This window comes from Streptomyces sp. NPDC033845 (assembly GCF_055576225.1).
Map to the genome: position 1 here is coordinate 1 of NZ_JBVIRI010000016.1, position 57,237 is coordinate 57,237.

The window sequence follows — 57,237 nt, forward strand, 5'->3', positions numbered from 1 at the left end:
AGGCCAACCACTGGTACTAGACCAGCGGCCCCCACGCTCCAAGACGTGTACGACGATGCCCGGCCCCCACTGACGGGGGCCGGGCATCGTCGTACGCGCGCGTCCCGCCGCGTCGCGATGAGTTTCGCCCCTCCCCGCGGTCTACCCTTCGGGCGCATCCTCCCGGAGCCCCACACCCGCGCATCCGCGCAGACCGAAGGAGTGGCCGATGTTCGATCTCCGTCCCCAGACCCAGGCCGTCGCCCGGCTGGTCGCCGGCGTTCCGGAAGGGGGGCTCGACGCGCCGACGCCCTGTCCCGACTACACGGTACGTGAGCTGCTCGGACACCTCTCCGGGCTCGCGGTCGCCTTCCGCGACGCCGCCCGCAAGGATCTCGGCCCGACGACCGACACCTCACCCGACACCTCCGTGCCCGTCCTGCCGGCCGGCTGGCGGGAGGAGCTGCCGCGGGTCCTCGGGGAGCTGGCCGAGGCCTGGGAGGATCCGACCGCCTGGACCGGGATGACCAGGGCAGGCGGGGTCGACCTGCCCGGGGAGGTCGCGGGGGCGGTGGCCGTCGACGAGCTGGTGGTACACGGCTGGGACCTGGCCCGGGCCACCGGCCAGGAGTACGAGCCGGACGGGACGGCGCTGGGCGCCGCGCACGCGTTCCTGTACGAAGCCGCCGCCGCGGGCGACCGCGGCGACGGCATCTTCGGGCCCCTGGTGCCCGTACCGGACGGGGCCCCGCTGCTGGACCGGGCCGTCGGGCTCAGCGGGCGCGATCCCGGCTGGACGGCGCCGGGCGCCCACTGACGCCCTCGGCCGGAATGCCGGAATGCCGGGTTGCCGGAATCAGTTGGCGAACACCTGCACGATCCGGTCACGTGCCACGGCCACGCCCGTCTTGGTGTAGGAGCAGTTCCTGATGGTGCCCGCGTGCGAGGGGCTCCTCAGCCAGCCGTCCACGTGCACCTGTTCGTCACCGGAGCCCCAGGCGATGTTCTCGGCGCCGGAGTTGGCCGTCCCTCCGGCCTTCCTGATGCGGTCCGCGATGCTCGATCCGTCCGAGCCCGTGTGGTTGGTGGTGGTGTCGTTGGCGTACTCCTGAGCCGCCGCCGTGAGGGCCGGGTCGGACACCAGCGGCTGACAGCCGGCCTTCACACGTTCCTGGTTGACCAGTTCGAAGATCTTGTTCGGGTCGATCTGCGTCGGGAGCACGGCCCGCACCCCGGCGCTCGTACCTGATTCCACGGGGGTGGCGGCGGTGGCCGAGGTGGTGGCGCCGACGGTTCCCGCCAGTACCAGCAGGGAGGACGCGCAGGCGAGGGTGCACCGGCGCCGTATTCGTCCAGGTCCGGAAGCCATGGGGGTACCTTCCTTCGTTCGGTCGAAGCGGCGGGCGCGACCGCGCCTCCGCTCGGTTCCCCAGCCCCAAATTCTCCGCCGCACCCGCCCCACCCGCATCTCCCACCACCGAACCCGCAGGTCAGCCCCGGTTCGAGGGCGGGGGCGGGTCAGAGGTCGCCTTGCACCAAGGCGTGGAGGTGCTCGTCGTGCCAGCCGTCCGCGTGCAGGAGCGAGCTCCGCAGGGTGCCCTCGAAGGAGTACCCGGCCTTGTCGGCGACCCGGCAGGAGGCCGGGTTCGCCACCGAGTGGCACAGGCGCAGCCGGTGCAGGCCGAGCTCGTCAAGGGCCCAGGCGCTGAGCCGCCGGGTGGCCTCCACCGCCACACCGCCGCCGCGGGCCGCCGGGAGCATCCAGTAGAGGATCTCGGCGCTGCCGCCCGCCAGGTCGATGTCGCCCCACCCGATCAGTCCGACGGCCGGGCCGTCCGGCCGGGCGACGGCCCAGATCGCGCTGAGCTCCGCCCGTCGGCGTTCGTGCATGCGCTCGATCCGCCGGCGTGCCTGTGCCAGGTCCTCCGCCGGAAGCCGGTTCCAGTGCCGGATCGCCGGGTCCCGGCCGGCGGCCACCAGGGTCCCGGCGTCGGACGCGAGCCAGGGCCGCAGCTCCAGGCCGCCGGGAAGGGCGAGTACCGGCTGTTCCATGGCGGCCAGTCGGCCTGCGGGGACGACGGCCGGTATCAGTGGTTCGGAGATCATCGCGAAATCCTGGCACACCCTCCGCGGAACCCGGGGCTCCCTACGGCGGCGGTTCCTCGGCCAGGGGGAGGGACAGGTGGGTGGCCAGGGCGGTGAGGGTGGGGCCCAGGGGGAGGGCGAGGCGGGTGAGGGCGTGCGGGTCTCCCCGGGTCGGGTCCCGGTTGACGATCAGTACCGGGGTGCCGGCCTGGGCGGCCTGCCGGACGAACCGGAGCCCGGACATCACCGTCAGGGAGGAGCCCAGGACCAGCAGCGAGGCGGCCCCGCCGACCAGGTCGCGGCAGTGCCGCACCCGCTCCGGCGGCACGGGTTCGCCGAAGAACACCACATCGGGTTTGAGGATCCCGCCGCAGGCCGTGCAGGGCACCACCGTGAAGTCCCCGACCTGGGCGTCGGTGAGGTCGGCGTCGCCGTCCGGGTTGAGGCCGGCCGCCACAGGCCGGAACCCGGGGTTGGCCTCCTCCAGACGCTCCGCCAACTCACCGCGCGGGCTGCGGGTGCCACAGGACAGGCAGACCACCCGGTCCAGCCGGCCGTGCAGGTCCACGACCTCCTCGCTGCCGGCGGCCTGGTGCAGACCGTCGACGTTCTGCGTGATCACCCCGGCCAGCAGGCCGTGCCGCCCGAACGCCGCCACCGCCCGGTGCCCGGCGTTGGGCCGGGCCCGGCCGAAGGTGCGCCAGCCGAGATGGCTGCGCGCCCAGTAGCGGCGCCGGGCCCGGGCACCGGCGGTGAACTCCTGGTAGGTCATCGGCGTGTGCCGCCGCAGGCTGCCGCCCTCGCCCCGGTAGTCGGGGATACCGGATTCGGTGGAGATGCCCGCCCCGCTGAGCACCAGCACGCCCCCGGCCGCCAGCGCGCGGGCGACCGGCTCCGGATCCGTGGTGCCCGGGGGCAGGTCCTCGGTGGGAGTCCAGCTCAGGGTGGGCCGCATGCGCATGCCGCCAGCCTACGGAACGGGCACCGCGGGGGCACGGCCCCGGCGGTGCCGGATCCCCGGGGAGGAGGCCTCAGCAGGGCAGGGTGACCTCGTGGGCCACCGGGTTGGCCGGCCGCGGGAACGAGGTCACCCCGAAGGTGCCGCGCACGGTCGAACCGCAGGGCACGGTGCTGACCAGCCCGTGGACCTCCAGGGTGGTGGCGGTGAAGTGGACCGTCTTCACCTGGGTGTCCGGTGCCGCTCCGCCGACGATCCCGGCGGACAGGGTGGTGAGCAGTTCCTTGGTGGCGGGCGGGGGACTGCCCGGGGAGGGCGGGCCGGCCAGCGCGACCGTGCCGTAGAACTCGACGGTGGTGCCGCTGACCGCGGCGCACACCCGGGTGGACAGGCCGGCCTGGAGTCCCGAGTTGCCGCAGGAGACGGTCGCGGCAGTCGCCGTGGACGCGGTGCGGGCCGGGGTGGCGGCGGCGGGGCTGATCGCGGCGGTGGCCAGCACGGTGGCGGCACCGGCCGTGAGCAGGGCCAATCGGTTCATCGGAGGTTCTCCTCGGTACTGGGTCGGTACGGGGGGCGATCAGTTCCGCCCCTGCCATGTGATATTTCACATGGCAGACGAAGTTCCCGTGATCCACGCATGATCGAGGAATGATCGACACGTGAACGGCGCCCGCACGCCCGAAGGCCGCTCAGCCCACCAGCAGCACGATCGCCGACCCCCACAAGGTCAGCAGCACATTGCCCAGCGCGTACGGGACCGTGCACCCCAGCCCCGGGATCTGGCTGCGGGCCTTCTCGTTGAGCGCACCGATCGCCGCCGTCGTGGTCTGCGCCCCGGCCAGCGCCCCCAGCAGGGTGGGCAGGGGGATCCGCTGCACGAAGTGCCCCACCCCGAACCCCACCAGCAGCGGCAGCACCGAGGCCACCGCCCCGCCCACCAGCAGCGGCCAGCCCGCTTCCGCCAGCCCGCTCGCGAAGCTGGGGCCGGCGTTCAGACCCACCACGGTCACGAACATGCACAGCCCGAGCGTGCCCAGCAGCCACTGCGCGGCCGACGGCAGGTTCCCGTACGTGGGCCGGCGGGCCCGCAGGTAGCCGAAGACCAGCCCCATCAGCAGCGCCCCGGTGGAGGTCGACAGCGACAGCGGGGCACCGGCCGCGTGCAGGGCCGGGATGCCCACGCAGCCACCCACGAACAGCCCGGTGGCGATCCACGCCATATCCGTCGCGGAGGTGGTCGGCACGGCCTGCCCCAGACGCACCGCCGCCAGCTCCACCAGGGACTCCGGCCCGGTGATCACCAGGGTGTCCCCGCGCATCAGCACATTGCCGCGGCCCATCGGCAGTTCCACCCCGGCACGGTGCTGGCCGACGATGAACACGCCCGTCATGAACGGCTGGTGCCGCAGCGTCCGGATGGTGCTGCCGTCCAGATGGTGGCTGGTGAGCACGATGCTCAGGGTCTCCGTGCGGTAGCCCAGCAGCTCGAAGTCGTCGGACTCGAAGCCGATGTGGGTCCGGGCGTCGAAGGCCACCAGGTCCCCGCGCACCGCGCTGACGGCGAGGGTGTCGCCCAGCCGCAGCCGGGTGTCCGCGTCATGCGCGATGATCCGCCCGTCCCGCCGCACCCGGGTGATGTAGATCCGCCGGTCCAGCTCCCGCTGCTCGGCCTCGAACTCCCCGATGCTCCGGCCGGCGAACCCGTCCACGTCCACCTCGTACGCCCGCAGCACGTGCTGGTAGTAGCCCTGCCCGTAGTCCGGCTCCGCCTCCGGGAGGGCCTCCGTCAGATCGGCGGACAGCACCGCGCACTCTGCCGCCAGGTCCCGGCGCACCAGCCGGGGCAGCACGGTCGGCAGCAGGATCGCCGGCAGCACCGTGCCCAGCGGATAGGTGACGGCATAGGCGATGGCCACCAGATGCGTCTCGTCGGACACCGCGTCCCTGCCCAGGCCCGGCAGATGGGCGATCGTGTCCGCGGCCACCCCGATCACCGAGGACTGGGTGAGCGCCCCGCCCAGCAGACCGGCCGCCAGCCCGGGCCCGTAACCCAGCAGCACGGCGATCCCCCAGCACACCGCCAGCCCCGTGGAGCAGACCACCAGGGTCAGCGCCAGCTGCGGCAGGGCGTCCTTGCGCAGCGAGCGGAAGAACTTGGGCCCCACCTCGTAGCCCAGGGCGAACAGGAACATCAGGAAGAACACCGACTTGATCGGCCCGGTGATCTCCACGCCCACCTGGGAGCCGATCAGCAGCCCGGCCAGCAGACAGCCCGTCACGGCGCCCACGGCGAACGACCGGTACCGGATCCGGCCCAGCAGGAACCCGACGGCGAGGGTCAGGAACACGAGCAGCTCGGGATACGGCTCGAAGAGGTGGTCCCTCAGCCAGTCCATACCTCCCTCACTGCCCGCCCCGCCGCGCCGCCCTACGCCCCGCGCCCGTCCTTCACCCGGTCGGCGGCGGGCGGTGCTCCCCGCCGGGATGTTCCCGCGGCGGGCCGATGAGTTCCGGGGCGGCCGGCGGTCTACCCTTCGTCAGCCCGAGTCGCCATCGGACACCCCGGAAGGGTGAGCACCATGAAGTACATGATCCAGATGAACGTGCCCGCGGAGGAGTGGGACGCCGTGATGTCCTCGTTCTCCCAGGAGGACATGGAGGCCATGTTCGCCCACATGGGAGCCCTCAACGAGGAGCTCACCGCGGCCGGGGAGTGGGTGGACGGACAGGGACTGGGCGGACCGTCGAGGGTCAAGACGGTACGGGCGGGCGGCGACGGCCGGCCGCAGGTCACCGACGGTCCCGCCCGGCCCGGACACATCCTGGCCGGCTACTGGCTGGTCGACGTGGGGAGCGAGGAGCGGGCCCTGGAGATCGCCGCGCGTGCCTCGGCCTGTCCCGGTCCGGGCGGGAAGCCCGGCAGCGACCCGGTCGAGGTGCACGCGATCCCCGAGGGCCCGCCCGCGTCCTGATCCGTCCGTCCCGTCGACCGTGTGCCCGGCCGACGGTGTGCTCAGTCGGTGAGGTAGGCCCGCAGCACGGTCACCTCCGACGTGTTGCCCGCCGTGTCGGTGACCGTGCCGCGCAGCGACACATGGCCGCCGGCCGGCGGGTTCTGGGTGGTGACCGCGCCGTCCCGCACCGGCAGCACCTTCCAGGTGTAGCCGTCGTCGTAGGACACCGACACGGTCAGCGACTTCAGGCCCGGGCCGGCCGCCGGCCCCTGGACGGTGACGGGCACCCGGAGCGGGTGGCCCGCGTTGGAGGTGCCCTCCATACGGATCTGCGGACGGAAACGGACCATCGACACCGGCAGCGCCTTCGGGGCGCCCGCCGGAGTGCTGCCGGAGCGGAACCACCAGGTCGCCGTCACCTTCGACGAGGTGCGGCTGACGGCCGCGGGCTGGGTGGAGGAGCTCACCAGCTTGTACGAGGCCTCACCGGCGGGCACCGCGAACGGCGCGGCGTCGCGGAGCTCGGCGGTCCGGGTGCCGGCCAGGACCCCGTTGCGGTACAGCTCCGTCCTGCCCTTGGCGAGGAGTCCGAAGCCCTCGTGCCCGGCGCTGTCGGCGAGCAGCGGCAGCGTCCCCGACACCTGGTCGCCCTGCCGGTACACCCCGTATCCCGCCTTCGTGTCCAGCCGTGGGCCGACGACGGCTCCGCCGAGCCGCTCGGTGTGGGTCCGGCCGCCCGGATAGGAGCGGAATGAGCTGTAGACGGCCTCCTCGGCGGTCGGATAGCCGTCCGCGTCCGTGCCGTACTGGGTGGAGGTCAGGATCCAGCGGACCCCGTCCACGGCCGACAGGTACATCCGCACCGCCGTGGGCACCGGCCGCATGGCGGCGACCGAACTGCTCCAGGTGCTTCCCGGGAGCCGGCCGATGGCCTCCAGCATGGCCTGCTTGTCCTGCCCCGAGGTGGCCTGCTCGACGAGCACGGTGGCCAGGTCGGCGCCCTTCAGCTGCCGGGTGTAGCCGGTGGCCAGGGCGGTCACCGGGCCGCCCAGGGCGGCGTGGTACTCGTCGGCGCCGTCCGCCCAGTGGGTGTCCCACTGCTGGTAGAGGCTGCTGCCCGCGGCCGGTGCGGGCCCCTGGCCCCGGGTGCGCAGCCGGTCGTAGGAGTTCAGCCACCAGCCGAAGCCGTACCGCTCGTCGCCGACCCGCAGCTCGTAGGTGGGGGTGACGAACTCCTGGACCGCCGTCTTCGCGGGCACCGTCACCTTGACCGGCTTGGTGGTCCGGGCGTCCACGGTCACCGTGGTGTTGCGGTTGACGTCCAGGCGCGGCTGGGCGATCCAGTCCAGGCCGGCCTCGGGGTCCTCCGGGTCGACGAGGACGCGGGAGTTCAGCAGATAGGTGCCCTTGGGGACGCGCAGGGTCTCGGATCCGGAGTTCTCGTGGTTCTCGAACCGTCGGCCGAGGGCCCCGCCGGCCACGCCCTGGATGTTGCTGAGATAGCTCCGGGGGTGCTTGCCGTCCCGGCCGATGTGGCGGACGGTCAGCGCGTACGACTCGACCTCGCGCTCCGCGACGATCGCGGTGCGGACGGTCTGTCCGCCGCCGGTCCCGGGCCCGGTCGCCACCGCGTGCCCGTGGTACCGGCCGTTGACGGAGCCGCCCAGCCGGGTGTTCAGGGTGAGCGACACCGAGGCGGTGCCGCCGGCCGGGACGGTCAGGGAGGACTGGGCGAAGGTCAGGAAGCCGGCCGGGGCGGGCTTGCCGTCGGGGCCGGTGACGGTGGTGGACAGCTTCAGGGTGACCGGGGCGCCGCCCAGGTTGCGGTAGGTCACCTTGCGGGTCTCGGGGGCGTCGTCCCCGTGCGGCCACTGGCCGCCGGCGTAGGTCAGCGCCACGGGTTCGGCGATCACGGTCTGCCTGAGGGCCTGGTCCACGGCGATCCGGCCGCTGCCCTGCTGGAAGGGGGTGTAGCGGCCGGGCCTGGCCGAGCCGACCAGGGCGCCCTTGAGCTGGGCGCCGGTCCACTTGGGGTGCTGCTGCTTGAGGAGGGCGGCGGCGCCGGCGGCGTGCGGGGCGGCCATGGAGGTGCCGGAGATGCTCAGATAGCCGGGCGGGTTCTGGCCGACCTCGCGTTCGATGACGCTGCCGGGGGCGGCGGCCGCGGTGATGTCCACGCCGGGGGCGGTGACATCGGGCTTGACGGCCCCGTCGCCCAGCCGGGGGCCGGTGCCGGAGAAGTCGGCGAGGACGTCCTTGTCGTTCACGGCGCCCACGGTCAGGGCGGCGTCGGCGCTCCCCGGGGAGTCGATGGAGCCGGGACCGGACCGGCCGCCGTTGCCGGCGGCGACGGCGAACAGCACCCCCTTGTCGGCCGACAGCTTGTTCACGGCCGTCTCGACGGGGTCGAGCCCGGGCCAGTCGGCCGCACCCAGGCTGAGGTTGACCACCTGGGCGCCCTGGGCGACGGCCCACTCCATCCCGGCGAGGATGCCGGAGTCGTCACCGAAGCCGTTGTCGTCGAGGACCTTGCCGTTGAGGAGCTTGGCGCCCGGGGCGACCCCCTTGAACCTGCCGCCCGACTTGGCGCCGGTCCCGGCGGCGATGGAGGCCACATGGGTGCCGTGGCCGTAGCGGTCGCCGGTGCCGGTGGAGGCGCTGAAGTTCTTCGCCGCGAGGACCTGTCCGGCGAGGTCCGGGTGACCGGTGTCGATACCGGTGTCGAGGACGGCGATCTTCACCCCCTTGCCGTCGAACCCGGCCGCCCAGGCCTGGTCGGCGCCGATCTGCCGGACGCTCCTGTCCAGGCTCGCGGTGCGGATGCCGTCCAGCCAGACGGCGGCCACCCCGGTCCCGGTGTCCCGGCTGCTGCCGCCGGCCCGCCGGTCGGTGAGCGCCTCCCACAGCGCGGCGGCCTTCGCCGGGGTCGCGGTGACGGCCTCGGCGTCGATCAGGCCGTACGTACGCTCCACGCGCAGCCCCCCGGTGGAACGCAGCGCGGCCTTGGCGGTGCCGGACGCCCCGGCGCCGCCCCCGTAGCGGACGATCAGCTGGAGACGGTCCCCGCGGGCCCGGCGGTACTCGGGCCGGGCCAGCTCGGTGAGGTCGAACAGCCGGAGGTCCAGCCGCCCGGAGTCGATCAGCGGCTGGGCGTCCAGCGGGACGAGAGTGGTCCGGCCCCGGTCCTGACGGACCGCCACCGGGATCCGCTCGCGGCCCTTCGCCGGAACGAAGCCGACCGGCCGGCCCCCGGAGTCCACGGTGACCTGGTCCCCGGTGACCAGGGTCAGCCGGACGGTCCCCGTCCCCGGCCGCTCGGGCAGTGGCCCCCGCCCCGGCGCGGTGGCCGGGGATCCGGGCGAGGCGGCGACCGGAGTCGTCAGCCCCGCCGCGAGCGCGATGGCGGCAGCGGCCGCCACGGCGGCCGCCCCCGTCCGCCGATTGCGAAATGTACGCACGTCGTTTCCCCCTGAAAGACAAGCGATCCATCGCCCGCGGGAAGAAACGGACACCGCGGGAATCGCAGTATCGCGCGCCGTCTGACGGCCGTTCAATGACCGTTTCGCAACAGCTCGTTGACGCTCAGACCATCAGCAGCAGCCGGGTGTTCGGGACGAGCTTGCGGTTCACGCTGGTGCTCTGCACGAAGATGGTGAACTCGTCGTTGTGGTCCGGCTTGACCCGGACCTCCACCGCCGGGAGACCGAGCAGCGCCCGGGCCTCCGGGCCGGTGTACACCCGGTCGGTCTTCTTCTCCAGCACCGCGATCTGCTTCCGTGCCTGGACCTTCTCCGGCTTGCTGAGCTGGTAGAACGCGCCACCGGTGCGATAGGTGTGGCCGGACTCCACGACCCAGCTCCGGATCGCCGCTTCCCGGGCCACCGGGATCAGCTCATAGGCCGAGGGATCGGCCGGGGTGAGGCCGGCGGCCTTGATGGTCTCGCTGTTGACCGCCTCCGCGCCCGTGGAGAACACCGCGCGGGAGCCCCGGATGCCCTTGGTCCGGCCGATCATGAACTTCTCGGTGGCCTGCTGGATGACCTGGCCGGCCTCCTCCAGACCCTGGGTGCTGGTGGCGTCCCAGACGGCGACGTTCTCCTTGGGGAACCCGCACTGCATGGCCTCGCGCTTGCCCATCTGGTCGGGGACCAGCACGGCCAGCGTCCAGTTGTCCGCCTGCGTCTCGATCATCTCGGCGACGGCGGCGACCAGTTCGCCGGGCTTCCGGGAGGGCGCGTCGGCACAGCGGTGGCTCGCGTTCTCCTGACCGTCGGTCAGCACGAAGGTGAGGAAGCTGTGGTCGCCGTACAGCTGGGCGGTCTGGGCCAGCTCCCGCTGCGACTTCAGCGAGGCGGCCAGCAGGGCCGTCATCCCGCCCACCCGGTACAGCTGCTTCAGCGAGGGCATCCGCAGCACGTCCTTGTCGTAGATGACGCACTCCACCTTGTCCGCGAAGACGTACACCGTGACCCGGGTCTCCTGGTCCAGCTCCTCCGACCGGCGGGCCAGATAGGCGATCTGCTGGTCCGCCACCTCGACGACCTTGCCGCTCAGATGCGACATCGACGAACTGGCGTCCAGCACAAGGGCGACATGGTTGATGTAGTTCTGGTTTCCGGACACGGAGGCTCCCCGATCTTCCCGCTCATCCCGACTCGATGGATCAACCGTCCCACCCACCACTGACAATCGGTCCTGCGGCGATGGGTGGTGACGGGAGGTCGGGGAGCGGGCCGGCTCAGGGGCGGTCCAGGCCCCAGGTCTGCAGGGTGAACGGGCGGCCCTTCTCCTCGCCGGTGATCGGCGGTACGTCGAGGAGGCGGAAGCCCGTCCGGCCGGCCACGGCCACGCTGGCGGCGTTCTCCGCCTCCAGCTCCAGGATCACCTGGCGCGCGCCCAGTTCCCCGAAGGCGTACTCGGCCATCAGCCGCACCGCCCGTGCGGCCAGGCCCAGACCCCGATGGGCCGGGCCGACCGCGTAGCCGATCTCGGTGCCCTCGGGGGAGCGCCGCAGCATCACCTCGCCGAGCGGGGCACCGCCGTCGAGGGTGATGGCGAGCAGGATCGCCGTACCCTCCGACCGCAGCTTCCGGCTCGTCTCCAGGCGGGTGCGGGCGGCCTCCTCGTCGAAGGGGGAGACGATCGGGGTCCAGTAGGCGATGTCGGGGTGGTCGAACAGGGCCGGCATCGCTTCGAGGTCCGCCTCCGTCCAGTCGCGGAGGACGAGACCCTCTCCGGAGAGTTCCATCCGCGCGGGAAACGACGGCGTCGTACTGATCATGGTGGGGGACCTCCGTGGGTTGTTCGCGACGAGGAAGGCTAACCGCGCCCGGCCGCCCGGGGCACCTCGATTAGCCCGCGTCCCCCGGGACGGGACGGCCGGGGTGTGCGGAGTGCGCGGGGTTCAGCTCGGGGAGCCGGCGGCCGAGCCGGTGGCGAGGTCGGCGCCCCAGCGGGCGATGGCGGCCGGCAGGTCGAGGGGGCCGGGGCGCTGGTCGGAGTCCTTGGCGGGCCAGTCCTCGCGCGGGACCCGCCACATCAGCTCGAACTCGTTGCCGTCCGGGTCCTTGGCGTAGAAGGACTTCGAGACCAGGTGGTCGCTGGATCCGACCAGGGCGCCGCGCTCCTCCAGCACCCGCCCCAGTTCCGCGAGCTCGCCGAGGGTGCCGACCTCCCAGGCCAGGTGGTACAGCCCCACCCGGCCCTGCTCCGGACCGGGCGCGTCCGCGCCGATCGCGAACAGTCCGAGGTCGTGGTCGTTGAGGGTGTCCGCGGCGCTGAGGAAGGCCGCCCGGCCCGGTATGAGCTGGTCGACCCGGAAGCCGAAGACCTCGGTGTAGAAGGCGACGGAACGCTCGACCTCGCGGATCCAGAGCACGGCGTGGTTCAGACGGCGGACGGACATGGGGGCTCCCGGGGGCTCGGTCGGGCGGTTCGCCCGACCTCCGCAGCATACCGTTCAAATTCGAACTACTGCGGCGGGGGCCGATCCCGGCCTTGGCCCTGTGAGGGCGGAGCCGGAAGTGCCCTCGTAGCGGGCGGGGCGGCCGGGGACCCGGTCGATGCCCGGGCCCCCGGCGGTCAATGGGGGCCGGGGTCCGGGCGTTCGGCGGCGGTGCTTCGGCGGCGGCGCCGGCGCAGCAGCAGTGCGGCGGTGGCACCGCCCGCGGCGAGGAGCGCGGCCGCCCCGGTCCCGTACGCGGTCGCCGAGGTCCCGCCCGGGAGCGCCCGGCCGCCCGCCGGGGAGGCCTTCGCGGGGGCCGATGCCGGGTCCGCGGCGCTGCCGTTGACGAACACGCCGAACGTCATCGAGTTGTCGGCGGGCCGGGTGTCGCCGGCCGCGACGGGCACCCAGGCCCTTCCCCGGGCCCCGGGCACCTCGCGGTCTATCCGCACCATCAGAAGGCTTCCCGAACCGATCTGCGGGCAGGCGAACGTCCGCAGGGACAGGTCGGAGGGGTTGCACCACTGCGTTTCCGAGGGGAACGATCCGGGCTCGGGCACGGGCGCCAGGGAGACGCCCTCCGGCAGTTCGACCCACACCTCGCGGACGGGCCCGGGGAACCCCTCGGTGGTGGTGGCCACGGGAACCGGGAACCAGACGGTCCCGCCGAGCGGGCCGTCGACCTTCCTCGACTGCGCGGGGAAGAAGTGGCCCATGGGGGCGTCGGAGGAGCGGAACCGCAGCGTGCCCGGGGCGCTCGTCGAGCCCGGGGAGCCGGCGGACTCACGGAGGCGGACCGGGCGCCCCTCGCCCGTCGGCATCGCCCGGTAGCGGGCCGTCTCGGCGGACGAGAGGGTCTCGATCGGGAGGACGTCGTAGCTGTACGCGCCCGGGGGCGGGCAGCACGTGCCCTTCACCGTGCGGAACTCGGCGTCCGTCGCGTACCACCGGCCGGTCCGGACCGGCCCGGGGAACTCGCAGTACGCGGTGCTCCCGGCCGCGTCGTAGTGGCAGTTGCGAAATGCGCGGGAGAGCCTCGGGGCAGGTCCGGGGACGGCCGGCAGGTCGGGGGAGACGGAGATCCGCAGCAGGACGGTCCCGGGGGCGGGTCCGCCGGTGTTCACGAACGCCGGTCTGATCGGCGGGGGCGTGGCGGTGCCGGACCCCTCCGGCAGCACGGCGTCCGGGAACGAGCGCATCCGGAACTCCGGGACCCCGATGTGGATCCGGACCGCGGCGGGCGGTGGCAGTCCCGGACGCCCCGTGTGGCGGACGGTGAGGTCACCGGCGTACCCGAGCCGTGCGGAGGCGCGGGCCACCAGGGTGAACGGGCTGGGCGGCAGCACGGCGTGCGGCTCGGGGCGGCAGGTGACCAGGTCGCCGGAGGAGGCGCACTGGGGGTCCACCCGGAGCATCCTGACCGCGCCCGCGACGGCGGAGAGGTCGTACGTGGCGACGATCCCGCTCTGGACCGTTCCGGCGGGCACCGGCATGCTGCCCGGGAAGGGGCCCGCCTGGAGCGTCCCGGTGCCGGCGACCGGTACGAAGAAGTCGGCGGGCTGCGCGGGCAGGGGCGGGGGCGGCGGCGGGGACGGCGATGCCGCCCACACGGCCGGGGCGCCGCCCGCCGCCCCCAGTACGAGCAGCGGCCCCAGGGCCATCGCCGCCAGTGCTCCGCGCAGGCGGAGCATTCCCGGTATTCCGCGCGCCGCGTGCCGCCGGACCGATCCCGCCACCCTGTTCCCCGTCCCCTGTTTCGTGTTGACCGTACCCCTGCGGCTCCGCCGCGCCCCGCGCCAGGCTGGCGGTCAGGGACGGGTGGGCTTCTCCAGGGTCAGCCGGCGGTAGGCGACGCGGGCTGTCGCGAAGCGGGCGATGACCGTGCCGGTGCACGCCGCCGCCAGCAGGCAGCCGAGGCGGCCGAGGTCGTAGTGGGCCGACCAGGTCAGTTCGCCCATCGGGGGAGTGGCGAAGCCGTTGAGGGTGAGCCAGCTGACCAGGGCCGTGCCCGGCGCGGCGACGAGCCGGGCGCCGGTGCTCAGTACGGCGCACACCACGGACAGCAGCAGCAGGTCTACGGTCGGGTCGCCATGACCGTTGAGGTAGTTGAGGACCGTGACCATCACCAGGCCCGCGATCCCCGCGGCGGCCCACACCGAGAGGGTCTCGACGCGTTCCGGCACCGGGCGGATCCCGGAACTCAGACGCCACCACCGCACCACGCGATTCTCCCCTTGCCCGGCCCCCGCCCTTGGAGTGCCCCCGGACATGATGCCCGAGGCGGCGCCCCGGCTAGCCGCCCTCCCCCGGAGCGGTCCGGCGCAGGGTGCGGATCGCCGGTACGGCGAACAGTGCCGCGCAGCCGGCCAGGGCGGCGACCGCGGACACCAGCAGCAGGCGTTCCGGCGGGGCGAGGGCGGTGGCCGGGCCCGCCAGCACCTGGCCGAGCGCGATGCCCGACACCGACCCGGCCAGCTCGTAGGCGGACACCCGGTTGAGCACCGCGGGCGGGGTGTGGGTCTGGACGCTGGTGGCCCACATCACCGACCAGAACGCCAGCCCGGCACCGCCGAGGGCGTGGCCCGCCAGCAGCAGCGGCAGCCCGGAGTCCAGGGCCACACAGAGCGGCAGCAGGGCGTACAGGGTCATCGCGGCCGTACCGGCGGCCAGCGGGCGGGCCGGGCGCACCCGGAGGGCGAGCAGTCCGCCGAGCACCGTCCCGGCGCCGAGGGAGGAGACGGCCAGGCCGTAGGCGTTCGGCCCGAGCCGCTCGCCGACCAGCGCGGAGCTGAGCGGGACCAGCGGGCCGAAGACCAGCATCCCGTACCCCACCCAGACCAGGATCACCGCCCACATCCAGGTGCGGGCGCGGAACTCCCGCCAGCCCTGGCGCAGGTCCCGGCGGAGCGACTCCCAGGGCGAACCGGCTGGGGCGACGGGAAGGGGGAGGGAGCCGGGGGCGGCCGGGGCCAGGCGGACGAGGGCCAGGCACAGGGCGCTGACCAGGAAGGTGGCGGAGTCGATCGCGTACACGGTCCCCGGGCCGGCCAGCGTGATCAGCAGCCCCGCCAGGGCCGGGCCGGCCAGGTGCGCCAGCGCGTCGGCGACCTTGAGCGTGGCGTTGGCCCGCTGCGGCTCCCGGGCGACCAGCGGGACCATCCCGTTCGCCCCCGGCAGGAACATGGCGACGGCCGCGCCGGCCGGTGCGGCCATGCCCACCAGCAGCCAGAACGGCGGCGGACCGGCGAAGAACGCGGCCGCCAGCACGCCCTGGGTGAGCACCCGGGCGATATCCGCGCCGACCATCATCCGGCGGGCGCCGAACCGGTCGGCGAGCACCCCGCCGAACAGCACCAGCAGCACGAAGGTCCCGGTCCAGACACCGAGGACCAGGCCGACGCCGGAGATCCCGTACAGCGGGCCGACCGCGAGCGCGGCGGCCACCGGCATCATCGCGTCCCCGAGCATGGAGACCGCGCGGGCAAGGAAGTAGAGGGCGAAGCGGCGCTCCCAGAGCGGGGGGCGGGGCAGGTCACCGGCGGGATCCTGCTGCGGGGCGGAGGTCTGAACCGTGGTCACCGGACGATAGTGGAGTAGACCAATCGGGCGTCCCAGTGTCCTGACCGACACGATGGGGTACTTTCCCGCCATGACCACCCGCCCGCTGCCCGAACCCCCGTCCCCGCACCGGGTGGTGGCCCTGCTGCGGCCCCCGCAGTCGACCTTCCCGCTGGCCTGCGCGACCGAGGTGTTCGCCGACCACGGCCCGGCGATCCCGGCCCGCTACTCCTTCGAGGTCTGCACCGAGCACCCCGGACCGGTGCGCTCCCAGGCCGGCTACGACCTGCTGGTCACCACCGGACTGGAGGCCCTGGAACGCGCGGACACCGTGCTGGTCCCCGGCTGGGACCAGCCGGCCGGCACCGAGGCGCCGCCGGCCGTGGTCGAGGCGGTCCGCCGGGCGCACGCGCGGGGCGCGCGCATCGTCGCCCTCTGCTCGGGGGCCTTCCTGATCGCCGCCACCGGACTTCTGGACGGCCGCCGGGCCGCCACCCACTGGGCCCAGGCCGCCGAACTCTCGGCCCGGTTCCCCCGGGTCCTGGTCGACCCCGCGGTGCTCTACGTGGACCACGGGGACATCGCCACCAGTGCCGGATCGGCGGCCGGAGTGGACCTCTGCCTGCACCTGGTGAGCGCCGACCAGGGGGCCGCGTACGCGCTGCGGATCGCCCGGAAGCTGGTGATGCCCCCGCACCGCGAGGGCTGCCAGCTCCAGTACGCCGAACTGCCCACTTCCGGGCCGGTGGCCGATTCGCTGGCCCCGCTGCTGGAGTGGCTGTCCGGACGGCTCGACCAGCCGGTGAGCGTCGCCGAGATGGCACTGCGCTCACGGGTCTCCTCCCGCACCCTGACCCGCCGCTTCACCGAGCAGCTGGGTATCAGTCCCGGACGCTGGCTGCTGGACCGCCGGATCGAGGCCACCCGGGCCCTGCTGGAGGAGACCGACCTGCCCGTGGAGACCATCGCGCACCGGGTCGGCCTCTCCTCGGCCGTCAATCTGCGCCGGCGGTTCCACGAGGCGCTGCGCACCACCCCGGCCGCCTACCGCCGGGCCTTCCGCGCCACTGCCACTGCCACTGCCACTGCCACTCCGACTGCCTCCGCCACCGCGTCCGCGCCGGCCGGCTCCTAGCCGTTCACGTCGGCGTACACCAGGTGGTGGTCCGAGTGGGCGGACGGGACCACCCGGTGGGTCCGCGCCGTCAGGCCGCGCAGGAAGACGTAGTCGAACTTGCTCTGCCAGTCGGTGGTCGGCTCGCAGTCGCCCGCCCCCGGCGGACGGCATCCGGGGAACGCGTCCTTCGCCAGCGCCCACAGCGGGGTGAGTTCGGAGGTCAGCGGGACGGCGTTGAAGTCGCCGAGGGCGATGGCCGGATCGTGACGGGCGAGTTCCCGGGCGAGCACGGCGGTCTGCCGGGCCCGGACGTCCGCCTGGCGCCGCTGGGCGAGATGGGTGTTGAAGACCCGGACCTGACGGCCGTCCACGGTGGTGGTGACCGCCATGTAGCCGCGGTCCTCGGACCCCCCGTCCGGGTACTCCGCGGTGACGGGGTCCGTCATCGGGGCCGCCGAGAGCAGGGCGTTGCCGAAGCCCCCCGGGTTCCACGGGGCGCCCCCGCAGCGGCCCCACTTGCGCAGCACCATGCCGTACTCGACGTGGTAGACCAGCCCGTAACGGTTCTTCAGGTACTCGCGGATCCGCTCCACATCGCGTACGCAGGCCTCCTGGAGGCCGAAGACCTGGGGTGCGAAGCGGGCGATCTCGGCCGCCCGGTCGATGTTGCTCTCCTGGCAGGGATTGCAGATGTTCCAGGTCATGACCCGGTTCGGGACCACCTCCCGGACCGGCTCGACCGGCCGAGACCCGGCCAGGACCTCGCCGCTGGGGGTGCTGGGACCGACCAGGACGGTACCGGCCAGGATCAAGGCGCCCGCCAGTGCGCCCGTGCCCTTACCGAGCACCATCGCCTCCTCGAATCCGGCTGAGGCGTGTGTCGCCCGTTGCGCGTGCGCATGAGGTTACCGGGGCCCCGGCCGGGACCGCGTCCCCGGCCCGGCGTGCCGCCGGGGCCTGGCCGTCCGGGGGCCGGGCATAGCGTTCACCCTCAGTCCAATGCAACGCCGGATCGTGGTTTGTTGCGTTAGTTCCTCGCCCAGTGCAACGATTTCAGGGCGACGGCCTGCACAAACAACTCCCCTTCGCAATAACTCCGTTGCTGGATCCATTAATGCAACGTAGCGTTTCTCTCACAAGAAACAACGGGTCGATCAAGGGGTGGGGTCATGGAGGCAGTGGCGGGCAACCGGCGGCGGACGGGTCCCGGTGCCATGGCCGCCTTCGCCCGCTTCGTGCTCTGCGGCGGCGGGATCGGGGTGGCCTCCAGCTTCGCCGTGACCGCCCTCGGCTCCTGGATGCCCTGGGCGCTGGCGAACGCCCTGGTCACCGTCGTCTCCACCCTCCTCGCCACCGAGCTGCACGCCCGCTTCACCTTCGGGGCCGGCGGACGGGCCACCTGGCGGCAGCACGCGCAGTCCGCCGGCTCGGCGGCCGCCGGATACGCCGTGACCTGCGCCGCGATGCTGGTCCTCCAATTGCTGGTGGCGGCGCCCGGCGCGCTGCTGGAGCAGACCGTCTACCTGTCCGCCTCCGCCCTCACCGGCGTCGCCCGCTTCGCGGTGCTGCGCCTGGTGGTGTTCGCCCGCACCCGCACCCAGGCCGCCCCGGTGGTGGCCCGCGCGCTGGCTCCGGCCGCGCCCGCGGAGCTCTGCCGCGCGGCCTGAGGGCGGCGCGTCGCTCGTACGAGTGCATCCGTCACCTCCCGGCCGGGGAGCGGGAGTTCACGATCATCCGGAGAACTACGCTGAGTGGCCCAGTCGATCCCCTGTGTAGCCATGGAAATGGAAGGTGTCCGAGATGACGGAGACGAGCGCGACCGCCGCGACCATCGAGACGGCCGAGACGGCCGTGACCGACGAGGGCCTGCTCGACCGCAAGCTGGAACGCGCCTTCAACCACCTGGACGCCGACGGGAGCGGGGTCATCGACGCCGAGGACATCTTCGCCCTGGGCGCGCGGCTGCTGTCGAACCTGGCGGAGCCCGCCTCCTCGCCGAAGGCCGCCTCGGTGATGGCCGGCCTGGCCGACTTCTGGCAGGACCTGTTCACCGAACTCGACATCGACCGCGACGGCCGGGTCACCGCGCAGGAGTACAAGACGGGCATGACCCGGCTCTACGCCCAGGGCGGCCCCGCCTACGACCGGTCCTTCCGGCCGATGGCGAAGGCGATCCTGACCGTGGTCGACACCGACGGCGACCAGCGGATCAGCCCCGAGGAGTTCCACAAGGCCCAGGAGGCCTTCAACCCGGAACTGAGGCCGGCCGACGCCGAGGCCCTGTTCCGGCGGATCGACAAGGACGGGGACGGCACCCTCACCGTCGACGAGCTCCTCGTGGCCGTCCGCGAGTACTACACCGGCAACGAGGAGGACGCCCCGGGTAACCTTCTGTTCGGAGAGCTCTGACCGGGTAGGAGTTCGCGGGCCGAAGGGAGCGGGCGGCGGAGTGCGGGCGGCGAGGGCGTTGACGACACTGGACGAGGTCGACCTGGGCGACCACGTCTGCTGGCGCATGGACCCGTCCGCCGCGTTCCCGGCGGACGCCGTCGGTTATCTGGCCGACGGGGCCCTCTACGGCGACAAGGTCGTGGTGATCGGGCCCGCTGGAGGGACGGCCGCCCGGCTGCCCCGCTCCGCCGGCCCGCTGCCCCCGGCCGCGGTGATCCTCGACTTCCCCGGGCCCGGGCCCGCCGATCCGGAGACCGTGCTGGCCGCCGTCCGCCAGGAGGCCCGTACCGCCGCCCGCCAGGGCTTCCGCTCCGTACGGGTCCTCGCCGAGCGGACCCCCGAGACCCTGCCCGGCGGGGTCGAGGAGCTCCTGGAGCAGGAGCTGCGGCTCGACGAGTTCGCCTCCGAGAGCGGTGCCATCGTGGTCTGCGCCTTCCGTCCCGACCGGTGGGACGCGTCTACCCTGGACCGTGTGGCATGTGTGCATCCGCACGAGACGGGCACGCGCGCTGAGCGTCCGGCTTTCCGGATGTTCAGCACGGGTGCCGACAGGTGGAGCGTGGACGGTGTGATCGACTCGGAGTGCGCGGAGGCCTTCAACGCGGCGGTCCGGGCCGCCACGGCGCGCGCACCCAAGGTGCGGCTGCGTTTCGACACCCTGGAGATGATCGACGCCGCCGGGATGCAGGCCCTGGTCGACGCCGCCCGCCGGCTGCCCGACCGCCGGATCGTGGTGGAGGGTGCCAACGAGACGGTGCGCCTGTGCTGGGAACTCGCCGGGTACGCGGTGCCCGGTGTGCCGGTGGTGATGGCCCTGTGAGCGCCCTCGTGCCCCCCACCCCGCCGTCCGGCCAGGACGGGAACCCGTTCCGCCACGAGCTCTACCCCTACCGGGGCGAGGAGCAGTTCCTGTCCGGCACCCTGGACTTCATCCGGGAGGCCCTGGAGGGCGGTGAGGCGGTGGTCGTCGCCGTGCCCTCCGACAAGACCTCCCTGCTGCGTGGCGAACTCGCCGACGAGCCCGACGTGACGTTTGTCGACACGGCGTCCACCGGGCCCAACCCGGGCCGGATGGTCGCGGCCTGGGCGAGCTGGATGAGGGAGCGCGGGGAAGGGGACCGGCCGGTCCGCGGCATCGGCGAGACCGCCTGGAAGCAGGCGCGCAGCGCCGCCCACCTCTCCGAACTCCGCTACCACGAATGGCTGTTGAACCGGGCGTTCGCCCAGAGCCCCACCTGGTCGATGCTCTGCCCCTACGACGCCGCGGACGAGGACGAGGGCGCCCTGCGGTCGCTGAGCGGCTGCCACCCGCTGATCCGCCGGGACGGCCGGGACATGCCCAACGAGGGCTATCTCGCCGCCGAGCACTACGCCTTCGAGGCGCTGGCCGACCCCTGCGACCCGTACCAGGAGCTGAGCTACACGCGCGGGGACCTGGCCGCGATCCGGTCGAAGGTGGCCCAGTGCGCCGCCGACGCGGGGGTGCCCGAGGAGGGGCGGGCGAAACTGGCCGTGGCGGTCACGGAGATCGCCACCAACAGCATCCTGCACGGCGGGGGCCGGGGAACCCTGCGGACCTGGGCGCAGGACTCCGCCTTCCTGTGCGAGTTCCGTGACTCCGGCTACCTCTCCGACGTGATGGCCGGCCGGGTCCGGCCCGCCCCGGACCAGATCGGCGGCCGCGGCCTCTGGCTGGCGAACCAGCTCTGCGATCTGGTGGAGATCCGCTCCACCCGGGAGCAGGGCACCACCGTCCGTCTGCACATGGACGTGCCCGACCCGGCCGGGGAGGCACACCGCCGCTGACGTGGCGGCCGGCGGGCCGGGCCGTCGCCCGGGCGGGCCCGTCTCCACCGACCGCGTCCGCCGACGGTGTCCGCCGACCGGGGGTCGCGTCGCGCGCCGCCGGGGGTCCGGGGCCCCCGGGGTGTAACCAGGCAGGTGGACCGCCCCCCACACCGCCCCGGGAGACACGTACATGCGGAACCGCCTCCGACCCCGCTCCGGCCACCGCCCGCGCGGGCGACTGCTGCGCACCGGACTGCCCGCCGCCGCCCTGGCCGCGGCCGCACTCGGCGGACTGTTGCAGCCCGCCACCGCCCAGCCCACCCCGGTGGCCGAGACCTCGGCCCCCGCCGCCTCCCCGGTCGCCCCGTCGGCCGGGTCCCCGACCGGCCCCGACGGCCGGCCGCCGCGGCAGGACGAGCGGCTCCGCAAGCTGCTGGAGCGGCTGGTGTCCCAGGACGACGGCCCGCCCGGGGCCCTCGCCGTGCTCACCCGGGACGGACGCCACGAGGTGTACCGGGCCGGGGCCGGCGACCTGGCGACCGGCAGGCCCCCCGCCCCGGGCGACCACATGCGGATCGCCAGCATCGCCAAGGCGTTCAGCGGGGCCGTCGCGCTCCGGCTGGTCGACCGGGGGGAACTCGCCCTCGACGACACCATCGGCGAGGTGCTGCCCGGCCAGCCGGCCGCCTGGCACGAGGTGACCCTGCGCCAGCTGCTCCAGCACACCAGCGGGCTGCCCGACTACACCTCCGCCCCCGGGTTCGTGGAGCTCCTCACCGCCGACCCCCGGCACCGCTTCGACTCCCGCCGGCTGCTCGACTTCGTCGCCGGTCAGCCGCTCCGCTTCCGGCCCGGCTCCCTCTACGAGTACTCCAACTCCGACAACATCGCCGTCGCCCTGATGGCCGAGGCCGTCACCGGCCGGCGCTACGAGGAGCTGCTGCGCGAGCTGGTCTACCGTCCGCTGGGCCTGCGCCGCACCAGCCTCCCGCAGGGCTACCGGCTCCCCGAGCCCTATCTGCGCGGCTACGAGGTCGCCCCGGACGGCCCGCCCGAGGACATCAGCGAGCTGCTCGGCGCCTCCGGGGTCTGGGCCTCCGGCGGCATCGTCAGCACCGCCGGGGAACTCGGCACGTTCATCCGCGGCTACGCCGGGCCCGGGTTCGTGTCCGGGAAGGTGCGCGAGGAGCAGCTCGACTTCATCCCCAGTGCCTCCTCGGACCCGGCCGGGCCCGGCACCAACGCGGCCGGGCTGGCGCTCTTCCGCTACACCACCCGCTGCGGGGTGCTCTACGGCCACACCGGCAACTTCCCCGGATACACGCAGCTGGCCGCCGCCACCCCGGACGGACGGCGCTCGCTCACCTTCACGATCAACACCCAGACCGGCAACCGGGAGGCGCCGCGGCTGCTGGCGGAACTCCGTTCGGTCCAGGAGCAGTTCGCCTGCGCCCTGCTGAACAACGGCTGAACCGCGGCGGGTGCGGGGGCTGGCGGGCCCGGTGGGACGTGGGCTACCGTCGGTAATACCGATGGGTAACGTCCAGGTGCCCGCCGGTGCCCGCTGTCCCCCGCACCGTGCCCCACCCTCACAGCCGCCGGGATGAAAGGCCGTCATGGTGAACGCCGGAGACATGTCCGAGGCACCTCAGGAGCAGCGGCGGGAGATACGGCCGGACCATCCGGCCGGCCGGCCGCCCGGCCCCGGGGTCACCCGGCGGCGGGCCCTCACGGTCACCGGCGGGGTCCTCGCCGGAGCCGCCCTGGCCGGCCACGCCTTCCCCGCCTTCGGCGCCGAGTCCCAGCACGCCGACGCCATCGTCGTCGGACACGGCCTCGCCGGACTGGTCGCCACCGCCGAACTCGCCGCGGCCGGACGCAAGGTGCTGCTGCTGGACCAGGAACCGGAGGCCTCCCTCGGCGGCCAGGCGTTCTGGGCCTTCGGCGGACTGTTCTTCGCCGACTCCCACGAGCAGCGCCTGATGGGCATCAAGGACTCCCGGGAACTGGCCTGGCAGGACTGGCTCGGCACGGCCGGCTTCGACCGGGGCGTCGAGGACCCGGCCGGCCCGGACCACTGGGCCTACAAATGGGCCGAGGCCTACGTGGACTTCGCCTCCGGGGAGAAGCGCTCCTGGCTCGCCGGGCTAGGCGTGCAGTGGTTCCCGATCGTGGGCTGGGCCGAACGCGGCGGCGGACTCGCCGACGGCCACGGGAACTCGGTGCCCCGCTTCCACGTCACCTGGGGCACCGGCCCGGCCATCGTCGAACCCTTCGAGAAGAAGGTGCGGGCCGCCGTCGCCAACAGGAAGGTGACGTTCAGGTTCCGGCACCGGGTGGACGGGCTGGTCACCACCGGGGGAGCGGTCACCGGGGTGCGCGGCGCGATCCTGGAGCCCAGCGGTGCGGTGCGGGGCGCCCCCAGCTCCCGTACCGTCGTCGGCGAGTTCGAGCTGCGCGCCCCGGTCGTGGTGGTCACCTCCGGCGGCATCGGCGCCAACCACGACCTCGTCCGCCGCAACTGGCCGGCCCGGCTCGGCACCCCGCCCGCCACCATGGTCACCGGCGTGCCGGCGCACGTGGACGGCCGGATGCTCGCCATCACCGAGAGCGCGGGCGGCCGCATCGTCAACCCCGACCGCATGTGGCACTACACCGAGGGCCTGCGCAACTACGCCCCGATCTGGCCCGGGCACGGCATCCGCATCCTGCCGGGCCCGTCCGCGATGTGGTTCGACGCCCGGGGCCGGCGCTTCGGGACCCCCGACATACCCGGATACGACACCCTGCACACCCTGAAGTCCATCAGGGACACCGGATACGACTACTCGTGGTTCGTGGCCACCCAGAAGATCCTCGCCAAGGAGTTCGCCCTCTCCGGCTCCGAGCAGAACCCCGACCTCACCGACAAGGACATCCTGAAGCTGCTGTCGCGGATCTGGCAGAGCCCGGAGCCCATCGAGCGCTTCAAACGGAACGGTGCCGATTTCGTGGTCGCCGCCAACCTCCCCGACCTGGTCACCGGCATGAACCGGCTCACCGGCGAGAACCTGATCGAACTCCCCGCCCTGCAACGCCAGATCGAGGCGCGGGACCGCGAGATCGAGAACCCCTACACCAAGGACGCCCAGGTCATGGGCATCCGCAACGCCCTCGCCTACACCGGTGACGCCATCAGCCGGACGGCCTCCGCACACCGGATCCTGGACCCCTCGGCGGGCCCGCTGATCGCCGTCCGCCTCAACATCCTCACCCGCAAGACCCTCGGCGGCCTCCAGACCGACCTCGCCGGCCGGGTCCTGGGCGCCACCGGCACCCCCGTCCCCGGGCTCTACGCGGCCGGCGAGGTCGCCGGGTTCGGCGGCGGGGGCATGCACGGCTACCGCTCCCTGGAGGGCACCTTCCTCGGCGGCTGCCTCTACTCCGGCCGGCAGGCCGGCCGGGCGGCCGCGGCCGCCACCGCGAGCTGACGCACGGCGGCCCCGACCGCGACCCGACCGCGACCCGACCCGCCCCGAAGCGCCGCCGGACAGGAGGAACGATCCCTCTGGGAGCCTCCCGGGTGACACCCGGGAGCGCCCGGCCCGGCATGCCGCACCGCGGGTGCCCGGGTCACCAGGCTGTGCTCGTGATCCCCTCCCATGTGATCGGCGCGCTCTCCGCGCTCGCCCTGCTCGCGCCCGCCCCCGTCCACGCCGCCACCCCCTCGGCGCCGGCCGCGCCCCCGGCCCCCGCCCCGGCCCCGCCGAGGGACTTCTTCGCCGGCCTGCCCAAGGGCGGCGACCTGCACAACCACCTCTCCGGTGCGGTCAGCACCGAGTTCCTGATCGAACTCGCCGCCGGTGACGGCCTGTGCATCACCACGGACACCAGCACGGCGGTGCCCCCGCCCTGCGGGGCCGGCACCCGCCCGGCCGCCGACGCCGTGACCGACGCCGCCTTCCGCCTCCAGGTGATCCGGGCCTGGTCCATGCAGGACTTCCCGGCCGACGGCAACGGCCACGACCACTTCTTCGCCACCTTCGGGAAGTTCGGCGAGGTGACCTGGCGGCACCCTGGACGGATGCTCGCCGAGGTCGCCAACACCGCCGCCCGACAGAACCAGTTCTATCTGGAGACCATGATCTCCCCGGCCTCCGGCCAGGCCCGCGAGCTGGCCGACCGGGTCGGCTACGACGCCGACCTCGACCGGATGCACGACGAACTCCTGGCCGGCGGCGGCCTCGACGCCGTCGTCCGGCAGGCCCGCGCCGACGCCGACGCCACCGACACCGAGTTCCGCAGCGCCGCCCACTGCGACGGCCCCCGGCCCGACGCGGCCTGCTCCCTGCCCTACCGCTGGATCTCGCAGGTCGCCCGACTCGGCACCCCCGAGCGGGTCTTCACCCAGATGGCGCTCGGCATGCGGCTCGCCGAACGGGACCCCCGGTTCGTCGCCGTCAACCTGGTGCAGCCGGAGGACGGGGAGGTCGCGCTGCGCGACTACCGGCTGCACATGCGGATGCTGAACTACCTCAAGTCCCAGTACCCCAAGGCCCACATCACCCTGCACGCCGGCGAGCTGGTGCCCGGCCTGGTCAAGCCGGAGCACCTCACCTTCCACATCCGGGAGGCCGCCCAGACCGGCCGGGCCGAGCGGATCGGCCACGGCGTGTCCGTGCTCCACGAGGACCGCTGGGAATCCCTGATGCGCTACATGGCCGACCGGCGCATCGCCGTCGAGGTGCCCTTCCACAGCAACGAGCAGATCCTGCGCGTCTCCGGGGACGACCACCCCTTCGCGACCTACCGCCGCCACGGGGTACCGGTGGTCCTCGCCACCGACGACCCGGGCGTCTCCCGCATCGGGATCACCGACGAGTACCGGCGCGCCGCCGAGACGTACGGACTGGACTACCCGGCCCTGCGGGACCTGGCCCGGGCCTCCCTGGAGCACTCCTTCCTGCCCGGCCGCGGCCTGTGGAACCGCGACGTCCGCACCGGCTACCGCCCCACCGGCCCCTGCGCCGGCGAACGCCAGGGGACCGCGCGGCCGGGTGAGCGCTGCGCCGCCTTCCTGGAGCGGGACCTGAAGGCGAGCGTCGAATGGCGGCAGGAGGCGGCCTTCCACCGCTTCGAGGCCGTCCACGCCCGGACCTCGACCCGTCCCGGCGGCCGCTGACACTCCCCTCGCCGCGCCCGGCCGGCCGCCCGCCGCCCGCCGCACTCCGACCGTCCCGACCGTGCCCGGACTCAGTCCGAGCCGGCCGGGCGGGCGAGCTCCGCGTCGAACTCCAGCCCCAGCAGCACCGCCAGGTTGGTGATCCACAGCCAGACCAGGAACACGATCACACCGGCCACCGCCCCATAGGTCTCGTTGTACGAGGCGAAGTGGCTGACGAAGAAGCCGAACCCGACGGAGGCGCCCAGCCAGATGGCCAGCGCCAGGACGCTGCCGGGGGTCACCCAGGTGGAGCCGCGGTGCCGGGAGTTCGGGGCGGCCCGGTACAGCAGCGCGATCATGGTGGTGGCGAGCAGCACCAGGACCGGCCACTTGGCCACCGACCACACCGCCAGCGCGGTGTCGCCGATCCCCAGCACGGCCCCGGCCTGCCGGGCGAGCCCACCGGTGAAGACGATGATCACCATGCCGGCGCCGCCCAGCACCATCAGCGCCACCGTGAGCACCAGACGCAGCACGAGCACCTTCCACACCGGGCGTCCGCCCGGGGTGCCGTACACGGCGTCCGAGGCCCGGATGAACGCGGCCGTGTAGCCGGAGGCCGACCACAGGGCGAGCAGGAGGCCCGCGAGGGCCAGCAGGGATCCCACCCCGCTGTCGGTCGGCAGCCGGGTCACCGCCCCGTGCAGCACGTCCCTGGCCGGACCGGTGGCCAGCTGCTCCAGGCCGTCCACCACCCGCCGGGTCACCGACTCGCCGGCCAGGCCCAGCAGGGACACCAGGACCAGCAGTCCGGGAAACAGGGACAGCACCCCGTAGTAGGTGAGGGCCGCCGCCCGGTCGGCCAGCTCGTCGTCGGTGAACTTCCGCACCGTCCCGAGCAGCAGGGCCCACCAGGACCGTCTCGGCGGGCCCGGGTCGTGCTCCGCGTCATGATCGGAGCCATGATCGGAGCCGTGATCGGAGCTGCTGTCCTGGCCGGGGTCCGCGGTGAGTGTCATACCCTCCGGGTGTCCCGATCCTCCGCAGTCATGTCAGGACCGGGTCAGGTCAGCGGGGCGCCGTCCGGTGCGGGAACCAGTGGCCCCTGCCTCGCGACCGCTCCTCGCCGGTGCTCCCGGCAGCGGGTGCCTCGGCGGGCGCCGGCGCCGGTGCCGAACCGGTGGCCGCGGCCTGGTCGCGCTGGTTGATCAGGTCCTCGCGTTCGCGGTCGACCACGACGGCCTCGCGGCGGGCCCGCGAGGAGCGGCGGGCCGCACGGCGGGCGCCGACCACCACCAGGGCCAGCCCCAGCAGGGCCACGGCCCCGACGACGATCCCGCTCAGGAAGAGGGAGCCGGTCGACCCGGTGGCGTGGTAGCCGAAGACGGAGAAGTCGCCGCCGGCGCCGAGACCGTTCCCCGCGCCGGAATTGGCGAAGACACCCGTCAGGCCGGCGACGAGGGCGATGACGAGTAGGACGAGTCCGAGAATGAGAATCATCGGGATCACTCCTGGGTTCCGCGCCCGGCGGACCGCCGCACGCAGCCCGCGCCTACCCGCCCCGCACCCCGTCAAGCGGAATCCGGCCCCGGACCGCATCTGTCGTCGGGACCCGCACCGCGAGGATGGCCGTGTCGTCGTCGGCGTCCCCCGGCCCCACCACCGCCTGCAGATGCTCCAGCAGCTCCGGCAGGGGCCGGTCGGTGCCGCTCCCGGCGAGCTCGCGGGCCAGCCGGTCCACATCGCCGAGGATGTCGCTGCCCCGCCGTTCCACCAGACCGTCGGTGTACAGCAGCAGGGTGCCGCCGGGCCTGATCAGCGTCCGGCCACAGGTGCGCGGGACCAGCGGCAGCCCGGGGTGCAGCAGCACGTCGTGCCCGGTCAGTGGCACCACCGAGCCGTCGGGGTCGGCCAGCAGCGGCGGCGGATGGCCCGCGTTGGTCCAGCGCAGCAGCCACGCCGCGTCCCCGGCGGGCCCCAGATGGGCGTGGACCAGGGTCCCGCTGATGCCCAGGCCGAGATGGCGGCCGGCTCGTTCGAGGGCGGACAGGGCGTCGTGCGGGCCGCTCCCGGGGCTGTCGTGGTCGGCCTGCCGGAGCATGCTGCGGACCTGCCCCATGACGGTGGCGGCCCGCATGTCGTGACCGGTGATGTCCCCGACCGTCAGCGCCAGGGTGTCCGCGGCCGGGCCGCCGTCCCCGGGCAGCGGATAGGCGTCGTACCAGTCGCCGCCCACCATCTCCTCGCGGGCCGCCGGCCGGTACAGCCCGGCGATCTCCAGTCCGGGGACGGCCGGCAGCTCGGTGAGCATGGCCCGCTGGAGCTCGTGCGCCACCCCGATCCGCTCGTCGAGGTGCAGCCCGCGCTCCACGGCCTGGGCGGTGTACCCGGCCACGGTCGTCAGGACCGTCCGCTCGGCCGTGCCGATCGCGTACGGGGCGTTCCAGCCCAGCACCAGCACCCCGATGGTGCCGTGCACACCGCGCAGCGGAACGCACACCGCACTGCCCAGGCCGGCCGCGTCGAACCCGTCCCGCGCCTCGGGACCGTACGGGCCCAGGGCGGTGCGGTCGCCCACCACGATCAGCCTGTTCTCCCGGACGGCCCGGGCGCTGGGCCAGTCGGAGTCCAGCGGATACGCCCGGGGCACGGCGGCCGGGGGCGACACCTGCTCGGAGGGGTCGGCGATCCGGCGCAGCACGCCCTGCCGGGTCAGCAGCACCAGATCCACGTAGGCGGGTTTGAAATGGCCGTCGACGAGTTCGCCGACCCGCTCACGGACCTCGTCCAGTCCGCGGGTGTCCGCCAGCTCCTCGGCCGCCCGCAGGAGCACCCGGGACCGGCCGAGGAGCTCCTCCATCCGGACGGCCTCGTACTCGGCTGCCTCCGCCGCCTCCTCCGCCTCCCGGCGGGCCTGCCGCACCTCCTGGGAACGCATCCGCATCCGCATCTGCGCACTGCACAGCGCCCCGAGTTCCGCCAGGTCCTCCCGCTCCGTCGGGTCCCAGCCCCGGGAGGCGGAGGAGACGGCGGCCAGGACGCCCAGGAGCTCGCCGGAGCCGCCGATCAGGGGCACCCCGGCGAAGGCGGATCCGCCCGGCCCGTCCTCGGCCCCGGAGCGGAACAGCGGCCGGCCGAGCGCGGCGACCCGGCGGCAGCCCTCCAGAGCCGCCGGGGGGACCGGGGTACCGGCGGGCCACACCTCGGACCGGGGCTCCGCCGGACCGCCGGGTTCCGGATCCTCCTCCGGTTCCCCGGCCACCCACACCACACCCTGGTCCGCGCCCGACAGCCGGGCGGCCAGACGCGCGAACCGGTTCACCTGCCCTGCCCTCCTGCCCGGGGCGTCCGCCGGGCCGTCGGACACCACGATATCCGCGGACCCGGGGCGAGCGGCCCTCCGGCGGCGGCATGACCGCCGCCGGACGGGGCAGACGGCCCCAGCGCTCCCCGCGCCCCGCCGCCCGCGCACCGCCCCCGATCCGGTGCCACCGAGAGGACGCCCGATGGCCGACGAGTCCCGCCCGGATCCCGAGCTCAGCCTGCTGATCAGACTGGTGGACGCCGACCGGGAGAACCGCTCCCACTTCGGGGTCTCCCTCAACATCCCCGGCGGGGTGATCTACGGGCAGGCGATCAGCCGGGAGACGTACGTGCGGGACTGGGAGGCCTCGCTGCGCGACCTCCCGGGAGCCGGGGCCGCGTCACTGGCCCGGCTGCCCGGGCTCGTCGGGCGGGCCCTGGAGGAGCAGGAGCGGAAGGAGGGGACGGACCCCGACCCGCTGCCGGCCTGGGTGCATCTGCGGGACGCCACCTTCCTGACCGGATCCGCCCGCCAGACGATGCACTACGAGCTGTGGCGCGGCCGCCTCGACGATGTCGTGGGCTGGTCGCTGTCCATCCCCTCCTGAGCCGGGGCCCCCTCCCGCGCCCCGTCCGTCCCCGTGCGCTGCCCTCAGCAGCGGCCGGCGGGCCGGGCGCGGGTCACCAGGTCGGTGTGGCCGGTGGTGCCGTCCAGCCATACGGCGCGCCGGCCGGTGTCCGCGGCCAGACCGAGCTGCTCGCCCCGGTTGCAGGAGACCCGCTGGAGGCCGCGGCCGTCCGCGTCCGTCTGCACCAGCTTCGGCAGCCTGTCGTTCGACCAGCGCGGCCCGGTCTGCGGGCCGTGGTCCGGCCGCCAGTACTGCAGGGTGACCGCCGCGTCCGTGGCGTCCAGGTTCCAGAAGTGCGCCGACGGATCCTGCTCGCCGATCAGGTCCGTCAGACCCGTCCCGTCCAGGTTCGCCCGCCGCAGCGCCATCCGGTTGTCGTCCGGGATGTCGTCCACCAGCCAGTACACGTGCCGGCCGGTCACCACCGGGGAGGCCAGCCCGTTGTAGCCGCCCTTCGGCGGCACCAGGGCCCTGCGGCCGGTCCGCACGTCGGTGACCTCCACGCTGACCTGCTGGTAGCCCTGGGAGTCGGTGTACAGCTTGGCGTAGCCCAGCCGCGACCCGCTCAGCGTGGGCAGCGCGGTCACGGTGTCGGCCGCGCCGCCGTCCGCGTACACCGGCCGGCGGTCGCCGGGCCGCAGGTAGCCGACCCGGGACCGGCCCTCCAAGGTGACCTCCTGGAAGGCGATCACCCCGCCGGACACCCGGACGTTGCCGATGGTCGCCGGGGCCGACCAGACCGTCCGCACCGGACCGCCGGCCAGCGGCCGGGACAGCACCGAGACCCCGTCCGGCCCGTACGCCGCCCACACCGCGGTCCTGCCGTCGGTGTCCGGATACACGTGCGCGCGGCCGTCGTTGGGGCTGAGCCGCTTCACCCCGCCGGTGCCGTCGGTGCGCCCGGCGTACACCGAGTACGCCTCCTGCCCCGACTCGTCCGAGGAGGCGGAGGCCCACCAGCCGCCGCCCGCGCCGGGCGGGGTGCCGGTGGTGTTCACATCGCCGAGCAGCCGGTCGGAGTCCACTCCGAGGGCCTTCTCCCAGCCGGGCACGATGCCGTGCGCGTCGAAGGCCCGCCGGACGGCCTTCAGCTGCGCGCCGCCCGCCTTCAGGTCGCGGGCGGCGGCGAGCACCGCGGCCCGGCCCTGGGTGAACCCGTCCAGCGGGGTGAGGTAGCGGGTCAGCGCCCGGTAGACGATCCGGTCGGCGAGCCCGGCGCCGAGGTCCTCTCGGATGTCCCACAGGGCTCCGGAGAAGATGGTGGAGTTCAGGTGCACCCCGCCGTCGTCGGTGCCGTACGTGGCGCCCAGGAAGTCCTTGGCGGTGGTCCGGCCGTCGTCGAGGTCGCGCAGCGCGCAGTCGCGCGGCGCCAGGGTCCGGCACAGGTCCTCGCCCACCAGGCCCGCGTCCGGGTGGCCCATCGGGGTGCCCGAGGCGGTCAGGTCGATGGCGTTGCCGAAGTAGTCGGCGACCGCCTCGTTCAGGGCGCCCGACTGGCCGACGTAGACCAGGCCCGCGGTGTGCTCCACGATCCCGTGGGTCATCTCGTGGCCGACCACGTCGAGGTCCGCGGAGAGCGGCTTGAACTCCTCGTCCCCGGTGCCGTACACCATCTTGGTGCCGTCCCAGAAGGCGTTCACGTACGGCAGGCCGTACGGGTCGCGCACCCCCACCAGGGAGTTGACGGCCCCGCCCCGGCCGTCCAGGCCGTCCCGGCCGTGCTTGGTACGGAAGTAGTCGTACACCTGCCCGGCCGCCCAGTGGGCGTCGACCGCGCCGGAGTCGGTGGCGGCCCGGCCGAAGGCCCTGCCGGGCGAGGCGACCGGGGCGATGCCGGCCGGCCAGGTGCCCGCCACCTCGTCCACCCGCCGGCCGGTGGCGTCGTAGGTGGTGATCGGCTGCCTGCTGGTCGACCAGGTGCGGCCGTGGTCGCGCAGGACGTAGCCGGACGTGTCCCGCTGCACGCCGAGGGTGACCTTGGCACCGTTCAGCCGGGTGCCGGAACCGGCGGTCACCGGGGCCGGGGACCGGGACTCGATCCGCCGGATCGCCGAATAGGCGAGCAGCGGGAACCCGGAGCGGGCGTCCACGTAGACCTCCTGCCGCACCGGCTCGCCGGTCGCCGGATCGCTGCCGGTGACCGTCACATGGTGCGCCAGCACGCCCTTGCCCCTCGGCAGCACGACCAGGCCGTGGCCCTCGGCGGACAGCCGGGCGGTCAGCGGGCCGCGGGCCGGCCGCTCCGCACCGGCGCCGGGCGCCCCCGCCCCCGGCTTCGACGGGCGGGCCGGGGACAGCTTCTGACGGGACAGCCGCTCGCGCACCGAGGCCACCGCCCGCTCGCCGGCCCGGGCCGCGGTGACGGCCGCGCGGGTGTCCACGGTCAGCCCGGTGAAGTACCGGCCCGAGGTCCCGGTGACCAGCCGGCGGCCGTCCCGGTGCTCCATCCGGACCAGGTACTGACCGCCGAGCACCGGCACCCCGCGGTGCCGCTGGGCGAACCGGACGGTCTCCTCGGCCCCCTCCTGCAGGGCCGGGCCGGCGGCCGCCAGGTCCCGCCCTGGGTCGGGGATGGCGTAGCGCCCCTTGCGGGCCGCGAGATGGCCGAGGGCGGCTTCGGCCGCGCCGCTCCCGGCATCGGCCGGTTCGGCGATCCCCTCGACCAGGGCCGGGGTCGCGGTGCCCTCCCCGGGCACCACCTCGGCCACGGGCGGGGCCGGTTCGGCCTGCGCGGTGGCCGGCAGGAGGCCGGACAACAGGGCCGCCGCGCCGAGGAGCGCGGCGGCGCCGGATATCCGGGCCGTCCTCGCGGACGTACTGGACCTGCTCACCATGGGTTCCCTCCGGACGATCGGTGTGGGGCCCATGCAAGGTGTTGCATCGTTGTGGATCAAGGAATAAGTGCCGGTCACAACTGTGGAAGCACACTTGTGGGCAGAATGCGCGCATGCCGAGAATCCCCTCATGACCATCAAGACCACACTGGGGGAACTCGGTCTGGGGGCCGACGCGGAGCGGGTCTATCGCGCCCTGTCCCGGGACCGGGAAGCGGCACCGGACCGGCTGCGCGCCGAACTCGGCATGGAACGGCCGGGGTTCGACCGCACGATCGGCCAACTGCGCGAGCACGGCTTCGTGCTGGAGGGCCCGCCCGGAACCCTGCCCCGCCCCCTGCCCGCGGGACCGGCGATCCGCGCCCTGGCCCACCGCCGTGCCGCCGAACTCCACGACAGAGCAGCCGACCTGGAGCGCATCCGGGCGGCCGCCGACGAGATCGCGGTCCGGCTCGCCCCGGACGTCCCCGACACCCCCGGCCGCTCCGACGGCGCCGGCTGGGAGACCGTCCACGGACAGCAGCGGATCGTGCGCCGGGTGGCCGAACTGCTCGCCGCCGCCCGCCACGAGGTGGCCTTCCTCGACCGGCCGCCCTACGCCATGCCGGACCGCCCCGAGGCGTACCTCCCCGGCCACGGCCTCGACGGCCTGCGCGCCCGGGGGGTGGCGGTCCGCATCGTGGTGGGGGAGGAGGCCCTCGACCGCCCGGGCCGCTGGGAGGTGCTCGCCCCGCTGATGGCCACCGGGGTACGGATCCGGGCCGCGGCCTCCGTCCCGACCAAACTGCTGGTGGTCGACGGCCGCACCGCCCTGCTGCCGCCCACCGGGGAGGCGGACCCGACCAGTTCGGCGCTCCTGGTCACCGGCGGCCTGCTCGCCCCGGCGATGGTCGGCCTGTTCGAGGCGGTGTGGCAGGGCGCCCTGCCGTTCGGCGGCCCCGAGGGGCCGGCGGAACCGGTACCGGAGGGGCGGCAGGCCCTGCTCGGCCTGATGGCGGGCGGGCTCAAGGACGAGGCCATCGCCCGCCAGCTGGGCGTCCACGTGCACACCGCCCGCCGCCGGATCAACGCCCTGCTCGGCGAACTGGGCGCCGCCACCCGCTTCCAGGCCGGCGCCCGGGCGGCCCTGCGCGGCTGGCTCTAGGCCGCCTCCGGAGAGGGCTCAGGTCCGGACCCGGTCCAGGAGGCCCTCCGGCAGGTACTCCTTCAGGGACTCGGCGAGGGCGGCCGGGTCGGTGACCGGGTCGCGCGGCGGGTTCCAGGGGCGGCGGGGCAGCGACACCGGCGCGGTCCCGCCGAGGCGCAGCGCCACGTCGGCGCGCAGCTGCGGCAGCATCGCGTACAGCCGGTCCCCGGGGCAGGCGGTGCTGTTGAAGTCCCGGTGCCCGTAGATCTCCGACGGGGAGACCCCGTACTGGCGGCAGATGTGGGCGCACAGGTCCGCCAGCGCCGCGTACTGGGCGGCCGGCGGCTGCTCCGTCATGTAGGTGCCCTCGTTCTCGATGCCGATGGACACGTTGTTCTGGCCGACGCAGTGCGCCGCCCGGACGATCCGGTTCCCGGCGTTCAGGGCGGCCAGACTGCGGTGCCGGCCCTCCAGCACGAACGCGCCCCGGCTGATGGTGAAGTGCTGGCCCGTGTCGATCCAGCCCTGGAGGTCCATGTGGTGGGTCTGGATGGCACGGGCCAGCTTGTGCGCCCGGTCCCGGGAGAGGTCGGCGACGTTCGCCGTGGCCGTGTGGTGGACGATGATCCGCTCGGGGCGGGCGGCGAGCAGCACCACGGCCTCCGACGCGGCCCGCGCGCCCCAGCCGGCACAGTCGGTGATCGCGGGCACGGTGAACCCGTCACGGCCCCGGAACCCGCCGGCGCCGGTGGCGGCAGCGGCCGGGGAGGCCGTGACGGCGGGCAGGACGGTCGCGGCCGAGAACGCGAACGCGGCGGAGACCAGGGCGCGGCGGGAGAGCCGGGCGGGAGGGGTGGACGTCATCGATGGGCCCGTTCCTGTGGGGGGAGGAAGCACCCATATAAGAGCGCCCCACCCCCCGGGAGCACGCAGGCGCTCCGCGCACCCGCCCCATACCCCCCGCCCGCGCCGGGGTCAGGAGGGCAGCCAGGCCTTCCAGGTGGCGGGGTTGGCCTTCACCCAGCGGGCCGCGGCCTCCTGCGGCGCCAGCTTCTCCTCCGCGATCATCAGCGAGACGTCGTTCTGCATCTCGGTGGTCCAGCGGAACCTCTTCAGGAAGGCCGCCGCGTCGCCCCCGCCGTCCGCGAACCGGGCGTTGAGGAACTTCTGGAGGGGGGTGTGCGGGTATCCGCAGGCCACCTTCTCCGGGTCGGCGTCGCAGCCCTCCTTGTAGGCGGGCAGCCGCACCTCGGTCATCGGCACCTTCTCGAACAGCCACTGGGGCTTGTACCAGTAGCTGAGGAACGGCTTCCGTTCCTTGGCGAACTGCTTGATCTGGGTGATCTGGGCCGCCTCGGAGCCGGCGAAGACCACCTGGTAGTCCAGGTCCAGGTTCTTCACCAGGGCCTTGTCGTTGGTGACGTAGGACGGGGAGCCGTCCAGCAGCTGGCCCTTCCCGCCGCTCTCCGGGGTGCGGAACTCGGCGGCGTACTTGTCCAGGTTCCGCCAGTCGGTGACGTCCGGGTGCTCCTCGGCGAAGTACGTGGGCACGAACCAGCCGATGTGGCCGGTGACCCCGAGGTCGCCGCCCCGGGCGATGGTGCCCTTGTCGGCGATGTACCGCTCCTCCTGCTCGGGGTGGCCCCAGTCCTCCAGGATGGCGTCCACCCGGCCCTGGCTGAGGGCGTCCCAGGCGGGCACCTCGTCGATCTGCACGGTGTCGACCCGGTAGCCGAGCTCGTGCTCCAGCAGGTACTGGGCGACGGCCACGTTGGCCTGGGCGCCGACCCAGGACTGCACGGACAGGGTGACCGTCCGGGATCCCTTCGCGGCGGCGTACGGGGAGGACTGCCGGGTCATGTCGGCCGCCCCGCAGCCGGTCAGACCGGCCGTCAGGGCCGCGGCCGCCAGCAGGGCGGAGAGCCGGACGGCACGGGAGCGGGGGGCGCCCGGGAGACGGGCGGCCCGGGGTGTGCGGGGGGTGGTGCGGGTGCGGGGCATCTCAGGCCACCTTTCCGGCTCGGCCGCCTCGTCGGGTCGGCTGGGTGACGCGGTCGAGGACCAGGCCGAGGCAGACGATGGCCGCACCGGCCACCAGACCGGTCGCGAGGTCGCCGCGGGCCAGGCCGAACACCGCCTCGTAGCCCAGCGCCCCGCCGCCTACCAGGCCGCCGATGACGACGACGGCGAGGACCAGGACCACGCCCTGGTTGACGGCCAGCAGCAGCGCGGGCCGGGCCAGCGGCAGCTGGACCTGGAACAGCTGCTGCCGTCCGGTCGCGCCGAGGGCCCGCGAGGACTCCAGCGCGCCGGGGTCCACCGCCCGTACGCCCTGCTCGGTGATCCGGACCACGGCGGGCAGCGCGTAGACCACGGCGGCCGCGACGGCGGGGGCTCGGCCCACGCCGAACAGCGCGACCACCGGGATCAGGTAGACGAACTGCGGCATCGTCTGGAAGACGTCGAGTACGGGCCGAAGGGCGCGGCCCAGCCGGTCGTGGCGGGCGGCGGCGGTGCCGAGGGCGAAGCCAAGCAGCAGGGTCACCGCGACGGCGGCCAACACCTGGGAGAGGGTGTCGAGGGCCGGGTCCCAGACGCCGAGCACCCCGATCGCGGCCATGGCCAGGACGGCGGTGGCGGCCGTCCGCCAGGTCCCGATGAGCAGGGCGAGCACGCCGACCGCCAGCAGCACGCTCCACCAGGGCAGCCATTGCAGGCCGTCGCGCAGCGGGTTGAGGACCCAGGTGGTGAAGCGGCCGGCCCAGTCGGCGGTGCCGCCGACGACGGGGACCCCGGAGTAGAGGTGCGCGGTCATCCACTCCACGGCCCGGTTGACGGGTCCGGCGGTGTCCAGGGTCCAGCCCTCGGGCCAGCTCAGCCGGTCGGACAGACGTCCGGCGGCGGCCACCGCGGCCACCGCGAGGGCGCCCGCGGCGAGCGTCGCGCGCCCGCCGGTCCAGGCGGTGCGGCCGGGGCCGTCGGGGCGGGCCGGGACCGTGCCGATCCGGGCGCCGGCCGCGGCCGTGACCCGGTCCAGGACGACGGCGAGCAGCACGATGGGCACGCCCGCCGCGAGGGCGGCACCGACGTCGACGGCGGCGAGGGCCTGGTAGACCCGGTCGCCGAGGCCGCCGGCCCCGATCACGGAGGCGATCACGGCCATGCCCAGCGCCATCATGATCGACTGGTTGAGGCCGAGCAGGAGTTCCTTGCGGGCCAGCGGGAGCCGGGCCGTCAGCAGCCGCTGCCGGCCGGTGGCGCCCAGGGAGGCGGCGGCCTCCATCACCCCGGGGTCGGCGCCGCGCAGCCCGAGCGCGGTCAGCCGGGCCATGGGCGGGGCGGCGTAGACGACGGTCGCGAGGACCGCGGCGGGCACCCCGATGCCGAAGACCAGGACCACCGGCAGCAGGTACGCGAAGGCGGGCAGCACCTGCATGGTGTCCAGGACCGGGCGCAGGATCCGGTCCATCCGGTCGGAGAGGCCGGCCGCGAGTCCGAGGAGTCCGCCGAGGAGCACCGAGGCGGCGACGGCGACGGCCATCAGGGCCAGGGTCTGCATGGTCGGCACCCACATGCCCAGCAGTCCGCACACGGTGAAGGCGGCGACGGAGGTCAGCGCGAGCCGGGGGCCCGCGACCCGCCAGGCCAGCAGGCCGGCGGCGGCCGTCACCCCGGCCCATCCCAGGGCCAGGAGCAGCAGGTAGACGGCGCGGACGGAGAGAACCACGGCGTTGCTGAGGTGGCCGAGGAAGTACAGGAACAGCGGGTGGCCGTCCCGGTTGTCGATGATCCAGTCGCTGGTGCGTTCCAGCGGGCCGGAGAGGTCCACGGAGAGTGCGCCGGGCCAGTTCCCGCCGCCCAGCAGCAGGACACCGAGGACCAGGGCCACGACCGCGCCCGCCCCGATCAGCCGGCCGCGGCGGCGTCCGGGGGCGGGGGAGGCCGGCGCGGGGGCGGCGGCGGGTGGGCGGGTGGCGGCGGGTGTGGGGGTGGCGGTGGTCATCGGGCGCACCCCCGGGGGGAGTGCGCGCACGGCGGCGGCCAGGTGGTGTGCGGATACATCAGGCCACCGCCTTCCCGGCCGCGGCGTCCGCCGGGACCCCGGCGACCACGGCGAGCAGGGCGCGCTGGTCGACCACGCCGAGGCACCGGCCGTCCTGGACGACCCGCGCGTTCTGTCCCGTGCGGGCCACGGCCTCGATCGCCTCGTGCACGGTGGCGCCCGGGGCGAGCGCCGGACCCTGCTCGCTCTCCTCGGCGCGGGCCGGCCGCATCGCCGAGCGGACGGTCAGCACCTGCTCGCGCGGCACGTCGCGGACGAAGTCCCGGACGTAGTCGTCGGCGGGGGAGCCGACGATCTCCTCGGGGGTGCCGAGCTGTACGATCCGGCCGCCGCGCATCAGCGCGATCCGGTCGCCGAGCCTGAGCGCCTCGCTCAGGTCGTGGGTGATGAAGACCATGGTGCGGCCCTCCTCGCGGTGCAGTCGGACCACCTCCTCCTGCATGTCCCGGCGGATCAGCGGGTCGAGGGCGCTGAACGGCTCGTCGAACAGCAGGACCTCGGGGTCGACGGCGAGGGCGCGGGCCAGTCCGACCCGCTGCTGCTGCCCGCCGGACAGCTGTCCGGGCCTGCGGTGCTCCATCCCCTCCAGGCCGACCTTGGTGACGAACCCGGCCGCCCGTTCGCGGCGTTCGGCACGGCCCACGCCCTGGATCTCCAGGCCGTAGGCGACGTTGTCGAGGACGGTCCGGTGCGGGAGCAGCCCGAAGTGCTGGAAGACCATCGAGGCCCGGTGCCGGCGGAGTTCGCGCAGCCGGCCGGGGTCCATGGACAGGACGTCCTCGCCGTCGATGGCGATGCTGCCCGAGGTGGGCTCGATCAGCCGGGTCAGGCAGCGGACCAGGGTGGACTTGCCGGAGCCCGACAGCCCCATGACCACGAAGACCTCGCCCTTGCGGACCTCGAAGGACACGTCCCGGACGGCGGCGGTGCAGCCGGTCCGCTCGCGCAGCCCGGCGGCGTCCAGGGCGGCGAGCTCGGGGTCGCCGGGGATCCGGTCGGCCTTGGGTCCGAAGACCTTCCACAGGTTCCGCACGGAGAAGACGGAGTCGGTGTTCATCGGGTGGTGCCTCCCAGCAGGTCGGCGCATTTCTCGCCGACCATGAGCACGCCGATCATCGGGTTGACGGCGGTCATGGTCGGGAAGACGGACGCGTCGGCGATCCGGATGCCCTCCAGGCCCCGGATTCTCAGATCAGGTGTGACGACGGCGAGTTCGTCGTCCTCCGCTCCCATCCGGCAGGTGCCGGCCGGGTGGTAGACGGTGTGCGCGACCTGGCGTGCGTACGCGCTGAGCTCCTCGTCGGAGGTGATCTCCGGGCCCGGGCACACCTCGCGCTTCAGCCAGCCCGCCAGGGGCTCGCTCGCCGCTATCTCCCGGGCGATCCTGATGCCGTCGACCAGGGTCCGGGCGTCGTAGTCCTCCTCGTCGGTGAAGTACCGGAAGTCCAGGGCGGGTTTGACCGCCGGGTCGGCACTGGTGAGGTAGAGGCGCCCGCGACTGCGCGGCTTGGGGATGTTCGGGGTCATCGACACGCCGTGCGGGGGCCGTTCGTAGCCCAGCCGCTCGGGGTTGTCGGTGAAGGGGATCTGGTAGAAGTGGAACATCAGGTCCGGTCCCCGGGACCCGGGGTCCCGGCGGACGAACAGCCCGGCGTCGGAGTCCATCGCCGAGTTCTCCGGGATCGGACCGTGCGTCTCCCACACGATGACGGACTCGGGGTGGTCGAGCAGGTTCTCGCCGACGCCCGGCAGGTCGTGCACCACCGGGATGCCCAGCTCCGCCAGGTCGGCGCGGGGGCCGATCCCGGAGTGCAGCAGCAGCCGGGGGGTGTCCACGGCCCCGGCGCACACCAGCACCTCGCGGCGGGCCCGCACCAGGTGCTCGGCGCCGTCCGCGGTGCGGACGTGCGCACCGGTGGCCCGGGTGCCCTCCAGCTCCAGCCGGAAGGCCCAGGTCTCCAGGGCGATGTGCAGGTTCGGCCGGTCGAGGAAGGGGTGCAGATAGGCCACCGAGGCGGAGGAGCGCTTGTTGTCCTCCGGGTGGTAGGCCAGGTCGAAGAACCCGGCCCCCTCGTGGAAGGCGCTCCGGTTGAAACCCTCCACCAGCGGCACGCCGACGGACTTGCGGGCCGCGTCCACGAAGTCCCGGGCGATGGCGTTCCGGTCGGCCTCGGCCACCGGGACGATGTTGTTCCGGAGCCGCGGGAAGTACGGGTCCATGGACTCCGCGTCCCAGCCCTCGGCCCCCGCCTCGGCCCACTCGTCCCAGTCGGAGGGCAGCGGCTTGAACGCGATCAGGGTGTTGTGCGAGGAGCAGCCGCCCAGGACCCTGGCCCGGCTGTGCCGGATGTGCGAGTTGCCCCGGGGCTGCTCGGTGGTGGGGTAGTCGTAGTCCAGCTCCCCGCCGAGCAGGCCCATCCAGCGGCGCAGGGTGAGCACCTCCGCACGGCCCACGTCGCTGGGGCCGCCCTCGATCACCGCGACGCTGACGTCCGGGTCCTCGGTCAGCCGGGAGGCGATCACGGAGCCGGCGGTGCCGCCGCCGACGATGACGTAGTCGTACACCTGCGGCTGGTTCATGCCAGGTCCTTCTGCTGGTCGTCCCGGTGCTGGTCGTGCCGCTGCTGGTCGGCGCCCGCGAACCAGCGCACCGGGCGCGGGGCGAGGTTGCGGTAGACGTGCTTGGCCTCGCGGTACTCGGCGAGGCCGGTCGGGCCGAGCTCGCGGCCGATGCCGGACTTCCCGAAGCCGCCCCATTCCGCCTGCGGCAGATAGGGGTGGAAGTCGTTGATCCAGACGGTGCCGTGCCGGAGCCGGGCGGCGACCCGCTCGGCCCGGGCCCCGTCGGAGGTCCACACCGCTCCGGCGAGGCCGTACTCGGTGTCGTTGCCGAGGGCGACGGCCTCCTCCTCGGTGCGGAAGGTCTCCACGGTGAGGACGGGGCCGAAGACCTCCTCGCGGATCACCCGCATCCCGCGGTGGCAGCCGTCCAGGACGGTGGGCCGGTAGAAGAAGCCGGGGCCGGCCGGGCGTTCGCCGCCGGCCCGCAGTACGGCGCCCTCGGCGAGGGCCGAGGCCACGTACTCCTCGGTCCGCGCGAGCTGGGCCGCGGAGACCAGCGGCCCGCACTCCACGCCCTCGTCGGTGCCGCGGCCCAGCCGGATCAGATCGGCCCGGCGTGCCAGCTCGGCGACGAACCGCTCGCGCAGGGACTCCTCGACGATCAGCCGGGAGCCGGCCGAGCACACCTGGCCGCTGTGCATGAAGGCGGCGTTGAGGGCCTGGTCCACAGCGGTGTCGAAGCCCTCGGGGGTGGCGCAGGCGTCGGCGAACACCACATTGGGGTTCTTCCCGCCCAGTTCCAGCGCGACCTTCTTGACGCTGTCGGCGGCCGCCCGGGCGACCTTGGTGCCGCTGAGCAGCCCGCCGGTGAAGGAGACCAGGTCCACGTCGGGGTGCTCGGCGAGCCGGGCCCCGACCGTGTGACCGGCGCCGGTGACGATATTGGCCGCGCCCAGCGGCAGTCCCGCCTCCAGGAGCAGCTCGACGAGCACGACGGTGGTCAGCGGGGTGATCTCGCTGGGCTTGACCACCAGGGTGTTGCCTGCCGCGAGGGCCGGTGCGATCTTCCAACTCGCCTGGAGGAGAGGGTAGTTCCAGGGGGTGATCAGGGCGCACACGCCGACCGGCTCATGGACGACCACGCTGTGGACCTCGTCCGAACCGGTGTCCACGACCCGTCCGCCGTCCTCCTTCTCCACGAGGTCGGCGAAGTAGCGGAAGGCGTCGCGGACGCAGTCCACGTCCACCCGGCCCTCTTCCAGGGTCTTGCCGGCGTCCCGGCTCTCCAGGGCGCCGATGCGCTCCCGGTCGCGTTCCAGCAGGGCGGCGACCCTGCGCAGCAGGGCGGCCCGCTCGGCGACCGGGGTGCGCGGCCAGGAGCCCTCGTCGAAGGCGGCGCGGGCCGCGGCCACCGCGTCGTCGGTGTCCTGGACACCGCCCTCGGCCACCACCGCGAAGACGGTCGCGTCCACGGGGTCGATGATCTCGCGGGTGGCGCCGGAGCGGGCTGCTCGCCACTCTCCGCCCACATGGATGGTCTGGTCTGCTGCGCTCACGTCGGGTCGGGCCTTTCCGTTCAGGTGCATCCCCTCCGGTCGCCCGGAGGTTCCGACCGCCTGCCCCCGCATCTGCGACCCATGAGGAACGCGTTGCGCAGAGTGACCCGCTTCACGGCCTACAAACGAACAAAACCGGACATAACTCAGCCCCGAACCATGATCGACACGTAGCTCTCGGGCAGCAGCTCGGCGACGGGGCAGCCGGCTCGTACGCGCCCTGCGCGGCGGCCGCTCCGATGAGCATCAGCTCGGCGCGGGGGCCTCCGGTGAAGTGGTAGGCGTGCACCGCGGGGACGACGCGGCCGTCCCGGTTCCGGCCCGCGGCCGCCATGCGGTGCCGGCGGAGGCTGTCCCGGCCGGGGGGTGGCCGGCAACCGGGCGTCGGCGCCGGGGCGGCGCGGCGGTGGTGGGCGCCCGGCCCCGGGTGGGGGCGGGCGCCGGTGTCGCGGGGAGGGTCAGGGGGCGTCGACGAGGAGGCGGCCGTCGGTGGGGGCGAGGGCGGCGAGACCGTTCGCGTACGCGGACTGGACGCGGGCGCGCTCCGTGGCGTTCGGCACGGCGTTGGTGCAGGAGACCCCGCCGGTCGAGCCGGACATCAGCTGGGAGCAGGGGCCGGGCTTGGTGTCCGGGAGGCCCAGGCTGTGGCCCAGCTCGTGGGCCGCGATCCGGGTCTTGTCATAGCCCTGGCCGACGGCCTGGCTGCCGAGCTCCACCCGGACCTGCCGGCCCGGGCGGACGGGTCCGAGGGTGGCCTGCGGCCAGCCCGTGGTCGCGACGATGATGATCTCGGCCCGGGTGCCGGGTGCCGCCTCCACCAGCCGGACGTTGCTGACGTTCGCGTTCCAGGAGGCGACGCCGGCCGTGATGGCCGCCTCCCAGCCGGCGGCCCGGCTGTCGTCGTACCGCAGGGTCACCACGGCGGCGGCCTTCGGCGCGGAGGGGGCCTGGACGGGGGCGGGCGCGGCGGCGGCCGCGGTTCCGGCGGCGAGGACGAGCGCCGCGGCGGAGGTGCCCGCCTTCAGCCATGTGCGGAGGGGCATCGCTGCTCCTTCTGTCGTGGGGGGCCCGCCCCCTGGCAGGGACGGGAGCCCGGAAGGACGTCAACACCGCACACCGGCAAGGGCGTTCGGAGGTCCGTCGGTCCGGAGCCCTCTGACGTTAGACCCCGGCCGCCCCCGTTCGTCATGCCCCTGCCAGCCATTTCCGGCGGCCGCCCGCCGGACCCCGGCCGTCGGGCGTCCGACTTCCGGGACCCGGGGCGGGGGCGGCGCGTCCGCGCCGCCCCCGCCGGGCGTGGTGCCCGGTCAGGCCGCGTTCTCGACGAACTCCTCGTCGAGGCCGTCGCCCGGCAGGCCGGTCCCGTCGAACTCGGCGTCCTGCGGCATCGCGCCCATGAGGCCGCCCATGAGCTCGCCCAGGTCCAGCTCGGTGGCCCCGGCGGGGGCCGTCAGCTCGGCCTTCTCGTCCGTACCGGTCCGCAGGACCAGGCCGAACTTCCTGCCCTTCAGGTCCGGGACCAGCTGGGCCAGGTCCACACGGACCTCTTCCAGGTCCCCGTTCTTCAGGCTGAACTCGGCCGAGGCCTTGGTGTCGGGGATCTCCTTCAGGTCCTTGTCGGTCGGCAGGGAGTCGGCCGGCAGGTCCTTGGCGAGCGGGCGGATCTTCGCCAGCAGCTCGGTGATCAGGGTCCGCGCCGAGGCCGTGGCGGTGATCCGCTCGGCGCCGTCCTCGCCCTTGGCGGTCTTGAACTCCACCTCGCGGGCCATGACCTGACGGATGCCGCTGAGCAGCTCCTTCTGGGTCTTGGCGTCGAAGGAGGGCAGCGGTGCCGGCACCGGGGCCGGTGCCTCGCCGGGCGCCGCGCCCTTGTCCTTGGCGATCTCCGCCATCTTCTTGGCGTCGAGCTTCACCCACTCGCCGGCCAGCACCTTCTTGAGGCCGCCCGCCTCCGGCGGCAGCTCCGAGTCCGCCGGCAGCGGCATGCCCATGGCCTTGGTGAGGGCCTTCACGTCCGAGCGCAGGTAGACGAGGTCGCCGAGCACCCGGTACTCGACGAGGTCGCCGCCGGTGCCGCTGACCTTCATCGCCATCCCGACGAAGTCCTTGTCCTCGGACTCGGCGAGGGGCTTCTTCGACGAGACCGTGAAGCTGACCTTCGCGCCGGCGATCAGCTCGGCGGCCTCGTCCGGGACCTCCTCGCCGGGGGCCGGCTTGGACTCGGCGTCGAGGGCCTTGATGGTCTTCGCGTCGACGTCCAGGTCCAGCTCGAAGGAGACCGACTTCTCCTTGCCGAGGTTCTCGAAGGCCTGGTCCAGCTTCTTCCCGGCGGAAAGCTGCTCGACCGTGCCGCAGCCGGCCGCACCCGCCAGCACGGTGCCGACGACTGCGGTGGCGATGAGGGTCTTGCGCATGGCGGTAATGGTGGGTCTCCTCGTCAGTGCGATCGTTGCGCGGTCATCACGCGATCACACAGGAGACCCACAGCCCCGTCGAAAGGTTGTACGGGATTTTGCGCGGGAAGTCGTGCGGGAGGCGCGGGCCTTCTAGGCGAACACCGAGGCGGTCTTCTCCGCCGACTTCAGCGCACTGCCCGTCAGCACGACCACGGTCCGCTGGCCGGGGGTGATGTCCCCGGTGGCGATGAAGTGGTCGAGGGCCGCCGCGGCCACGCTGCTGGTCGGTTCGGCGAACAGTCCGCGCCCGCTGAGCGCGCGGACCGCGCCGCGGATCTCCGCCTCCGGCACGGCGTACGCGCCGCCGCCGGAGCGACGGACGGCCGCCACCGCCTCGGCCAGCCGGACCGGTTCGGCGATGGAGGCGCCCTCGGCGATGGTCGGCACCCGCTCGCCCCGCCCGGCCGGGTCGATGCCGTTGACGGTGTCCGCGATGGTCGCCCAGTGCTCGGGCTGTCCCACGAACAGGCGCGGCCGGGCGCCGATCTGACCGGCTTCCAGCAGTTCGCCGAACGCCAGGTCGCAGGCGATCACGTTGCTGCCGGCCCCGGCCACCAGGACCACGTTGTCCGGGGCCTCGAAGCCGAAGGACTCCCACATCTCGTAGGCCACCGTCTTGGTGCCCTGGATGAACAGGGGGTGCCAGTTGTGGCTGGCGTAGGGGATCCGCGCGGACTGGCGGACGGCCTCCGCCGCCACCTCGTCCCGGGTGCCGCCCACCAGCTCGATCTCGGCCCCGTAGGCCCGCGCCTGGAGGATCTTGGCGGCCGAGGTGGCCGCGGGCACCAGGATCCGGGCGCGGATGCCGGCCGCGGCCGCGTAGGCGGCCACCGCGGAACCCCCGTTCCCCGAACTGTCCTCCAGCACCCGCCGGACCCCGTGCGCGGCGAGGTGGGAGATCATGACCGAGACCCCCCGGTCCTTGAAGCTGGAGGTCGGGTTGAACCACTCCAGCTTGAAGTGGACGCGTACGCCGTTCCAGTCCACCGGGACCATCGGGGTGCAGCCCTCGCCCAGGCTCACCCGGTGGGCGGCAGGGACCGGGAGGGCCCGGTGGTAGCGCCAGAGGGAGCGTTCGCCCGTGTCGATCAGCCCGGGGCGCAGTCCCGGCGGCGGGTCGACGGTGAGCGGGCTCCCGTCCTCGCCCCGCCAGCGGACACCGTCCAGGGGGTAGCGGTTCCCGGCCCGGTCGTACGTCCCGTACGTCCCGTACGTCCCGTACGTCCCGTACGTCCGCGGTGCGGGCTGTTCGGCTGTGGGGTTCACGTGCGGCCTCCCTGGAGGGTGCGGCGGGCGGGTCAGCTGTGTCCGCCGCGGCTGTAGTACTCGGTGAGCAGGTCCCGGTACTCGGCGTCCCCGCGGTGCCGGAACTTGTCGTAGCCGGGGGAGTCCCTGATCTGCGCCTTGGTGAGGTCCACCCGGATCTCCTGCGCCTCGGTGTCGACACGCACGATGGCCCCGGCCGGGATCAGCACGTACGTGCCGAAGATCCAGGGGCCGGTGTCCACCACGACGGCGGCGGCCCCGACGTCCTCGGTGTGCTCGTCCACCTTGCCGATGTGCCCGTCGACGGCCTCCACCCGGAAGCCGATCAGCCGGGTGCCGGGCAGATAGCGGGACGCGGGGTCGTGGTTCCACATGTCAGGGCTCACCGGGCTCCTCGTTTCTCGTCGACGGGCCCGGTGATCCCTGCCCGCGGGGACCGGCCCCGCATCCCGGGGGTGCGCCGGTCGCCGCACAGCGCCACCCGAACGGGGGCGTCGGCTCACTCCACGGCCGCCGCGCCGCGCAGCAGGTTGTGGTCGGACATGTTCGCCGTGCGGCCCATCGCGTCGCCCTGCACGGTCCTGAAGTGGTCCGCGGAGACGAAGATGTAGTCCAGCTTCCCGTTCGGGTGGGTGGACTCCCCGGAACGGCAGTAGGAACGCCCCGCGCACACGGACCCGAAGTGGTCCTGGTCGGACTCGTCCACCTCGCCGTAGCGGCCCGTGCCGCCCTGGAACCCGTAGAACTCGCCGGTCTCGGGGCTCACGGGCGCGGCGTTGAAGTCACCGGCCAGGATCACCGGGAGGTTCCCGGCGGCCGCCCACGCGTCGACCTGGGAGCGGACCGCCTTCGCCTGCCGCAGCCGGTGGCTCTCCTCGCCCGCGGGCGTGTCCTTGTGGGTCAGATGGGTGACGCAGGACAGCGTGGTCCGCCCCTCGACGGAACCCTTGGCGCAGAGCAGGCCGCGCGCGTTGGTGTCGTACGGGCTCGCCGGCAGCGGGGCGGTCAGACGCTCCACGGAGGAGCCCTTCACGAACACGGCCAGCCCGAAACGCTTGTCGGGGCCCCACTTGCCGCAGCCCGAGGGCCCGCTGCTGGTGGCGTACCAGGCGGGCGCGTGGCCGGGGAGCGCGTCGCGCAGCGCGGCGTACTGGCCGTAGCAGACCTCGGTGAGCATCACCGAGTCCGCGGACCAGTTGTCGACCGCCTGCCTGATCGTCGCCGCCCACTCCTCCTTCGTGACGCCCTCGTGCGCACAGGAGGCGCCGCAGGCGTTGTACGTGAGCATCCGCACGGGCGGCGCGGTCGAGCCCGACACCACATCGGCCTGGGCGGCCGGCGCGAGGCCGAGGACGGTGAGCAGTGCGGCCGCGGCGAGCACCAGCGCGTTCCGCGCGGCTCCGGGTATGGGCATCGGTTCCGGATCTCCTAGGACGTTTCGAGGTGTCGACGTGTCGGATCGGGGGAGTCGGACCGCCCCCGGGGTAAATGGTTCTACCACGCTTCGTGTTGTCGGGCATGATCGGCGGGAGGGGGCCGTGCCGACGGCACGCGCCCGGGCGGAACACGGGCCGGGGGGCGCGGGTGGAGTGGGCAACGCTGGTCGCCACACTGGGCGGTGGTCTGATCGCGATCGCGGGCACGGTGCTGGCCGACCGGCTGCGGACCCGTCAGGAACACCGGCGCGCCGTCCTGTCGCGCCGCCGCGAGGTCTACACCGAGTTCATCGGCGCGGCGGGCGCGGCCCACACCGAACTCCGCCGGCTCGCCCAGGACACGGCCGGTGCGGACGACCTGGAGACGGCCAGCCGGGCCGCCCTGACCGACGCCCGGATCTACGAGGTCCGCGAACGCCTCTTCCTGGACGCCAGCGCCCGGATCGCGGGCGCGGGCCAGACCATGTTCGAGCGACTGCGCGCCCTCCGGAAGACGGTCGCCGGGGGTGCCGGGATCTCGGCCCGGGCGTTCCACGAGGTCTACCACCCCTATCTGGACGCCGTCTGGGCCTATCGGCAGGCCGTCCGCGAGGAGTTGGAGGGCCATGCCCTCGCCCCGGCCGACTTCGGCTGGTCCGCGTGGGACGGCCGCGAGCGCTGCCCGCAGTGCGGCGCACTGCCCGCCGGGGCGGAGGGTGATGTGACCCGGATCACCCGGCAGGGGCGATGAGATCGCCGGCCGGCACCGGTCCAACCCTGTGAACCCAGACCCCACCCGCACCGCACCGCACCGCACCATCACCGAACGGAAACGAGGAACCATGGCCGCCGAAGTGAAGGGCCCCGCCAGCTACTTCCCCTCCATCGAGAAGAAGTACGGCCGCCCGATCGCCGAGTGGAAGGAACTGATCCGCTCCTCCCCGCTCAGCAAGCACATGGAGCTCGTCGGCTGGCTCAAGACCGAGCACGGCCTGGGCCACGGCCACGCCAACGCCCTCGTCGCCCACACCCTCGCCGAAGGCGCCGTGCAGTAGGACGCGGCGGCCGGGGCGGCCCGGGCCGGCCCGCCGAGCTGCGGTCCCGGCCCGGGGTGCGCATGCTGGAAGGGCGGGCGGCCCCGCCCGGGCGGCACCACGCGGCATCACCCGGTACCGCGCGGTACCGCGCGGTACCGCGCACCGCGTGGCGACCCGGACACGGACCGCCACCCCTCCCGCCGATTGCGAGGTGTGGTCATGAGGCTGCGCAACGCGGCCGCGGCTGCCGCCGCGGCCCTGCCCCTCTCCCTGCTGTGCGTGTCCACGGCCCCGCCCGCCGCCGCGGCCACCACGCACACCATCGTCCTGACCGGGCGGATGACGGTCGCCAACGCGGGCGGCATCTTCACCGACGGCCGGACCGAGACCTTCAACATCCTGCGGCAGACCCGGCTGACCCACGACAACCCGGTGGACACGATCACCACCTCGCACTGCGTGGGCGACGAGAGCGTGGGCGAACTCAGCATCGGCCTGCGGCTCCGGCCGGACGAGACGGTCGTCGAGACGCCCACCTTCCGGCTGTTCGAGGGCTCCAGCTGCCGTACCAGGGACCTGGACGGCCAGATGGAGGGCATCCAGCAGGGGATGCGGCCCGGCGGAAGCCTCACGGGCGCCCAGCTGTCGGCCCGCAACGGCGAGGTGGGCTCCCCCGACAGTGCCGCGGTGACCTTCAACCTGAAGCACACCGCCGGCCCGGGGGTCGGGGCCGGACGCCCGGCCGAGGTGTCCGGGGTGGTCGCCAGCAGGCCCGACCCCGCCGACCCCTCGAAGGTGCAGGTGGTGTGGGAGGACACGGCGACGGACGAGACCCACTACCAGGTCCGCAACAGCAGGCTCGGCACCACGGTGAGCGTGGGCCCGAACACCACCTCGTTCGTCTTCACCGGCCAGCCGGCCGACCGGCAGTGCTACCAGGTCCGGGCGGGCAACGCCAAGGGCTCCTCCGACTGGACACCGGTGAACCCGTCGGGCGAGTGCGTCTGACGGCGCCGCACCCGCCCCTCGCATCGGGCCTCGTCAGGGTCCGTCAGGCGGGCGGGAGCTGGAAGCCGTGCCAGAAGAACCTCCCGTGCCAGGCGCGGAGCGGGGCGTCGAACCCACCGCTCGGCCGGCTGCCGAACACGTGCACGGTCATCGTGTCCGCCGCCACGTGCTCGTAGAGGGAGGCGATGTCATCGCGCCCGTCACCGTTGAAGTCTCCGGTGGTCAGGTTCATCCGCTCGGCCTCGCCCCAGTACTTCTCCGGAGCGTTGGGCTCCCTCCACGACTCGACGGGTTCGTCGAACACGCCGTTCGGGCGGGAGGTGAAGGTGTGCAGGGAGATCGAGCCGTTCGCCTCGTCGTAGAGGGCCGCGATGTCATCGCGGCCGTTGCCGTCGAAGTCCCCGCTCACGATCCGCGTCCGGTCCCACGGGAGCCACGTCCTGGTCCCCTGTTCGATGACGGGCCAGGACCGGAAGGAGGAGTTCAAGGTTCCGGAGCCGTCGGCCTTGGCGGTGAAGGTGTGGAGGCCGACCGCGCCGTTGGCGTAGCCGTAGAGGACCGCGATGTCGTCCCGGTGGTCGGAGTCGAACCTTCCGCTGACGATCTTCATCTGGCTGGTGCGGCCCCAGCCTCCCGGGCTCTCGTGGGCGTACTTCGGTGCCGCGAAGGTGCCGTCCGGACGGGCCGCGAAGGTGAGGAGGTTCCAGATGTCGCCGTTGCCGGCCTTGGTGTAGAGCGCGGCGATGTCGTCGCGCCCGTCGCCGTCGTAGTCCCCGCTGGTGAGGCGCATGCTGGCGTACCAGCCCCAGTCGGAGTTCGCCTTCCAGGAGGTGACACCCGCGGCGTAGCGGCCGTCGGGCTTGCCCAGGAAGGTGGTCAGGGAGATGACCTTCCGGCCCGCGGCGTCCGCCTGGGCCTCGTCGTTCAGGACGGCGAGGTCGAGGATCCCGTCGCCGTTGAAGTCGCCCTTGACGGGCTTGCGGTCGCGCACCGTGGTCGGGCTGACGGGCGCCAGGCCGCTCTTGCGGTCGCGGAAGGTTCCGTAGCCGGTCGTCCCGAGCGTGGACGGCCTGATGGTCTCCCTGTTGTCCTTGTCCTTTTCCTTGTAGAGGAAGGGGATGCCCGCGCGGCCGCCCTCGGTGAGGTCGTTCTGGCGGCGCAGGGCGTCCCAGTTGTCCAGGAACCTGTCGTAGATCCGGGAATCGGTGATCCGTAGCGCGGTCTCGTCGGCCTGGGTGACGGCGCTGTCGTTGAAATTGTCCGAACCGGTGTGGACCACGCGGTGCGCACCCTCGGCGTCCTCCCAGGCCAGGAGCACGTACTTGGAGTGCAGTCCGGCCGAGGCCCCGTTCAGCTGGTTCATCGTGACCGACCACAGCCGGACGTCACGGTCGGGGCGCTCCAGGTCCTCCGCCGCCTTGCTGGCGCCGGCCACCAGGATCCGGAACGCGCACCGCCTGCCGTCGGCGGAGGGCGGTGTCCCGGCCTTCTCGGCTATGGCCGCGTCCACCTCCGTACGACCACCCCAGGCGGCCATGGCGATGTGCACCACCGGGCCGGTGGCGCAGTCGAGGGCCCGGATGCTCCTGGCCACCGGGTCGTTGACGACCTTCCGGCCGTCCACCAGCACGGAGGACTCCCGGGGGTAGCGCCAGCCGGCGACCGTGCCCGCGTGTCCGGCGAAGTCGCCGTCCCCCTCGATGTCGGCCGGCCAGCGGCCGGTGCCCGAGTCCGTGAGCTCGTGCGCCCGCATGGTGTCCCAGGTGTGCTCGTAGCCCTGGTGGATCCCGGGGTCGTTCGAGCTGATGACCATGTTGTCCGCGAGCCCGGGACTGGTGGCCGACAGATTGTGCGAGGACTGGACGGCCACGTTCGTCCGGCCGTCCGTCAGGGCGCTGAACAGCCAGAACTTGTCGTGGTTGATCTCCTCGTTCCGCATGCAGCCGCGCCGGCAGAGGACCACGCGGGCCGTGCCGTCGGGAAGGTCGCCGAGGCCCGTCACCAGATCGCCGAGGGCCTTGGGGAGCGGGCTCTCGCAGTCCTGCACCGCGCCCGCCCAGTGGCAGCGCTCGCTGAGGACGCGGACGTCGACCGCGCGGCGCGCGGCCCGCAGGAGGGCTTCGGTGGTCCGCGCGTCGTCCATCGTGTAGAGGGACACCCGGATCCGGGAGTTCGGGGCGGCCTGGTCGATCAGGGCCGTCAGCCGGTCCTCGATGGTCCGGTCGTATCCCGCGGTGCCGGTGGGCCGCGGGTCGTTGAACACGGCCTCCAGCGAAGGCGCCGGGTCACCGGCGGTGGGGGCGGCCGCGGACGGCGCCGGAAACGACACCACGGCGGCGGTCAGGACGCTCAGCGCGAGCGCGGCAAGTCTGGTTCTTCTCAAGGATCCACCTCGTGGTTCACGGCCCGAATGCGCACGGCCCGCCGTGTTCTGACGGGCCGTGCACATCCTGCCGCAACCGCTCCGGCCTGCCGCGGGCCGGTCCCGGTCCGCCGGGAGGCGGTCCCGGGCCGGGCTCAGGCCTCGCGGCGGACCCGGGCCAGGGCGTCCTTCACCTGCTGCGCCACGCGCGCCGCGTCCTCGGGGTTGTGCACCACGTCCGTGCTGTTCATGTCGACGACGAGGACCTCACTGGCCGAGTAGTGGAGGTTGACCCAGTCGTCATAGCCCGACCACAGCGTCCGGTAGTACTCGACGAGGGACTCGTCCTGCTCGAAGTCGCGGCCCCGCAGACCGATCCGGTGCAGCACCGTCTCGAAGTCCGCCTTGAGGTAGACCATGAGGTCGGGGGCCTTCCGGTACGGCAGGCCGTCGATCTCGCGCATCATCTCGGCGAGCAGGCCCTCGTACACCCCCATCTCCAGGGAGCTGATCCGGCCCAGGTCGTGGTTGACCTTGGCGAAGTACCAGTCCTCGTAGATCGAGCGGTCGAGGACGTTGTCGCCCTTCTTGTACGCCTCCTTGATCGAGGCGAACCGGGTCTGCAGGAAGTACAGCTGGAGCAGGAAGGGATAGCGCCTGGCCTGGATCTCCTCGGGGCTCGCCGTGTAGAAGAGCGGGAGGATCGGATTGTCTTCCACGCTCTCGTAGAAGACCTCGCTGCCCAGCTCCTTGGCCAGCAGTTCGGCCACGCTGGTCTTGCCGATACCGATCATGCCTCCGACGCAGATCACTGGCATCCCTCACTTCTCCCTGGGGGTCTTCTGTCCGTGGGCGGCTGGGCTCGGTGCGCGCACCACTGGGAAGCACTCCGGCGGGTCACACGATTCCCCGGGAACTCCACGATCGGCGTCCGTGGTCCCGGTGCGGCCCGGGACCGACCGCTCCGCGGCCGTCGCGCAGAGCGACGATCCGCAGTCCCGCGGCCGGCTTGAATCTTAGATGACGAGCGGCCCGGCGTGGGCCACACCGGTGCCCGGTACGCTGGGCCGGCTCCGGAGGGCCGGGGCCCGAGCGGGTTACCGGGATACGGGGTGGGGAATGGCCAAGCATCGTCTGTCCAGGAAGGGGCGGTACATCGCTCTCGGGGCGACCACGGTCCTCGTCGTGGCCGGCGCCGGCCTCGCGGCCCAGAGCTCGGTGGCCGCCACCGTGTGGCCCGCGCAGCGCACCTACACCGGCCGCGCCTTCGACGCCTGCACCGCCCCCTCCCTCGCGGCCATGACCGCCTGGAGGAAGGACGCCTACTACGGCGGCGTCGCCGTCTACATCGGCGGCAAGAACCGCGGCTGCGCCCAGCCCAACCTCACCAAGCCCTGGGTGAAGTCCGTGGACAGCCTCGGCTGGCGGGTCATCCCGCTGTACGTGGGCGCCCAGCCGCCCTGCCAGAAGAGCGGGAACAAGGAGCGGTTCACCGCCGCCACCGCCGCCTCCGTCGGGGCGAGCAACGCCAACGACGCCGTGGCCAAGGCCGCCGCGCTCGGCATGAAGCCGGGCAGCCCGGTCTACCTCAACATGGAGTCGTACGACATCGCCGACAAGGCCTGCAACGACGCCACCCTGACCTATGTGCGGTCCTTCACCCGGACCCTGCGGGCCAAGACCTACCGGGCCGGGCTCTACGGCTTCAGCACCTCCAGCGCCAAGGCGATCGCCACCGCCAAGGACCGCACCGACCTGCCCGGCAACCTCTGGTACGCCCTGTGGAACGGCCAGGAGACCACCACCCGGGACTGGCCCTGGGACCCCAAGCTCTACACGGACCACAGCCGCGGCCACCAGTACAAGGCCAACAGCAAGGAGACCCGCGGCGGCCACACGATCAACGTGGACCGCAACGCCTGGGACGCCCCGGTGGCCATCGTCGGCTGACTCCGGCGCCCCTGCTTCCGGCGCCCCGGTTCCCGGTTCCCTGTCACGTGAACCAGGGACCGGGAATCGGCGACTTCACCCCGATCCGCACCATTTCTAGGCTGGGCGGGCAAGCAAGCGGGAGCAAGCGCCCCGTGCCGGGAGACGGTGCGGGGCGCCGAGGGAGTCGTCTTGGCCAGTCACGATCCGACAGATCACCCCGAGGGGCCGTCGTACAGCGCGTTCCGCGCGTCCGGAGCCCAGCAGCGGATGTACTTCCTCCAGCAGATGGAGGGGGACAGGCCGACCTACCACATGCCGGTGTTCGTCGAACTCGACGGGCCGGTGGACGGCCCGGCGCTCCGGGCCTGCGCCCAGGGGCTGCTCGACCGGCACGAGGCGCTGCGCACCCGGTTCGTGCTGCGGGACGGCGAACTGTGGCAGCACATCGACACCGCGGCGGAACTGGACTGGTCCTCGGCCACGGCGGCCGGGCCCGCCGAGATCGAGGCGTGGACGGCCGCCGAACACCACCGGCCCTTCGACCTGGAGTCGGGACCGGTGTTCCGGGCGGCGCTGCTGCACACCCCCGGCGGGGCCGTCCTCGCCCTCGCCCTGCACCACATCGCGGGCGACGGCTGGTCGGTGGGGATCCTGCTCCGCGAGCTGCTCACCTGCTACGCCGCCGGACCCGGGCTCCCCGTCGAGGCCCCCGAGTACCAGTACGCGGACTTCTCCGAATGGCAGCGGGAATGGCTCGACGGCCCCGCCGCCCGGACCCAGCTCGACTACTGGGAGCGTCAGCTGGGCGGCGAGCTCCCGGTGGCCCGGCTGCCCCGTGACCGCCGCCCCGGCACCGACCCCGCCGCCGCTGCCGGGCCCGGCCCGCGCGCGGCCGCCACGCACTCCTTCGCGGTGCCCGCCCCGGTGCTCGCCCGGATCGCGCGGCTGTGCCGGGACACCGGCAGCACCCCGTACATGGTGATGCTGGCGGCCTTCCAGATCGTCTTCGGCCGCCACACCGGCACCGAGGAGGTCCTCGTCGGCACCCCGGTGGCCAACCGGAACCGCAAGGAGTTCCACGACACTGCAGGACTCTTCGTCAACACCCTGGTGATCCGCTCCGACGTCTCCGACGACCCCGCCTTCCGCACCCATCTGGAGCGGGTCCGGGACACCGTCCTCGACGCCCAGGACCACCAGGACCTGCCCTTCGAGCGGATCGTCGACCGGCTCACCGCCGGACGGGCCGCCGAGGAGGACTCCGCGCTCTTCCAGGTCATGTTCGGCCTGCACGAGGAGGACGGCCTGACCGAGGGGCTGCCCGGACCGCCCGCCCGGCTGCTCGAAGGGCCGGCGGGCACCGCCAAGTTCGACCTCACCTTCGACGTGGTCCGCACCGGCGGAGCGCTCGGCTGCCGGCTGGAGTACCGGTCCGACCTGTTCGGCGCCGCCGCCGTGGAGCGGTTCGGCCGCCACTTCCTCCGTCTGCTGGACGCCGCCACCGAACACCCCGGGCTGCCGGTCGCCGCCCTGCCCATGCTCTCCGCCGGGGAACGGGCGGGCATCGGCTCCGACCCGGGCCCGGCGGCCCCGGGCCCGCGGCGCTGCGTGCACGAGGCCTTCGCCGAGCACGCCGCCCGCACCCCCGACGCCATCGCCCTGGTCCACGAGGGGACCGCCCTCACCTACCGCGAGCTCGACGTCCGGGCGAACCGGGTCGCGCACCGGCTGCGCGCCCTCGGCGTGGGCCCCGACACCCTGGTCGGCCTCTGCCTGCCGCGCTCCGCCGAACTCGTCGTCGGCCTCCTCGGCATCCTCAAGGCCGGCGGCGCCTACCTCCCGCTGGACCCGGACAACCCCGCCGAGCGGCTGCGCCACATCATCGAGGACTCCCGGCTGGAAACCGTCGTCGGCACCACCGCCACCCTGGGCCGGTGGGCCGGCCCCGCCCCGCACACCGTGGACCTGCTGGCCGACGCCGAGCTGCTGGCAGCCCAGCCGGACACCGCCCCCGACACCGGGGTCACCCCCGACCACCTGGCCTACGTCATCTACACCTCCGGCTCCACCGGGCTGCCCAAGGGCACCCTGGTGCCGCACGCCAACATCACCCGGCTGTTCACCGCCACCGACCACTGGTTCGGCTTCGGGCCCGGGGACGTGTGGACCCTGTTCCACTCCATCGCCTTCGACTTCTCCGTCTGGGAGCTGTGGGGCGCCCTCGCCCACGGCGGCCGGCTGGTCGTCGTCCCGTACGGCACCAGTCGGACGCCCGAGGAGTTCCACCGGCTGCTGCGCGAGGAGCGGGTCACCGTCCTCAACCAGACCCCGTCCGCCTTCTACCAGCTGGCCCGCGCCGACGAGGACCACCACCGGACGGCGGGCCCGGACGGCCCCGGGCTGGCCCTGCGGCACGTGGTCTTCGGCGGGGAGGCCCTCGACCTGGGCGCCCTCGCCGGATGGTTCGCCCGGCACGGGGACACCGCACCCCGGCTGGTGAACATGTACGGCATCACCGAGACCACCGTGCACGTCACCTACCGGCCGCTCACCGCCCGGGACGCCGTCGCCGACCGGGGCAGCGTGATCGGCGTCCCCATCCCCGACCTCCGCCTCCACCTGCTCGACGCCCGCGGCCGCGCCGTCCCGCAGGGCGCCGTCGGAGAGCTGTACGTGGCCGGGGCCGGGCTGGCCCGCGGCTATCTGCGCAGGCCCGAGCTGACCGCCGAACGGTTCCCCGCCGACCTCGGCGACCGGACCTCCGAACGGACCGGCGACCGGATCGCGGACGCGCCCGCCGGCCCGGCCGCCGGAGAACGCCTCTACCGCACCGGAGACCTGGCCCGCGCCCTGCCCGACGGGGACCTGGAATACCTCGGCCGCATCGACCACCAGGTCAAACTGCGCGGCTTCCGGATCGAACTCGGCGAGGTCGAGGCGGCCCTGGCCGCCCACCCGCGGGTCGAGGCCGCCGTGGCCCTGGTCGCCCCGGACCCCTCGGGGACCGAGGTGCTCGTCGGCTACCTCGCCGTACCGGGCGCCGAGGACGGCGGCGGCCCCACCGTGGGCGAACTCCGCGAGCAGCTGGCCCGCAGGCTCCCCGACTACATGATCCCCGGCGCCTTCGTCACCCTGCCCGCGCTCCCGCTGACCGCCAACGGCAAGACCGACCGCCGCCGGCTGCCCGCCCCCGGCACGCTGGCCAGAACCCCCGCGGCCGTCCACGAGACCCCCCGCGGGCCGGTCGAGACCGCGCTCGCCGAGGTCTTCGGCCAGGTCCTCGGCCACCAGGGGGTCGGCGCCCTGGACGACTGGTACGCCCTCGGCGGGGACTCCATCCGCTCCCTCCAGGTGCTCGCCCGGATCCGCGAACGCGGCCTCGACCTCTCCGTCGCCGACCTCATGCGGCACCGCACGCCCCGCGCCCTGGCCCCCCTGGTGGGCCGCCGGGAGCCGGCCGCCGGCGGCGAGGCCCCGTACCGGCCGTTCGCCCTGCTCACCCCCGAGGACCGGGCCGCCCTGCCGGACGGACTGGAGGACGCCTACCCGATGACCCGGCTCCAGGCCGGCATGCTCTACCACAGCGACCTGCCCTCGGCGGGCGGCCGGGTCTACCACAACGTGGCCTCCTACCTGGTCGAGGCGGCCCACTCGGAGGAGGCCTGGCGCGCTGCCGTCGGCAGCCTCGCGGCCCGCCACGAGATGCTCCGC

At 73.7% G+C, this 57,237-nt stretch carries 47 protein-coding genes and 1 pseudogene (1 of these 48 only partly in view); 17 read left to right on the forward strand and 31 right to left on the reverse strand.

Annotated elements, in window-relative coordinates:
- Nucleotides 1–208 precede the first annotated feature (208 nt).
- On the forward strand, nt 209–796 hold the full coding sequence (locus ACZ50K_RS28415; RefSeq protein ID WP_468908111.1) for a TIGR03086 family metal-binding protein: 588 nt from the start codon (nt 209–211) through the stop codon (nt 794–796).
- 39 nt (nt 797–835) lie between these two features.
- On the opposite strand, the gene ACZ50K_RS28420 is transcribed toward ACZ50K_RS28415, so the two are convergent.
- From ACZ50K_RS28420 to ACZ50K_RS28440, 5 genes are all read right to left on the reverse strand, one after another.
- Nucleotides 836–1,348 carry a CAP domain-containing protein gene (locus ACZ50K_RS28420; RefSeq protein ID WP_468908112.1) on the reverse strand — a complete coding sequence of 171 codons (513 nt, stop codon included), beginning with the start codon at nt 1,346–1,348 and terminating at the stop codon, nt 836–838.
- A 149-nt stretch (nt 1,349–1,497) separates the two neighbouring features.
- The gene (locus ACZ50K_RS28425; RefSeq protein ID WP_468908114.1) at nt 1,498–2,085 is read right to left on the reverse strand and encodes a GNAT family N-acetyltransferase; all 588 of its coding nucleotides are present in this window, start codon (nt 2,083–2,085) and stop codon (nt 1,498–1,500) included.
- A 40-nt stretch (nt 2,086–2,125) separates the two neighbouring features.
- Nucleotides 2,126–3,025 carry an NAD-dependent protein deacetylase gene (locus ACZ50K_RS28430; protein WP_468908115.1) on the reverse strand — a complete coding sequence of 300 codons (900 nt, stop codon included), beginning with the start codon at nt 3,023–3,025 and terminating at the stop codon, nt 2,126–2,128.
- Between the two features lie 70 nt (nt 3,026–3,095).
- Nucleotides 3,096–3,560 (reverse strand): hypothetical protein, encoded by a 465-nt coding sequence (locus tag ACZ50K_RS28435; RefSeq protein ID WP_468908117.1) that lies wholly within the window; start codon nt 3,558–3,560, stop codon nt 3,096–3,098.
- 151 nt (nt 3,561–3,711) lie between these two features.
- On the reverse strand, nt 3,712–5,418 hold the full coding sequence (locus ACZ50K_RS28440) for an aspartate:alanine exchanger family transporter (protein WP_468908118.1): 1,707 nt from the start codon (nt 5,416–5,418) through the stop codon (nt 3,712–3,714).
- Between the two features lie 183 nt (nt 5,419–5,601).
- On the opposite strand from ACZ50K_RS28440, the gene ACZ50K_RS28445 reads away from it, so the two are divergent.
- The gene (locus ACZ50K_RS28445; RefSeq protein ID WP_468908119.1) at nt 5,602–5,994 is read left to right on the forward strand and encodes a YciI family protein; all 393 of its coding nucleotides are present in this window, start codon (nt 5,602–5,604) and stop codon (nt 5,992–5,994) included.
- 41 nt (nt 5,995–6,035) lie between these two features.
- On the opposite strand, the gene ACZ50K_RS28450 is transcribed toward ACZ50K_RS28445, so the two are convergent.
- From ACZ50K_RS28450 to ACZ50K_RS28480, 7 genes are all read right to left on the reverse strand, one after another.
- Nucleotides 6,036–9,434: a S8 family peptidase gene (locus tag ACZ50K_RS28450; protein WP_468908120.1), complete on the reverse strand. Its 3,399-nt coding sequence runs from the start codon at nt 9,432–9,434 to the stop codon at nt 6,036–6,038.
- A 124-nt stretch (nt 9,435–9,558) separates the two neighbouring features.
- Nucleotides 9,559–10,599, reverse strand: a complete 1,041-nt coding sequence (locus tag ACZ50K_RS28455; protein WP_468908122.1) for a vWA domain-containing protein — start codon at nt 10,597–10,599, stop codon at nt 9,559–9,561.
- A 115-nt stretch (nt 10,600–10,714) separates the two neighbouring features.
- A complete protein-coding gene (locus tag ACZ50K_RS28460) occupies nt 10,715–11,257 on the reverse strand; it encodes a GNAT family N-acetyltransferase (protein WP_468908124.1) in 543 nt (180 codons plus the stop codon).
- A 123-nt stretch (nt 11,258–11,380) separates the two neighbouring features.
- On the reverse strand, nt 11,381–11,881 hold the full coding sequence (locus ACZ50K_RS28465; RefSeq protein WP_468908125.1) for a VOC family protein: 501 nt from the start codon (nt 11,879–11,881) through the stop codon (nt 11,381–11,383).
- A 176-nt stretch (nt 11,882–12,057) separates the two neighbouring features.
- The gene (locus ACZ50K_RS28470) at nt 12,058–13,611 is read right to left on the reverse strand and encodes a hypothetical protein (protein ID WP_468908126.1); all 1,554 of its coding nucleotides are present in this window, start codon (nt 13,609–13,611) and stop codon (nt 12,058–12,060) included.
- Between the two features lie 117 nt (nt 13,612–13,728).
- Nucleotides 13,729–14,103 (reverse strand): hypothetical protein, encoded by a 375-nt coding sequence (locus ACZ50K_RS28475; protein ID WP_468908127.1) that lies wholly within the window; start codon nt 14,101–14,103, stop codon nt 13,729–13,731.
- 109 nt (nt 14,104–14,212) lie between these two features.
- Entirely contained in the window at nt 14,213–15,499 is a 1,287-nt protein-coding gene (locus ACZ50K_RS28480; protein WP_468908129.1) for an MFS transporter, read from the reverse strand.
- 70 nt (nt 15,500–15,569) lie between these two features.
- Between ACZ50K_RS28480 and ACZ50K_RS28485 the strand changes: the two genes are divergently transcribed.
- Nucleotides 15,570–16,613, forward strand: coding sequence for a GlxA family transcriptional regulator (locus ACZ50K_RS28485; RefSeq protein WP_468908131.1), 1,044 nt, complete (start codon nt 15,570–15,572; stop codon nt 16,611–16,613).
- Here ACZ50K_RS28485 and ACZ50K_RS28490 read toward each other — a convergent pair.
- Nucleotides 16,610–17,446, reverse strand: coding sequence for an endonuclease/exonuclease/phosphatase family protein (locus ACZ50K_RS28490; protein ID WP_468908133.1), 837 nt, complete (start codon nt 17,444–17,446; stop codon nt 16,610–16,612). The genes ACZ50K_RS28485 and ACZ50K_RS28490 overlap by 4 nt on opposite strands.
- A 318-nt stretch (nt 17,447–17,764) precedes the next feature.
- Between ACZ50K_RS28490 and ACZ50K_RS28495 the strand changes: the two genes are divergently transcribed.
- From ACZ50K_RS28495 to ACZ50K_RS28525, 7 genes are all read left to right on the forward strand, one after another.
- A complete protein-coding gene (locus ACZ50K_RS28495) occupies nt 17,765–18,262 on the forward strand; it encodes a GtrA domain-containing protein (protein WP_468908134.1) in 498 nt (165 codons plus the stop codon).
- A gap of 133 nt (nt 18,263–18,395) precedes the next feature.
- The gene (locus ACZ50K_RS28500) at nt 18,396–19,004 is read left to right on the forward strand and encodes an EF-hand domain-containing protein (protein WP_468908135.1); all 609 of its coding nucleotides are present in this window, start codon (nt 18,396–18,398) and stop codon (nt 19,002–19,004) included.
- Nucleotides 19,005–19,062: 58 nt separating this feature from the next.
- Nucleotides 19,063–19,866: an MEDS domain-containing protein gene (locus ACZ50K_RS28505; protein ID WP_468908136.1), complete on the forward strand. Its 804-nt coding sequence runs from the start codon at nt 19,063–19,065 to the stop codon at nt 19,864–19,866.
- Entirely contained in the window at nt 19,863–20,852 is a 990-nt protein-coding gene (locus tag ACZ50K_RS28510) for an anti-sigma factor RsbA family regulatory protein (protein ID WP_468908137.1), read from the forward strand. Before ACZ50K_RS28505 ends, ACZ50K_RS28510 begins: the two co-directional genes overlap by 4 nt.
- Before the next feature lie 172 nt (nt 20,853–21,024).
- The gene (locus ACZ50K_RS28515; protein ID WP_468908138.1) at nt 21,025–22,305 is read left to right on the forward strand and encodes a serine hydrolase domain-containing protein; all 1,281 of its coding nucleotides are present in this window, start codon (nt 21,025–21,027) and stop codon (nt 22,303–22,305) included.
- Between the two features lie 163 nt (nt 22,306–22,468).
- A complete protein-coding gene (locus tag ACZ50K_RS28520; RefSeq protein WP_468908139.1) occupies nt 22,469–24,304 on the forward strand; it encodes an FAD-binding dehydrogenase in 1,836 nt (611 codons plus the stop codon).
- A 119-nt stretch (nt 24,305–24,423) separates the two neighbouring features.
- Nucleotides 24,424–25,995, forward strand: coding sequence for an adenosine deaminase family protein (locus ACZ50K_RS28525; protein WP_468908140.1), 1,572 nt, complete (start codon nt 24,424–24,426; stop codon nt 25,993–25,995).
- Between the two features lie 71 nt (nt 25,996–26,066).
- Here the strand turns inward: ACZ50K_RS28525 and ACZ50K_RS28530 are convergent, their stop codons facing one another.
- Genes ACZ50K_RS28530 through ACZ50K_RS28540 form a run of 3 tightly spaced genes read right to left on the reverse strand, consistent with a single transcriptional unit; the run spans nt 26,067 to nt 29,299 of the window.
- Nucleotides 26,067–26,996 carry a YihY/virulence factor BrkB family protein gene (locus tag ACZ50K_RS28530; protein ID WP_468908141.1) on the reverse strand — a complete coding sequence of 310 codons (930 nt, stop codon included), beginning with the start codon at nt 26,994–26,996 and terminating at the stop codon, nt 26,067–26,069.
- 49 nt (nt 26,997–27,045) lie between these two features.
- Nucleotides 27,046–27,477 carry a hypothetical protein gene (locus ACZ50K_RS28535; protein WP_468908142.1) on the reverse strand — a complete coding sequence of 144 codons (432 nt, stop codon included), beginning with the start codon at nt 27,475–27,477 and terminating at the stop codon, nt 27,046–27,048.
- A gap of 52 nt (nt 27,478–27,529) precedes the next feature.
- Nucleotides 27,530–29,299, reverse strand: coding sequence for a SpoIIE family protein phosphatase (locus ACZ50K_RS28540; protein ID WP_468908143.1), 1,770 nt, complete (start codon nt 29,297–29,299; stop codon nt 27,530–27,532).
- 184 nt (nt 29,300–29,483) lie between these two features.
- Here ACZ50K_RS28540 and ACZ50K_RS28545 point away from each other — a divergent pair, with 184 nt between their 5' ends.
- A complete protein-coding gene (locus ACZ50K_RS28545; protein ID WP_468908144.1) occupies nt 29,484–29,888 on the forward strand; it encodes a hypothetical protein in 405 nt (134 codons plus the stop codon).
- A gap of 44 nt (nt 29,889–29,932) precedes the next feature.
- On the opposite strand, the gene ACZ50K_RS28550 is transcribed toward ACZ50K_RS28545, so the two are convergent.
- Nucleotides 29,933–32,743, reverse strand: a complete 2,811-nt coding sequence (locus ACZ50K_RS28550; RefSeq protein ID WP_468908146.1) for a M4 family metallopeptidase — start codon at nt 32,741–32,743, stop codon at nt 29,933–29,935.
- 130 nt (nt 32,744–32,873) lie between these two features.
- Between ACZ50K_RS28550 and ACZ50K_RS28555 the strand changes: the two genes are divergently transcribed.
- Nucleotides 32,874–33,887, forward strand: coding sequence for a helix-turn-helix domain-containing protein (locus tag ACZ50K_RS28555; protein WP_468908147.1), 1,014 nt, complete (start codon nt 32,874–32,876; stop codon nt 33,885–33,887).
- An 18-nt stretch (nt 33,888–33,905) separates the two neighbouring features.
- On the opposite strand, the gene ACZ50K_RS28560 is transcribed toward ACZ50K_RS28555, so the two are convergent.
- The 12 genes and pseudogenes from ACZ50K_RS28560 to ACZ50K_RS28615 form a co-directional block, all read right to left on the reverse strand.
- Complete coding sequence (locus tag ACZ50K_RS28560) at nt 33,906–34,733, reverse strand: peptidoglycan recognition protein family protein (RefSeq protein WP_468908149.1); 828 nt, start codon at nt 34,731–34,733, stop codon at nt 33,906–33,908.
- A gap of 111 nt (nt 34,734–34,844) precedes the next feature.
- Complete coding sequence (locus ACZ50K_RS28565; RefSeq protein WP_468908151.1) at nt 34,845–35,870, reverse strand: ABC transporter substrate-binding protein; 1,026 nt, start codon at nt 35,868–35,870, stop codon at nt 34,845–34,847.
- A 1-nt stretch (nt 35,871) separates the two neighbouring features.
- Nucleotides 35,872–37,872 (reverse strand): ABC transporter permease subunit, encoded by a 2,001-nt coding sequence (locus tag ACZ50K_RS28570; RefSeq protein ID WP_468908153.1) that lies wholly within the window; start codon nt 37,870–37,872, stop codon nt 35,872–35,874.
- A 58-nt stretch (nt 37,873–37,930) separates the two neighbouring features.
- Complete coding sequence (locus ACZ50K_RS28575) at nt 37,931–38,989, reverse strand: quaternary amine ABC transporter ATP-binding protein (protein WP_468908155.1); 1,059 nt, start codon at nt 38,987–38,989, stop codon at nt 37,931–37,933.
- The gene (locus ACZ50K_RS28580; RefSeq protein WP_468908157.1) at nt 38,986–40,512 is read right to left on the reverse strand and encodes a GMC family oxidoreductase; all 1,527 of its coding nucleotides are present in this window, start codon (nt 40,510–40,512) and stop codon (nt 38,986–38,988) included. Before ACZ50K_RS28580 ends, ACZ50K_RS28575 begins: the two co-directional genes overlap by 4 nt.
- Nucleotides 40,509–42,050, reverse strand: coding sequence for an aldehyde dehydrogenase family protein (locus ACZ50K_RS28585; RefSeq protein WP_468908159.1), 1,542 nt, complete (start codon nt 42,048–42,050; stop codon nt 40,509–40,511). The genes ACZ50K_RS28580 and ACZ50K_RS28585 overlap by 4 nt, the downstream gene beginning before the upstream one ends.
- Before the next feature lie 208 nt (nt 42,051–42,258).
- Nucleotides 42,259–42,390 (reverse strand): annotated as a pseudogene (locus tag ACZ50K_RS28590) (cytidine deaminase); the annotation flags it as partial.
- Between the two features lie 118 nt (nt 42,391–42,508).
- The gene (locus ACZ50K_RS28595) at nt 42,509–43,093 is read right to left on the reverse strand and encodes a snapalysin family zinc-dependent metalloprotease (protein ID WP_468908161.1); all 585 of its coding nucleotides are present in this window, start codon (nt 43,091–43,093) and stop codon (nt 42,509–42,511) included.
- Between the two features lie 264 nt (nt 43,094–43,357).
- Complete coding sequence (locus ACZ50K_RS28600) at nt 43,358–44,464, reverse strand: hypothetical protein (protein ID WP_468908163.1); 1,107 nt, start codon at nt 44,462–44,464, stop codon at nt 43,358–43,360.
- Between the two features lie 132 nt (nt 44,465–44,596).
- Entirely contained in the window at nt 44,597–45,673 is a 1,077-nt protein-coding gene (locus ACZ50K_RS28605; RefSeq protein WP_468908258.1) for a pyridoxal-phosphate dependent enzyme, read from the reverse strand.
- A gap of 131 nt (nt 45,674–45,804) precedes the next feature.
- Nucleotides 45,805–46,158 (reverse strand): PRC-barrel domain-containing protein, encoded by a 354-nt coding sequence (locus tag ACZ50K_RS28610; RefSeq protein WP_468908165.1) that lies wholly within the window; start codon nt 46,156–46,158, stop codon nt 45,805–45,807.
- A 113-nt stretch (nt 46,159–46,271) separates the two neighbouring features.
- Nucleotides 46,272–47,186 carry an endonuclease/exonuclease/phosphatase family protein gene (locus ACZ50K_RS28615; RefSeq protein WP_468908166.1) on the reverse strand — a complete coding sequence of 305 codons (915 nt, stop codon included), beginning with the start codon at nt 47,184–47,186 and terminating at the stop codon, nt 46,272–46,274.
- 170 nt (nt 47,187–47,356) lie between these two features.
- Here ACZ50K_RS28615 and ACZ50K_RS28620 point away from each other — a divergent pair, with 170 nt between their 5' ends.
- From ACZ50K_RS28620 to ACZ50K_RS28630, 3 genes are all read left to right on the forward strand, one after another.
- Nucleotides 47,357–47,938: a CchlQ gene (locus ACZ50K_RS28620; RefSeq protein ID WP_468908167.1), complete on the forward strand. Its 582-nt coding sequence runs from the start codon at nt 47,357–47,359 to the stop codon at nt 47,936–47,938.
- Between the two features lie 91 nt (nt 47,939–48,029).
- Nucleotides 48,030–48,242, forward strand: a complete 213-nt coding sequence (locus ACZ50K_RS28625) for a DUF4287 domain-containing protein (RefSeq protein WP_468908169.1) — start codon at nt 48,030–48,032, stop codon at nt 48,240–48,242.
- A gap of 201 nt (nt 48,243–48,443) precedes the next feature.
- A complete protein-coding gene (locus ACZ50K_RS28630; protein WP_468908171.1) occupies nt 48,444–49,232 on the forward strand; it encodes a hypothetical protein in 789 nt (262 codons plus the stop codon).
- Between the two features lie 43 nt (nt 49,233–49,275).
- Here ACZ50K_RS28630 and ACZ50K_RS28635 read toward each other — a convergent pair whose 3' ends face one another.
- Both ACZ50K_RS28635 and ACZ50K_RS28640 read right to left on the reverse strand, forming a co-directional pair.
- On the reverse strand, nt 49,276–51,615 hold the full coding sequence (locus ACZ50K_RS28635; RefSeq protein WP_468908172.1) for an FG-GAP-like repeat-containing protein: 2,340 nt from the start codon (nt 51,613–51,615) through the stop codon (nt 49,276–49,278).
- Nucleotides 51,616–51,749: 134 nt separating this feature from the next.
- Nucleotides 51,750–52,412 (reverse strand): deoxynucleoside kinase, encoded by a 663-nt coding sequence (locus tag ACZ50K_RS28640; protein ID WP_468908173.1) that lies wholly within the window; start codon nt 52,410–52,412, stop codon nt 51,750–51,752.
- A gap of 301 nt (nt 52,413–52,713) precedes the next feature.
- On the opposite strand from ACZ50K_RS28640, the gene ACZ50K_RS28645 reads away from it, so the two are divergent.
- Nucleotides 52,714–53,544, forward strand: a complete 831-nt coding sequence (locus ACZ50K_RS28645; protein ID WP_468908174.1) for a glycoside hydrolase domain-containing protein — start codon at nt 52,714–52,716, stop codon at nt 53,542–53,544.
- A 171-nt stretch (nt 53,545–53,715) separates the two neighbouring features.
- On the forward strand, nt 53,716–57,237 hold the start of the coding sequence (locus tag ACZ50K_RS28650) for an amino acid adenylation domain-containing protein (RefSeq protein ID WP_468908175.1). 3,864 nt of this gene lie beyond the right edge of the window; only the first 3,522 of its 7,386 coding nucleotides appear in the window; it begins with the start codon at nt 53,716–53,718; its stop codon lies off the right edge, out of view.

Excerpts from the sequence above, each read along its gene's own strand:
- ACZ50K_RS28515 (WP_468908138.1), top strand. The coding sequence starts at position 21,025 with ATGCGGAACCGCCTCCGACCCCGCTCCGGCCACCGCCCGCGCGGGCGA.
- ACZ50K_RS28615 (WP_468908166.1), bottom strand. The coding sequence starts at position 47,186 with ATGCCCATACCCGGAGCCGCGCGGAACGCGCTGGTGCTCGCCGCGGCC.
- ACZ50K_RS28485 (WP_468908131.1), top strand. The coding sequence starts at position 15,570 with ATGACCACCCGCCCGCTGCCCGAACCCCCGTCCCCGCACCGGGTGGTG.
- ACZ50K_RS28420 (WP_468908112.1), bottom strand. The coding sequence starts at position 1,348 with ATGGCTTCCGGACCTGGACGAATACGGCGCCGGTGCACCCTCGCCTGC.
- ACZ50K_RS28470 (WP_468908126.1), bottom strand. The coding sequence starts at position 13,611 with ATGCTCCGCCTGCGCGGAGCACTGGCGGCGATGGCCCTGGGGCCGCTG.
- ACZ50K_RS28490 (WP_468908133.1), bottom strand. The coding sequence starts at position 17,446 with ATGGTGCTCGGTAAGGGCACGGGCGCACTGGCGGGCGCCTTGATCCTG.
- ACZ50K_RS28430 (WP_468908115.1), bottom strand. The coding sequence starts at position 3,025 with ATGCGCATGCGGCCCACCCTGAGCTGGACTCCCACCGAGGACCTGCCC.
- ACZ50K_RS28525 (WP_468908140.1), top strand. The coding sequence starts at position 24,424 with ATGCCGCACCGCGGGTGCCCGGGTCACCAGGCTGTGCTCGTGATCCCC.
- ACZ50K_RS28640 (WP_468908173.1), bottom strand. The coding sequence starts at position 52,412 with ATGCCAGTGATCTGCGTCGGAGGCATGATCGGTATCGGCAAGACCAGC.
- ACZ50K_RS28565 (WP_468908151.1), bottom strand. The coding sequence starts at position 35,870 with ATGCCCCGCACCCGCACCACCCCCCGCACACCCCGGGCCGCCCGTCTC.
- ACZ50K_RS28415 (WP_468908111.1), top strand. The coding sequence starts at position 209 with ATGTTCGATCTCCGTCCCCAGACCCAGGCCGTCGCCCGGCTGGTCGCC.
- ACZ50K_RS28570 (WP_468908153.1), bottom strand. The coding sequence starts at position 37,872 with ATGACCACCGCCACCCCCACACCCGCCGCCACCCGCCCACCCGCCGCC.
- ACZ50K_RS28575 (WP_468908155.1), bottom strand. The coding sequence starts at position 38,989 with ATGAACACCGACTCCGTCTTCTCCGTGCGGAACCTGTGGAAGGTCTTC.
- ACZ50K_RS28545 (WP_468908144.1), top strand. The coding sequence starts at position 29,484 with ATGGCCGACGAGTCCCGCCCGGATCCCGAGCTCAGCCTGCTGATCAGA.
- ACZ50K_RS28500 (WP_468908135.1), top strand. The coding sequence starts at position 18,396 with ATGACGGAGACGAGCGCGACCGCCGCGACCATCGAGACGGCCGAGACG.
- ACZ50K_RS28440 (WP_468908118.1), bottom strand. The coding sequence starts at position 5,418 with ATGGACTGGCTGAGGGACCACCTCTTCGAGCCGTATCCCGAGCTGCTC.
- ACZ50K_RS28435 (WP_468908117.1), bottom strand. The coding sequence starts at position 3,560 with ATGAACCGATTGGCCCTGCTCACGGCCGGTGCCGCCACCGTGCTGGCC.
- ACZ50K_RS28625 (WP_468908169.1), top strand. The coding sequence starts at position 48,030 with ATGGCCGCCGAAGTGAAGGGCCCCGCCAGCTACTTCCCCTCCATCGAG.
- ACZ50K_RS28520 (WP_468908139.1), top strand. The coding sequence starts at position 22,469 with ATGTCCGAGGCACCTCAGGAGCAGCGGCGGGAGATACGGCCGGACCAT.
- ACZ50K_RS28495 (WP_468908134.1), top strand. The coding sequence starts at position 17,765 with ATGGAGGCAGTGGCGGGCAACCGGCGGCGGACGGGTCCCGGTGCCATG.
- ACZ50K_RS28445 (WP_468908119.1), top strand. The coding sequence starts at position 5,602 with ATGAAGTACATGATCCAGATGAACGTGCCCGCGGAGGAGTGGGACGCC.
- ACZ50K_RS28535 (WP_468908142.1), bottom strand. The coding sequence starts at position 27,477 with ATGATTCTCATTCTCGGACTCGTCCTACTCGTCATCGCCCTCGTCGCC.
- ACZ50K_RS28550 (WP_468908146.1), bottom strand. The coding sequence starts at position 32,743 with ATGGTGAGCAGGTCCAGTACGTCCGCGAGGACGGCCCGGATATCCGGC.
- ACZ50K_RS28555 (WP_468908147.1), top strand. The coding sequence starts at position 32,874 with ATGACCATCAAGACCACACTGGGGGAACTCGGTCTGGGGGCCGACGCG.
- ACZ50K_RS28595 (WP_468908161.1), bottom strand. The coding sequence starts at position 43,093 with ATGCCCCTCCGCACATGGCTGAAGGCGGGCACCTCCGCCGCGGCGCTC.
- ACZ50K_RS28465 (WP_468908125.1), bottom strand. The coding sequence starts at position 11,881 with ATGTCCGTCCGCCGTCTGAACCACGCCGTGCTCTGGATCCGCGAGGTC.
- ACZ50K_RS28460 (WP_468908124.1), bottom strand. The coding sequence starts at position 11,257 with ATGATCAGTACGACGCCGTCGTTTCCCGCGCGGATGGAACTCTCCGGA.
- ACZ50K_RS28630 (WP_468908171.1), top strand. The coding sequence starts at position 48,444 with ATGAGGCTGCGCAACGCGGCCGCGGCTGCCGCCGCGGCCCTGCCCCTC.
- ACZ50K_RS28580 (WP_468908157.1), bottom strand. The coding sequence starts at position 40,512 with ATGAACCAGCCGCAGGTGTACGACTACGTCATCGTCGGCGGCGGCACC.
- ACZ50K_RS28560 (WP_468908149.1), bottom strand. The coding sequence starts at position 34,733 with ATGACGTCCACCCCTCCCGCCCGGCTCTCCCGCCGCGCCCTGGTCTCC.
- ACZ50K_RS28600 (WP_468908163.1), bottom strand. The coding sequence starts at position 44,464 with ATGCGCAAGACCCTCATCGCCACCGCAGTCGTCGGCACCGTGCTGGCG.
- ACZ50K_RS28530 (WP_468908141.1), bottom strand. The coding sequence starts at position 26,996 with ATGACACTCACCGCGGACCCCGGCCAGGACAGCAGCTCCGATCACGGC.
- ACZ50K_RS28645 (WP_468908174.1), top strand. The coding sequence starts at position 52,714 with ATGGCCAAGCATCGTCTGTCCAGGAAGGGGCGGTACATCGCTCTCGGG.
- ACZ50K_RS28425 (WP_468908114.1), bottom strand. The coding sequence starts at position 2,085 with ATGATCTCCGAACCACTGATACCGGCCGTCGTCCCCGCAGGCCGACTG.